Raw genomic sequence first — 57,312 nt, forward strand, 5'->3', positions numbered from 1 at the left:
CGCTCCAACCGGGCGCGGGCGGCGGCAAGGCGGCTCCGCTCGGCACGAAGCGTATCGAGATCGGCCCCGGCCGCGTCGATGGCCTCGTTCAGTTGCCGCCAGTCGGCGGTGGAGAGGCCGGTCTCGCGCTCGGCCTTGCGTGAGTCCTGCCAGCGGTCGAGGGCTTGGTAGAAGGTGCGGTGCCCGGCCTTGCGTGGAGTGAAGATCGTCTCGGCCTGCCCGTCGAGTTCGGCCTGCAATTCGGTGAGACCGCGCAGGCCGGACCCCGCCGCGAACAGGCTAGCGCCGACTTCGCCCTCGACGGCGACCATCTCCTTGCCGCCTTTCCGCAGGGCCTCCGCATCGAGGCCGAAGGCGCGGCAGAAGACCGGGCGGGTGAGACCGCCGAGGAAGGGCGCCAACGCGTCGTCGGGCAGGGCCGCATCGGCCGCGTCCACCAGCGTGCGGGCATTGCCCTTGCGGCGCCGGAAGGCGAGGCGCCGTCCGTCCGCCGCCACGATCTCGGCGCCGATCCGCAGCGATGGCATGTCGTGCAGGAAGGCGTAGGGCGTCGCCTTGCCGAAGCCGAACAGCAGATCCGTCACGGCAGACAGCGCCGTGCTCTTGCCTGCCTCGTTCGCGCCCAGCACCACGTGCAGCCGCGCATCCGGCCGGAACGTGAGCGTGCGGTCGGTGAAGGCGCCGTAGCGCTCGAAGCTCAGGTTCAGCAGGCGCATGATCAGCAGGTCCGGCCGGACAGGCGCCCGAGGACGAGGGCCTGCGCCTCGGCGCAGAGGGCGTCGAACTCGGCCTCGATCCCGGCCTCCTCCGCGACACCCGAGGGCATCTTGCGCACGATCTCCGCAAGGATGCCCTTCGCACGCTCGCGGAAATCGGGATCGCGCTCCAGTTCGGCCATGAGTTCACCGGGGTCCAAACCCGCCGCGAGGGCGGGCATGGCGGCACGGGGACGGCGCGTCTCGACCTTCAGGCGCTCCAGCCAGATCTCCTCATGCACCCGGTGAGCGGCGGCCTGCACCTCGGCGGCGAGGTCGTCGCGGTCGGCGCAGAGACGGTCATGGGCGGCGCTCTCGCCGGTCAGGTGCACACGCACCAGGATCAGGCGCGAGGCCGCGACCGATGCGAGCGGCCGGAGCGCCGCCTCGACCCGCTCATGCACCGCCGAGGGCTCGGACACGCTGGAGAGATCGACCGACAGGCGCTCGAAGCGCGCCCGGTCGAAGACCAGCCGCTCGACCTCACGCACCCGCCCCTCCTCGACCGAGACGAGTACGGCGCCGCGTGGGCCGCATTCGCGCACGCTCCGGCCCTGGAGGTTGCCGGGGAAGACGATCCACGGGTCGCGCGACAGTTCCTGATACTCGTGGATGTGGCCGAGCGCCCAGTAATCGTAGCCGCGTAGAGCGAGATCCTGCACCGAGCACGGCGCGTAGGTCGCGTGCTGGGTGCTGCCGGTGCAGGAGGTGTGCAGCACGCCGAGGTTGAACCAGCCCGGCAGCGCCGCGGGGTAGCCGAGGGCGATGTTCTCTTCCACCGCCCGGTTCGGGAAGCTGCGCCCATGCAGGGCGACCTTCCAGGGTTCGAGCTTGTGGGTCGTTGCGCGGTTCGCGGGAAAGACGTGAACCGAGGGCGGCAGGGTGATCGAGCGGGTGATGACGCTTTCGGCATCGTGGTTGCCGCGCACCATCACGATGGGAATGCCGGCCCGGTCGAGTCGCCCGACCTGACGGGCGAAGAACAGGCCGATCGAGGCATCCGCCCAATCGCCGTCGTAGATGTCGCCCGCCACCACGACGAAGGCGACCGCCTTCTCGATGGCGAAGGTCACGAGATCCTCGAACGCCCCCCGCCCGGCCGCCGCGAGCCGCCGCGCGAGGTCCGCATCGCGTCCAGCGAGTCCGGTCAGCGGACTGCCGAGATGGAGGTCGGCGGCGTGGAGGAACTGAAAACTCGGCATCCGGGACCCGTGTGGCGCGGATGTTCTTAGGACGTTCCGATGTCGTGGCTCAAGGGAGCGAACGCGTCGTCCACCGCGCTTCCCCGGCTACGGAAGCACCGGCCGGGGGATGATCTCGGCCGCCGGCACCTGCGCCGAGTCCGGCGGACCGGGCGGGGTCGGCTGCGTCGGGAAGGTGCCCTCCCAGCCGCCGCCCAGCGCCTTCGAGAGCGCGACGAAATCGGTCGAGAGCGCGGCATTGGCCTGCGACAGGTTCGTCTCGGCCTGCAACACCACCTGCGCGTTCTGGAGGACGGTGGTGAAGATCTCGACGCCCTGCGTGTAGCGCGCCCGGGCGAGGTCGAGGCCCCTGCGGGCATCGCCCACCTGACGGGCGAGGCGGGCGCGGCGCCCGGCATCGCCCTGAAGCGAAGCCAGAGCGTTGACCACCTCGTGCCACCCCTGGAGCACCGCCTTCTGGTAGGCGATGGCCGCTTCCTGCTGCTGCGCCTGCCGCAGGACGAGGTTCGACCGCAGCCGCCCGCCCTCGAAGAGCGGGATCGAGATGGACGGGCCGATATTCATGTATTGCAGCGACGAGCCGCGGAAGATCTTGGCCGGATCAATGGCGTTGACCGTCGGGCTCGCGGTGAGCGTGACGCGCGGGAAGAACTCCGCCTCGGCCTCGCCGATCTCGGCAATGGCCGCGTGCAGGCTGGCCTCGGCCTGGCGGATATCCGGCCTGCGCCGCAGGAGATCCGAGGGAATGCCCACAGGCGCCTTCGGGGGCACGGGCGGAATGCCACGTCCGCCCGTCAGGTCCTGCGCGAGGGCCAGCGGCGGCTCGCCGAGCAGCAGCGAGATCGCATTGATCTGCTGGATCTCCTGCTGCTGTAGTTGGGGGATCTGCGCCTGAATCGACTCCACTTGCGAGGCGGCGCTCGCGACGTCCAGCCCGGTGACGAGGCCCTTCTGCTGGCGGATGCGGACCACGTCGAGGATCTGCTGGTTCACCCGCACGTAGGACTGATAGATGCGGATCAGATCCTGTGTGCCGCGCAACTGGATATAGTCGCGGGCTAATTCTCCCTGCGCCGAGACCAGGGCGGCCCGGCGCCGCTCGGCCGAGGCTTCGGCCTGCGCCTGGGCGGATTCCACCGAGCGCCGCACCCGGCCCCACAGGTCGAGCTCCCAGGAGGCATCGAAACCGAGCGTGTAGCTTTCGAAGCCGTTGGTGAGCGGAGCCGTCGGGTCGGTTCCGCCCGTCAGGCCGCCGAGAGAGCCCGAGAGCAGGCCGATCGTGCCGTTCTTGCTGAATTGCTGGCGATAGGCCGAGCCCGTACCGGAGAGCGTCGGTAGGGCGGCTGCCGCGCTGGTGCCGAGTTGCGCACGGCTCTGGAGCAGCCGGGCGCCCGCCGTCTGCACGTCGAGGTTCTCGGCGGCGATCCGCGCTTCGAGCCCATTCAGGACGGGATCGCGAAAGGCGCGCCACCATTCCACGTCCGGCGGGGCCTCCGTCGTGCCGCGCAGGAGCGGCAGCGAGGTGTGGACCGGCCGCCCCGGCGCAGGCTCGACATAGGTCGCCGACGCCGCGACCGAGGGCACGGGGCGCACGAAATCCGGGCCGACGACGCAGCCGCCGAGGATGTCCGCGAGGCCCAGCGCCGTGACGCCCGCGAGAAGGGTATCGAGGAAGCGGATCGCCATGTCAGTGCCCTCCGCCACCGCCGCCCTGGGCGGTCTTGGCCGAGATCAGGAAGCAGAACGGCACCACGAGGAAGGCGATGATGGCCGTGTATTGGAAGACGTTGCCGTAGGCGAGGATCTGCGCCTGCTTCATGTACGTCTGGTAGGTATAGGACACCGCCTGCTGGTGGACGGAATCGGCCGCCCGGCCGAGCGTGCGCAGGGTGTGCTCGCTCTCCTGGACGAAGGTGTTGTAGCCCTGGCGCAGCGGCGTCATGAAGCTCGACAGATGCGCCTGGTCGGCCTGCCGCCGCTCGGTGACGGCGGCGGTCGAAAGCGAGATCCCGAGCGATCCGAACACGTTGCGGAACATCGAGAACATGGCCGCCCCATCGCTCCGGTATTTCTGCGGCAGCGTCAGGTAGGTGATCGTCGAGATCGGCACGAACAGGAAGCCGAGCGCCGCCGTTTGCAGCGAACGCATGATCACGAGGGTCTTGAAGTCGATGGTGGGGCTGAGCTTGCTCGAATACATGAGCGCCACGCCCATCAGCGAGAAGCCGAACATCACGATGTAGCGGGTCTGAACGATCTTCATCAGTTGCCCGACGAGGGGGATCATCACGATCACCACCATGCCGCCGGGCGAGAGGATCAGGCCCGATTGCAGAGCCGGGTAGCCGAGCACGTTCTGCGCGAATTGCGGGATGATGACGGCGCTGGCGTAGAGGGCGAAGCCCATCGCGCCGATCAATATGCAGCCGATGGCGAAGTTCTTGTCGCGAAACACGTCGAGGTCGATGATCGGCTTCTTGGCGGTGAGCAGCCAGCAGATGGCGAAGAACACACCGAGCCCGCCGATGATCGTCATCGTCACGATGAAGGGCGAGCCGAACCAGCCATCGTCCTCCCCGCGATCCACCGCGATCTGCAGGCAGCCGATGCCGATCACGATGAGCGACAGGCCGATATAATCGATCCCGCGCTTGCGGTTCTTCTTGGCCTGCTCGTGGGGCGGGTCCTGCACGAGGATGCCGTTCAGGATCACCGCGAGGATGCCCACCGGCACGTTCACGAAGAAGATCCAGCGCCAGTCGAGGTGCTCCACGAGATAGCCGCCCAGCGTGGGTCCGAGCACGGGGGCGACGATGGTCGCCACCGCCGTCACGCCGAAGGCAGCTCCGCGCTTGGCGGGCGGGAAGGTGTCGAGGATGATCGCCTGCTGGCTCGGCTGGAGGCCGCCGCCAAAGAAGCCCTGCATCAGCCGGAACAGAATGATCTGGCCCAGGCTCTGCGCGATGCCGCAGAGGAAGGACGAGACCGTGAACATCGCGATGCAGATCAGGAAGTAGCGCTTGCGCCCGATCGTGTCGGAGAGCCAGCCGGCGATGGTGAGCACGATGCCGTTGGCGACGAGGTAGGCGGTGAGCGTGTAGGTCGCCTCGTCGTTCGAGGCGGCGAGCGAGCCCGCGATGTAGGGCAGCGCCACGTTGACGATGGTCGTGTCGAGGATCTCCATGAAGGCCGCCATCGTCACGACGATGGCGATCAACCACGGGTTGTGAGCAGGCTTCCAGGGCTGGTCCGCCGCCGCGCTCACTTGAGCATCACCGTGGGCTCGACGCTGATGCCGAGCGGCAGCGGCTCCTCGGGCTTCAGGCCGGAATCGATCACGATCTTCACCGGAACCCGCTGGACGATCTTGATGAAGTTGCCCGTGGCGTTCTCGGCCGGGAATGCGGAGAATTTCGAGCCGGACCCGCGCTGAATCGAATCCACGTGGCCGTGCAAGTCGAGATCGGGGAAGGCATCGACGGTGATCGTCACCTTCTGGCCCGGCCTCATGCCGTCGAGTTCGGTCTCCTTGTAGTTCGCCGTCACCCACACATCGGTCGTAACGAGAGACATGACCTGCGTCCCCGACGAGACGTAATTGCCGGCATTGACGTTGCGGCGGGTCACCCAGCCGTCCTGCGGCGCGCGCACCACCGTCCATTCGACGTTGAGCTTCGCCTGATCGAGGCGCCCCTGCGCCTGCTCGATCTGCCCCTCGGTTTGGCTGACCTGCTCCTCGGACTGAGCGATGTTCTGCTTCACGGGCTCGGCCTGGATCAGGCGAGCCTGGGCCTGCTCCACCTGCGCCTTGGCCTGGGCGTAGTTGGCTGCCGTCGTGTCGATCTCCTGCTGCGTCGTAGCGAGCTTCGGCAGGCTCTTCTGCCGGTCGTAATTGGCCTGCTGCAATTGCAGATTGGCCTTCGCCGCGTCGAGATTGGCCTTGGCGAGATCGAGGGCTGCGGGGAAGTTCTTGCGGGCGATCTCGACGCCGAGCCGTTGGCTCACGGCTTGAGCCTTGGTGGTGTCGAGCTGGCCCTGCGCCTGCTCCTGACTGAACTGGTATTGCCGGGGATCGATGCGGAACAACGGATCGCCCTTGTGGACGAACTGGTTGTCCGTGACGTCGAGGCTGACGACCTGTCCCGAGATCTGGGGCGCGATGGTGACGATGTTGCCGTCGGTATAGGCGTCGTCGGTGAAGGCCTTGCCGCGGTTCGCCAGCCAGTAATAGACGCCACCGCCTGCCAACAGCAGGACGACGAGCGCCGCGATGCCGAGTACCAGCGGCCGACGCTTCTTGCGCCGCGCCTGGGCTTCGTCCTCGTCGTCCTGACCGGACGTGGATGCGTCCTTCCCGGAAGACGTCTTATCCGCGGACTTCCTCTCGTCGGACTTCCTCTCGTCGGACTTGCCGCCGCTCTTTCCGCTCTTCTCGGTCGAAGGGCTCTCGTCGGACGAGGCGTCGCCGTCGTCCTCACCCTCTTCGTCCCTGCTGGCGCCGAGATCGAGATAGTCCCGACGCCGAGCAGCCGAGCGGCTACGCTCCCGGCGCTGAACACGCTCGTCGTCGTCGCTCTCACGCATGCCCGGAACTCGTCGTGGGATCGGTTCGAAGGCTGATTGCCGCCGCACAACCGAACCGATAGGTACGCTTATAAGAGGGGCGGCGAAGACAATGTCAATTGCGGACACGCCGCCTCCAGGGCGGCGCAAGAGCCCCGTTCCGAGGGGGCGGCGGCGGCGGGAAGAGGTCCTGGCCGTGGCCGAGCGGCTGATCCTCGATCACGGGTTCGCCGAGACGACAATGCAGCGCGTGGCGGAAGAAGCGGGCGCCTCGAAGGAGACCCTGTACCGCCACTTCAAGAGCAAGGACGAGTTGCTCCTCGAGATCGTGCTCGCCCGTACCAGCGACCTGCGCAAGGCGCTCGACGCGAGTTTCGAGAGCGGAGCCCCCCTCCCCGTGGTGCTGCGCGAGACCGGGTGCAGGTTGCTCGAACGCATGGGTGGGGCGTCGGTGATCCCGCTCCTGCGCATCGTGATCACCGAGACCGTGCGCAATCCGGAATTGGGACTCGCCCTGTTCACCGCCGGGCCCGACCGGACGGCAAGGCGGCTCGCGGACTATCTCGCGGCGGCGAAAGGCCGCGGGGATTTCCACGGCGAAGATCCGGCGATGGCGGCCTCGTTCTACATCGGCTCCGTGATGGGCAACGCCACGCTCATGAACCTTCTGCGGCCCGTAGAACGACCCATGACTCGTAAGCAGATCGATGGACGTGTCGATGAGGCGGTCGCCCTGTTCCTGGCGCGCTACGGAAGTCCGTCTCAGGGCACGGGCGGCAAGTAGCCCTTAGCCGTGAGCCATTCGGACAGGCCGCGCGCCATGGCCTCCTGCAAGGACGGCCGGGGCTCGGGCTGGTCGGCGATCCAGGCGCGCAAACCGTCCGCCACCGGGGCGGGAAGCTCCGCAGCCCCGGTCTGAGCGCCGGCCTTGAGCAAAGCCTCGGCCGCAATCTGTGCGATACTTGCCGCGATCTTCTCCATAGCGCCAATACTAGCAACAATCGGCAGCCCTTTCATCCATCCAGAAAGCCCAACTCTCCCTTCGGCCGGACGCGACGAATCTGCGCACCCGCGTGAGAAAAGACGCCACCTGACAAGCGCGGCCTGTTGCCTGGCTTGAAACCGCCTGCCGTTCCGGCGACACCCCTTCTCTGGACTTGATCCAAAAGACACGAAGGGCGGGAGACAATGGGCGGCACCGAGCCGGGTACCGAGGCGGAAGCGTGCGAGCGTGTGCGCGCGGCGGCCGCCCGGCCAGAGCGCCTGCGGATCGTCGGCAGCGGCACGAAGGCGGGCCTCGGGCGCCCGCCACAGGACGAGGCCAGCCTGTCGGCGCGGGGCCTGACCGGCATCACCCTCTATGAGCCCGCCGAGATGGTGATCGGCGCCCGCGCGGGCACGCCGCTCGCCGAAGTCGAGGCCCTCCTCGCCACGAAGGGCCAAATGCTGCCCTTCGAGCCCATGGATTATCGCGGCCTCTACGGCACCAGCGGCGAGCCGACGATCGGCGGCGTGGCCTCGATCAACAATTCCGGCCCCCGCCGCATCAATGCGGGCGCGGCCCGCGACAGCCTGATCGGCGTGCGCTTCGTCAACGGCAAGGGCGAGGCGATCAAGTCGGGCGGCCGGGTGATGAAGAACGTTACCGGGCTTGATCTCGTGAAGCTCATGGCGGGGGCGCACGGTACCCTCGGGCTGCTGACCGAAGTGACGTTCAAGGTGCTGCCCGCCAACGAGCGGGTGGCGACGCTCGTCTTCCCCGGCCTGAACGACGCCCGCGCGATCGAAGCCCTGGCATCGGCCCTGGGCTCGCCGTTCGAGCCGACCGGCGCGGCCCACCTGCCCGCCGGGATCGGCGGCAGCGAGGCGCGGACGCTCGTGCGGATCGAGGGCTTTGCGGATTCGATCACTTACCGGCTCGGAGAGCTGCGCCGTCTGTTGAAGCGGTTCGGCGCGCCGGAAACCCTCGACGGCGAGGCGGGCGCCGCCCTATGGCGCGGGGTGCGGGACGCGCTACCCCTGGCCGAGCCCCGCGAGGACGCCCTGTGGCGGATCTCGACGGCACCCTCGAAGGGCCCTGCCCTCACCGCCGCCATCGCCGCGAAGCGGGAGGCGCGCTGGTTCTTCGATTGGGGGGGCGGGCTCGTATGGCTCTCGACCTCCGCCGCAGGCGATGCCGGGGCGGAGGCGATCCGCACCGCGCTGCGAGCGCACGGGGGTCACGCGACGCTGGTTCGCGCGCCCGATGCGGTGCGCGCCGCCGTGCCCGTCTTCGAGCCGCTGCCGGACGCCTTGATGCGCGTGACGGCGGGGATCAAGGCGGCGCACGACCCGCACGGCATCTTCAATCCGGGCCGGATGTACGCGGGCGTCTAAACCGCCCGCCCTCCGACCCTCGCGACGACGCGGACGAGACGACGCAGGATCACACCGTGCAGACCAATTTCACCCTCGCCCAGCTCGCCGACCCCGCCATGGCCGCGTCGGAGAAGATCCTGCGCACCTGCGTGCATTGCGGCTTCTGCACGGCGACCTGCCCGACCTACCTACTGCTCGGAGACGAGCTCGATTCCCCCCGCGGACGCATCTACTTGATCAAGGACATGCTGGAGGGCGGCAAGGCGGCGAGCGCGGAGGTGGTGCGCCATGTCGACCGCTGCCTCTCGTGCCTGTCGTGCATGACGACCTGCCCCTCGGGCGTCCACTACATGCACCTCGTCGATCATGCCCGCGCGCATATCGAGGAGACCTATCCTCGCCCCCTCGGCGACCGTCTCCTGCGGGCCCTGCTCGCCTTCGTGCTGCCCTACCCGGCGCGGTTCCGGCTCGCGCTGTACGCGGCCAAGCTCGGTCAGCCCTTCAAGGGCCTCGTCGCCCGCCTGCCGCAGGTCGGGCGGCGGCTCGCCGCGATGCTGGACCTCGCCCCGGCCGCGATGCCCGCCGCCAACGCCACGAACCGTCCCGGCACCTTCCCGGCCCTGGGCGGCACGGCGACCAAGCGCGTCGCCCTGCTGCGCGGCTGCGCCCAGAGCGTCCTGCGGCCCGACTTCAACGAGGCGGCGATCCGCCTGTTGAATCGCCACGGCGTCGAGGTGGTGCACGCGCAGGAGGGCTGCTGCGGCGCGCTGACCCACCACATGGGCAAGGAGGAGTCCTCTCACACCCTCGCCAAGCAGGCGATCGACGCCTGGGACGCCGAGATCGCCAAGGGTCTCGATGCGATCCTCGTGACGGCCTCCGGCTGCGGCACGACGATCAAGGATTACGGCTTCATGTTCCGCGAGGACCCCGCCTATGCCGAGAAGGCGGCGCGGGTGTCGGCCCTGGCCAAGGACGTGACCGAGTTCTGCGCCACCCTGCCCCTGTCGGAGCCGGTGGTGGAGAGCGACCTCGTCGTCGCCTACCACTCGGCCTGCTCGATGCAACACGGCCAGGGCCTGCGCACCGAGCCGAAGGCGCTGCTCGCCCGCGCGGGCTTCACGGTGAAGGACGTGCCGGAGGGTCACATCTGCTGCGGCTCGGCGGGCACCTACAACATCCTCCAACCGGAGATCGCGGAGAAGCTTCGCGAGCGGAAGGTCGCCAATATCGAGCGGATCCGCCCCGACGTGATCGCCACCGGCAATATCGGCTGCGCGACGCAGATCGGGAAGGGAACCGCCATCCCGATCGTTCACACGGTGGAATTGCTCGATTGGGCGACCGGCGGTCCGAAGCCCGCCGCGCTCGTGGCTCACCGCCCGCATCTCGCGGCTGCGGAATGACAAACGCGTGACATGATCGCGCGGGCGGCCCTTGCCAAACCGCTGCCACGGTTTGTAATGGTATGGACCCCTTTCCGGTCTCGCCTGTCGCCAATGCGACCCGCGGACGCGGCCGAGTTTCGATGTGAAGACGGACGCGGCGTCGGGGTGGGCTTTAGCCCGCTCGGTCGATGGCGGACCTTTCAAAGTCCGGATGGGGTCGAACGATGCGGCGATGTTCGCCGCACAGGAATTCACGGCCGGGCACAAGACCGGCCGAGATGCTTTCGTGAGGTCGGGAGAGGATGGAGGGACGCACAGCACCGCTTGCCGCTGCTCGTGCTCCGCGCGCACGCACGTCGCGCCGCGCCGTCGTCTTCATCCACCCGGCCAGTTTCAACCCCAGGCGCCCAGGGCGCCAGAAGGCGGTTGACGGCACAATCCCATCCCTCCTCCCCGCGGCCTCGGTGACGAGGCCGGCACCATGCCGAGCGGCTTTGCCCGCTGGCGAGGCGCCGCCGGGGCTCCGGGCACGGAACGAGACGTCGGCCGCCATGCCGAGAGTTCGTCATGGCCAACAAGATGCTCATCGACGCGATGCACCCGGAAGAGACCCGGGTCGTCACGGTCCAAGGTTCTAAGGTCGAAGAGTTCGACTTCGAATCCGCCAGCCGCAGGCAGCTGCGGGGCAACATCTACCTCGCCAAGGTCACGCGCGTGGAGCCCTCGCTCCAGGCCGCCTTCGTGGAATACGGCGGCAACCGCCACGGCTTCCTGGCCTTCAACGAGATCCACCCCGACTATTACCAGATTCCCCTCGCCGACCGGCAGGCCCTCCTTGAGGAGGAGGCCCGCGAGGCCGAGGAATATCGTGAGCGCGAGGAGCGCCGCCGCCGTTCGCCCCGCCGCTCGCGCGGACGCCGCGCCGAGGCCCGTTCGCGCCGCGACGAGACCGTGAGCGCCGAGGACAACGCCGAGGCCGTCCCCGCCGTCGCGGGCGACGAGATCCTGACCACCGACCTGCCGGATGCCCTGGCCGACAACGCCGAGGCCGTGCGCGAGGAACTGGCGACCGAGGGTCAGCCGGTCGAGGGCACCGAAACGCCCGCTGCCAATGAGGAGCCCGCCCCGGGCGAGCCCGTGGCCGCCGCCACCGAACTCGATTCCGAGGTTCCTCCGGAGGCGGTGATCGCCGTCACCGAGGAGCTGACCGCCGCCGAGCCGGACGCCGTCGAGACCGACGAGGCGGACGAAGCCGCCGAGGATGAGGACGAGTCCGACGAGGACGACGACGAAGACGAGGCGGACGACGAGGACGAGGACGAGGAAGACGACGAGGAGGACGAGGGCGAGGAGGATTCCGACGATCCGGACGCCGAGCCCAAGATCGCCCAGGTCGGCGGCAACGGCGACGCGCTCGCGGAGATCCCCGAGCGTCCCCGTGCGCCCCGCCGCCACTACAAGATCCAAGAGGTCATCAAGCGCCGCCAGATCATCCTCGTCCAGGTGGTGAAGGAAGAGCGCGGCACCAAGGGCGCGGCCCTCACGACCTACCTGTCGCTCGCCGGACGCTATTCCGTGCTGATGCCCAATACCGGGCGCGGCGGCGGCATCTCCCGCAAGATCACGTCGGCGGCGGATCGCAAGCGACTGAAGGAGGTCGTGGCCGATCTCGACGTGCCGGAGGGGATGGGCGTCATCCTGCGCACGGCGGGCGCCTCGCGCTCCAAGCCGGAGATCGCGCGGGACTTCGAGTACCTGATGCGCCTGTGGGAATCGGTGCGGGAGCTGACCCTCACCTCCATCGCGCCGACGCTGGTCTACGAGGAGGGCTCGCTGATCAAGCGAGCGATCCGCGACCTGTACAATAAGGAGTTGGACGAGGTCCTCGTCGCGGGTGATGACGCCTACCGCGAAGCCAAGGACTTCATGCGGATGCTGATGCCCGACCAGACGAAGGTCGTGAAGCCCTACCGCGACACCACGCCGATCTTCGCCCGCTTCGGGGTCGAGCAGCAGCTCGACGCGATGTTCTCGACCCATGTCTCCCTGCGCTCGGGCGGCTACCTCGTCATCAACCCGACCGAGGCGCTGGTCTCGATCGACGTGAACTCGGGCCGCGCCACCCGCGAGCACGACATCGAGGATACCGCCCTCAAGACGAACCTGGAGGCCGCCGAGGAAGTGGCGCGCCAGCTTCGCCTGCGCGACCTCGCGGGCCTCATCGTGATCGACTTCATCGACATGGAGGAGAAGCGGAACAACCGCGCCGTCGAGAAGAAGCTGAACGAGTGCCTGAAGAACGACCGCGCCCGCATCCAGGTCGGCCGGATCTCGCCCTTCGGCCTCATGGAGATGAGCCGCCAGCGCATCCGCACCGGCCTGCTCGAATCCTCCTCGATCCCCTGCCCGCATTGCGGTGGCTCGGGCTTCGTGCGCGCCACCGCCTCGGTCGCCCTGCACATCCTGCGCTCCATTGAGGAGGCTCTGCTCAAGTCCGCGAGCCACAACCTCATCCTGCGCACCCGGACCGAGGTGGCGCTCTACATCCTCAACCAGAAGCGCGCGCATCTGCGTGAGCTCGAGGTCCATTTCGGCGTCACGGTCACCATCGCCGCGGACGAGCGTCTGCCCGCGACCTCCGCCTTCCAGCTCGACCGGGGCGATCCCGCCCAGCGGGCTGAGGGTCCGGTGACGGGCGTGCGCGCCACCGCGATCTCCCCGTCCATGGAGTTCGAAGACGAGATCGAGGCCGACGAGCCCGAGACCGCCGAGGCTTCCGAAGCCACCGCCGGAGAGGCCGGGACCGAGGAAGCGCGCGAGGACGGCGAGGGCCGCCGCCGCCGCCGTCGCCGCCGCCGCCGTGGTGGTCGCGCCGATGGCCAGGAGGCCCGCGACGCCGGCGCCGACGAGGGCGATGACGAGTCCGAGGACGACGCCGCCACCGAGGGCGACGAGGAGTCGGGCGAGACATCCGAGGCCGCCGAGGCCGCTCCCGCCGAGGGCGAGGAGTCACCGTCCGGGAATGGCGATAAGGGCCGCCGCCGCCGCCGTGGCCGCCGTGGCGGTCGCGGCCGGCTGGATCGCAATGGCCAGCGCGAGGACGAGGCCGAGGGCGACAGCGAGTCGTCCGAAGGCTCGGACGAGCCGGTGGCCGCCGCCATCGCAGCCGAGGAGCCTGTGAGTGCCGAGGCCATCGAGGCTGTGGCGGCCTCCGCACCGCCCCGCCCAACCGAGCAGCCGGTGAGCGCCGAGGACGTCGGACAGGCCTCGGCCCAGTCGACCCCGGTCGAGGCCGCTCCGGTCGAGACCGCTCCGGCAGAGCCTGCTCCGGCAGAAACCGCTTCGGCCGAGCCTGCCGCGCCGGCCCCGACCGAGCCCCCGGCGGAGCCGGTGGCGGTGGTCCTCAGCCCGCCTTCCGACCCCAACCGCCCGAAGCGGGCCGGTTGGTGGTCCCGGACGAAGGCCGCCCTCACGGGAGAGTGATCTTTCTATCCACAATGCGCCCCGTCTTGGATCAGTCCGGGACGGGGCGCTCTCGTTTCAGGGTGTAGGCCCCTATAGCGTGAGCACAGCACACCTTTCTTGAGCGAAAGACATCGACCGTTGTGCCCGGCAGCGTGAATGCTTGGCATCCAGTCCACCATAGAGGACCCTCTGGTTCTCACGCGGCGTGAACATTTCCTTCACTGCCATCCAGCATTGTTTCGGGAGAAGCGCATAAATCTGAGGTGAGGCACCGGATGTTCGGTCTTCAGAGAAAACCCCGAACCGCCGAGCTGAGCCCGGTCACAGTGCCAGGTTCGATCAGCGAGACCTCCGCCGCAGCCCCGGCCACCCTCACACCCGTTCCGGCTGCCCCCCCGGCCGCGGTCATCGTGGACAAGGAACTCGTCGCCCTGCCGGGCCTACTGTCGGCGGCGGCCTCCGAGGCGGGAACGTCGCTCGGGTGGATGGCCTTCGATTCGTCGGGCATGGCCGAGCAGGCGCGCCTGATGGCCGCCGCGACGGAGGAACTGGCCGCGACGACCCGCGAGATCGCCGCCCGCTCGGCCGATGTGGCCAGCGGCGCCGAGGAGGCGAGCGGCGGCATCGCCGCGTGCGCCGACGACATCCATCGTGCCTCCGACGGCATGCGCCGGATCGAGGGCGGCGCCGACGAGATCGGCCGACGCCTCGACGGCTTCTCGCAGGCCGCCGCGCGCATCGAGGAGATGGCCGGTGCCATCGCCGCGATTTCCGGCCAGACCAACCTGCTCGCCCTCAACGCGACGATCGAGGCCGCCCGCGCCGGGGCTGCCGGACGGGGCTTCGCCGTCGTCGCCGCCGAGGTGAAGGCCCTTTCGGCCCAGACCGCCCGCGCCACCGACGAGATCCACCAGCGCATCAAGAACCTGCGGGACGAGATGTCCGCCATGCGGAACGCCGTCAGCGAGAGCCGCGAGGCGGTGAAGTCCGGCGCCCAGGCCATGTCGCAGGCGAGTACCCGCGTGGAGGCTGAAAGCGCCAAGGTCGCCGCCGTCTCCGGCGAGATGCGCGTCGCTGCGAGCCTCCTCGACCAGCAGATCCAAGCGACGAGCGAAATCGCCGAGAGCGTCGGACGCGTTTCGGCCGGTGCCGAAAAGGCCCGCAAGGAGATCACCGACGCCATCGACCGGATCGACCGGATCGAGTCTCTGAGCCAAGCGCTCCTCGACAAGCAGACCGGCGATACGACGATGCTGCGCCGGGCGCGCCTCCCGGCGGATTGCGCCGCCTGGCGCCGCCGCCTCGCGACCGTGCTGATCGGGATGCGCCGGGCCGACATCGACCAGGGCGAGATCGCCCCCCACCCGGCCTTCGAAGGCAAGGTGGAAACGGCGCTCGCCAAGGCTCGGTCCGAGTGCCGCGCGATGATGTCCCACGTCCAGGGGTCTCGCTGGGATCAGGCCAGCGCCGCCTTCCAGGCCTTCGAGGCCGCCCTCACCGAGGCCCAGGCCGCGGCCGCGTAAGTCCCGCGAGCCCCGAGACCGAAGTTTCGGGGCCGCGATCAACCGGCCCTGGCGTGATCCGGAGGCAGATAATCCTCCACCGGCTGTGCCGGGCCGCCGCGCATCAGCGTGTAGAGGAACGGCACGAGCAGGAGGGTGGCGGGCGTCGCGAAGGCGATGCCGCCCATCACGGCGCGGGCGAGCGCCGCGTTCTGCTCGCCGCCCTCCCCCGTCCCGAGGGCCATCGGGATCAGCCCGAGGAACATGGCCGAGGCGGTCATCAGCACCGGCCGAAGCCGCGTCTCCCCGGCAGCGATCGCGGCCTCCCGGGCGCTGCACCCGGTCGCCTCCCGGTGCTCCTTCGCGAAGGTGACGAGCAGGATCGAGTTCGCGGACGCGATGCCCACCGACATGATCGCCCCGAAGATCGAGGGGATCGAGAAGGTCGTGCCCGTGATGAACAAGCCGGTGGTGATGCCGCAGAAGGCGATGGGGAGCGCGGCGATGACCACGAACGGATCACCCCAGCTCTGATAGTTCACGGCCATCAGCAGGTAGACCGCCACCAGCGCGATGCCGAGGCCGATACCGAGCCGGAGGAAGGCCGAGCGCATGTTTTCGATCTGGCCGCGCACGGTGATCTTGTCGGGGGCCTGAAGATTCTTCTGCTCCTCCTGCACGATCCGGTCGATCTCGCGGGCGACCGAGCCGAGATCGCGGTCCTGGACAGAGGCGAAGATGTCGTAGGTCGGCTGGATGTTGACGTGGTTGATCACCGTTTGCGTCGGCACCCGGCGGAGATCCGCCACGCTCGACAGCAGGGTGAGCACGCCCGGCCCAGAGCCCGCCGTCACGCCCGCGCGTACGAAGAGCGGCGTGTTGCGCAGATCGGTGAGGGAGGCGTTGCGGTATTCCGGCGTCTGCACCCAGAGCTGGTAAGGAATGCCGGTCTTCGGATCGGGCCAGAAGTTCGGCGTCACCTGATAACTGCCCGACAGCGAGATGTTCATGTTCTGCGCCACCGATTGCTCGGTGAGGCCCAGTTCCGAGGCGAGGCGGCGGTCGACATCGACATAGAATTGCGGGACGTCGACGATCTGCTGGAGATGCACGTCCACGAGGCCCTTGGTGTCGCGCAGGCGGCGGACGATGTTCCGGGCCACCTCCAGATCCTTTTCCTTGTGGCGGCCTGAGACCTGCACATCGATCGGCGTGATCACGCCGAAGTTCAGGATCTGCGTGATGATGTCGGCGGGCTGAAAATAGACGATCAGGTCCGGGAAGCGCTGCATCAGCACCTCGCGCAGGCGCTTCTTGTAGCCCGCCACCGAGCCGTGCTCCTCCTTCAGGCTGATGAGCATCTGCCCATCGTTGTACGAGACGAAGGACCCGTCCGAGAACGCGAAATTGTAGTTGATCGACGGCACGCCGATATTGTCGAGGATCTGCTCCAGCTCGTGCTCGGGGATGACCTCGCGCACCACGTCCTCGACCTGTGCGAAGACTTGTTGCGTCGTCTCGATGCGCAGGCCCGCGCGGGCACGCAGATGCATCGTCATCTGACGTGATTCGATCTCCGGGAAGTAATCCTGCCCGGTGAAGACGAAGAGTGTCCCGCCGAGCGCCAGCACGACGCCCGTCACCGCCAGGGTTGCGAGGCGATGGCGCAGGGTGGCGTGGAGCAGCCCGACATAGCCACGATGGAAGCGGGTGAAGAACCGCTCGAAACCGCGGTGGAAGGCGCCCGCAAAGCGGAGCACGGGGGCCCCCAGCACGTCGACGACCCGGCCGATCCGCGTCCTGCGCGGCGCCTCCCCCTCGGTCTTACGATCCTTGGCATGCTTGGCCGCGTATTCCGGCGCGACGATCACGTCGATGAGGAGAGGGACCAGGGTCCGCGACAGCAGGTAGGAGGTCAGCATCGCGAACACGACCGCGAGCGCCTGCGGCGTGAACAGGTATTTCGGTGTGTCGGTGAGGGCGAAGACGGCGGTGAACGCGGCGCAGATCGACAGCGTCGAGATCAGCGCGGGCTTGGCGATGCCCGCCGCCCCGTGAACCACGCTCTCGCGGAACTCCTCACCCTCCTCGAACAGGCGGTAGGTGTTCTCGATCGCGACCGTCGCGTCGTCGACGAGGATGCCCACCGCCAGGGCGAGGCCGCCCAGCGTCATGATGTTGATGGTCTGGCCGAGCGCCGCCAGCACGGCCAGCGAGGTCATCACGCAGAGCGGGATCGAGATCAGCACGATCACCGTCGAGCGCCAGGAGCCGAGGAACAGCAGGATCGCGAGGCCGGTGAGGGCGGCGGCGATGGCCGCCTCGTGCAGCACGCCTTCGATGGCGTTCGACACGAAGACCGATTGGTCGAACAGCAGCTTGATGTTCATGCCCTCGGGGGCGGCGGCGTGGATCGTCGGCATCGCCGCCTTGACGTTGTTGACGACGCTCAGCGTCGAGGCGTTGCCGTTCTTGATCACCTGCATCAGCACGGCCTGGCTGCCGTCCGCGCGCACCACGTTGATCTGCGGCGGGCCGCCATCGCGGACGAAGGCCACGTCGCGCACCAGCACCGGTTGACCAGCCACCACCTTGATCGGCGCGACGTTCAGCGCCTCGATCGAGGGCGGGGTGGCGTTGAGCTGGATCGGGTATTGCTGCTCGCCGATCTTGGCGAGTCCGGAGGGCACGGTGAGGTTTTGCGCCGTCATGGCGTTGGTGACGTCGAGCGGCGTGAGGCCGAGCGCCTGAAGGGCGTTGAGGTCGAGATCGACCATGATCTGGCGCGGTGCGCCGCCGAAGGGCGCGGGCAGCGTGGAGCCCGGCACCTGCGCCAGGGTCTGGCGGATGCGGTACTGCGCGTAATCGTAGATCTCGTTCAGGCTCTGACGCGCCGAGGACAGAGCCAGTTGGATGACCGGCACGGAGGAGGCCGAATAGCGCACGATCACCGGCGGCTGGATGCCCGGCGGCATCGCCGCCCGGATCGAGTTCGTGGACGACACCACCTGCGCGATGGCGAGGTCGATGCTGACGCTCGGTTCGAAATAGATTCGCTGGACCGCCGTGCCCTGCAGGGTGGTCGATTCCATGCGGCGGATATTGTTGACGTTGTTGGAGATGCCGAACTCGGCATAGGTCGTGACGCGGGTTTCCATCTCCGGCGTGGACAGGCCGTTATAGGTCCAGACCACCACGACCACGGGGATGTCGACGACGGGCAGCACGTCCTTGGGCATGACGACGACGGCCCCCAGGCCGCCGAGCATCATGAGCACCGCGAGCACGTAGGTCGTGATGCGGAACTTCAGGGCATAGAGGACGAGGCCCATGCGATCTCCCGGCCCCCAGCCCAGCCTGCACCCGGAATGAGCTAGCGCGTCGGAGCCTGCAAGTACTGTTGCGCGATGCCGCAGGCGCTCTTAAGTTGTTTCTAGCAGAAACACTTCAGTCATTGCGAGCGGAGCCAAGCAATCCAGGCTGCGGGACATTTGCAAACCTGGCGCTACTAAATTGCTTCGCTCCGTTCGCAATGACGATTCCGGGGGTTACCGCAGCAGCGCCGCCTTCTCCACCTCCAACGCGGTCGCAATCTCATCGAGCGCCTTGTGCTCGACTTCGCTGATGCCGCCGAGGTCGGCGACATCGGCGGCGATCAGGAACACATCCTGCCGCTGTTCGATCGGGCGTCCGGCGATGGCCGCGGCGGCGCGCAGATTCTCGATGCGCCCGGCGCGGGTCTTGGCGCGGGCGATAGCCTCGTACAATTCCTGCTCGACGCGCAGGGTGTCGTAGGATTTCTCGAGGATCGGGTTGCCGCGAATGCCGACGATCGCCGCCTCGACCTCTTCCTCGGCCACGTCGCCATCCGCGACGATGACGTTGGCCGCCGCCGAGACCGCCGCCTGGAGGAACATCGCATCGCCGGCATAGGATATGATCGTCCGGCCGAAGCGAAGGATGGCGTCCTGGAAAATACTCATGCCCCTCTCCCGTTGGTCCAAGATGGCGGGAGAAGAGACACGTGAGTCAAGCTTCCCCTCAGCAGCAGCGGAAGCCGGAGGTGTTGCCCACGCCGAAGCGGGCGTTCTCCCGGTTGCGGAAGAACTCCGTCTCGGTCATCGGCTCCCGGTCGGGATGGGTCCGGCGGATATGCTCGGCATAGGCGGTGTAATCGCCCTGCCCCACCATCAGCCGGGCCCCGTCGCAGACGCATTTCGACAGCGTCTTGAGACGGTCGCGAAATCCGAGCGCCTGCGCCATCGCCTTACTCCGCCGCCACCATGCGCGGCTCGGTCTCCAGCGCGGTCCAACGATCGGCCCGCAGGGCCTTCACGCAGGCCATGATGCCGAACACCCCGATCGCCACGACGAGCGCGATGAACAACGCGGCGAGCACGGCGTCGATCCGGTCGTTGAGGATGATCTGGCTCATCTGCCCCGCATTCTTGGCGGGTGGCAGCAGCTTGCCCTCGGCGGCGGCCGTGGCATAGCGGTCGGCATGGGCCAGGAAGCCGATCTTCGGGTCGGCGGAGAAGATCTTCTGGTAGCCCGCCGTCAGGGTACAGATGCACAGCCACACGGTCGGGATGATCGTGACGAAGGCGTATTTCTCGCGCTTCATCTTGAAGATCACGACGGTGCAGAGAGTCAGCGCCACGGCCGCGAGCATCTGGTTCGAGATGCCGAAGAGCGGCCACAGGGTGTTGATGCCGCCCAGCGGATCCGTGACGCCCTGGTAGAGGAAGTAGCCCCAGGCGCCGACCGAGATGGCCGTGGCGAGGATGCTCGGCACCCAGGCATCCGTGCGTTTGAAGCCCGGCGCCATCAACCCCACGAGGTCCTGCACCATGAAGCGGCAGGCACGGGTGCCCGCATCCACGGCGGTCAGGATGAACAACGCCTCGAACAGGATGGCGAAGTGGTACCAGAAGGCCATCATGCCCTTGCCGCCGATGGCGGAGGAGATGATGTGCGCCATGCCGACCGCCAGCGTCGGGGCGCCGCCCGCGCGGGAGATGATGGTGTGCTCACCGACATCGGCGGCGGTCTGGGTGATGACCTCCGGCGTCGTCGCGAAGCCGAGCTTGGTGACGGCGGCGGCGGCGGTCTCCGGCGTGGTGCCCACCAGGGCCGCCGGGGAGTTCATGGTGAAGTAGACGCCCGGATCGATCACGCAGGCCGAGACCAGGGCCATGATCGCCACGAAGGATTCCATCAGCATCGCGCCGTAGCCGACGAAACGGGAATCCACTTCGTTGGCGATGAGCTTCGGCGTGGTGCCCGACGAGATCAGCGAGTGGAAACCCGAGACCGAGCCACAGGCGATGGTGATGAACAGGAACGGAAACAGGCTGCCCGCCCAAACCGGACCGGTGCCGTCCACGAACTTGGTCATGGCCGGCATCTGCATGTGCGGCGCAACCACGGCGATGCCGAGCGCGAGGCCGACGATCGTGCCGATCTTGAGGAAGGTCGAGAGGTAGTCGCGCGGAGCGAGCAGCAGCCAGACCGGCAGGACCGAGGCGACGAAGCCGTAGCCGATCAGCATCCAGCACAGCTGCGTGCCGGTGAAGGTGAAGGCCGGGCCCCAATACGGGTCCGCCGCGATCTGCCCGCCTCCGAAGATGGCGCCCATGAGCAGGACGAAGCCGAGGATCGAGACTTCACCGATCTTACCAGGCCGGATGTAGCGCGTGTACAGGCCCATGAAGATGGCGATCGGGATCGTGGACATCACCGTGAAGGTGCCCCACGGGCTCTCGGCCAGCGCCTTCACGACGATCAGCGCCAGCACCGCCAGCAGGATCACCATGATGAGGAAGGTGCCGATAAGGGCGATGACGCCCGGGATCGGGCCGAGCTCCGAGCGGATCAACTCGCCGAGCGAGCGTCCATCGCGGCGCATGGACACGAACAGGACGATGAAATCCTGCACCGCCCCTGCGAGCACCACGCCCGCCAGGATCCACAGCATGCCGGGCAGGTAGCCCATCTGCGCGGCGAGCACCGGGCCGACCAGAGGCCCCGCACCCGCGATGGCCGCGAAGTGGTGGCCGAACAGCACGCTCTTGTTGGTGGGAACGTAGTCGAGACCGTCGTTGTGGCGCAGCGCCGGGGTCTCGCGCTTCGGGTCGAGGCGCATCACCTTGTCGGCGATGAACTTCGAGTAATAGCGATAGGCGATCAGGTAGACACAGACCGCCGCGACGACGATCCAGAGGGCGTTGACCGCCTCGCCGCGCTCGGTGGCGACGATGGACAGGGCGGCGGCACCGAGCGCGCCCACGAGGGCCCATGGCCCGTGCTTCTGAATGGCGGTCATGGCGTGGCCTCCCCGGCCCACACTCGCTTGCCCCTGCTAGGGCCTGTGATCTGGCCGCGTTTTGCCGGAAATTTTACGCCGTGCAAAGATTTTCACGCATCCCGCCACAGACAAACGGGGGCTCGTTGTTCGCCCGCGCCGGGCTGCTATAGGTCGACAGTCCGCCGTCGACCGGTGGACAGGCAAAAGCGGGCCGCAGTGAAGGGTCCGCGGCGTTCGGGTGGAGACGGATGATGGCCAAGGTCGCTTTCCTGGGGCTCGGCGTGATGGGCGGCCCGATGGCCGGGCATCTCGCGAAGAAGGGCCACGACGTCACGGTCTACAACCGCACGGGCGCCAAGGCGGAAGCCTGGGTGAAGGCCCATGGCGGCGCCCATGCCGCGACGCCGCGCGAGGCCGCCAAGGGGGCCTCGATCGTCTTCGCCTGCGTCGGCAACGACGACGACCTGCGCAGTGTCGTCCTGGGTGAGGACGGCGCGCTCGCCGGGATGGAGCCTGGCGCGGTCTTCGTGGACCATACGACCGCCTCGGCGGAAGTCGCCCGCGAACTCGCGGCCGCTGCCACAGAGAAGGGGCTCGGCTTCATCGACGCTCCCGTCTCCGGCGGACAGGCCGGTGCCGAGAACGGCGTGCTGACGGTGATGTGCGGCGGCGAACCCGAGACCTACGCGAAGGTCGAGGAGGCGATTTCGAGCTTCGCCCGTGCCTGCCGTCTCATGGGCCCGGCGGGCTCGGGTCAGCTCACCAAGATGGTCAACCAGATCTGCATCGCCGGTCTGGTGCAGGGCCTCTCTGAGGGCGTGCACTTCGCCAAGCGCGCGGGCCTCGATGTGGAAGCCGTGCTTGACGTCATCTCGAAGGGCGCCGCCGGATCCTGGCAGATGGAGAACCGCGGCAAGACCATGAACCAGGGCAAGTTCGACTTCGGCTTTGCCGTGGACTGGATGCGCAAGGATCTCGGCATCCTGCTCGACGAGGCCCGGCGCAACGGCGCCAAGCTGCCGGTCTCGGCGCTGGTCGATCAGTTCTATTCCGAGGTGCAGTCCATGGGCGGCAACCGCTGGGATACGTCGAGCCTCGTCGCCCGCCTGGAACGGTGACGGAGCCGGGCTCGGCGGCTCAGCTGTCGCTGCCGAGCCCGCGACCGCGAATGATGTCGCCGATCGGGTCGATGCGCTGTTCCTTGGCCGCCGGAACGGTTGCGGTCACCACCGGCTTCGCCGGGCGCTCCAGGGCGGCCTGACGGACCGGGGCCGGGCGCTGCGAGACCTTGCGGCGGTGGGCGCCGGCTTTCCGGCGGAGCTCGGGCGCGGCATCGGCAAGGCGGGCCGGAGCAGGCGACGAAGCGTCCGCCTTGGCCGAGGTCCAGGCCACGGGAGCCGGAGCCGGAGCCTCGACCTTTACCGGCACCGAAAGCTCGGCCTGCTTGGCAACCGGCTCGAGGGCGGGCGGGTTGGTCCAAGACGTCGCCTGAGCTGCCACCGTCGCGACGGGCCGCGACGGGTATGTCGTGCGCTCGAAGTTGCCCGGATGCAGGATATGCGCTGCGGCGAAGAGGCCGAAAGCTGCAATCGCTGTCGTGGCGATGGTGGACTTGAAGTGTTCCATGGCGCTTCAACGAGCGGCCAAGCTAATGGTTCCGCTTCGCACGCCTGAAGACTTGACAAGCTCAGTCTTGGGGAACGACCGCCGCCCTCAACCTGTAGGGCGCGGGCTGCGGGGCTGTGCGATGGCACAGGTGTGGTCCATGATATCCTCGGCGCTCGCACGGCGGGCACGATAGGCCAGGAGGATCACGCCGGGTTCCGGGTCATCGGGCCGGGTCGCCACGGCCGCGAAGCTCGTGCGCGTCAGGTCGCGTCGTCCGGGGAGGCTCGCGAGGGCGGCGAAGGGATTGAAGGTCTCGACCTCGGCAGCGCGCACGCGCATCGCCTGGAAGCGGTCGCCCGCCAGGGGCACGGGGAACGGCGCCCAGGCCTTGCGCACACCGCGACCATGGACACCGAGCGCCTCCAGCACCTTCGGGCGCAGGCAATCGAGATGGATGTGCAGTTGATCCTGGCTGCGTCCCCAGGCGGAATTCACCGCCAGACCGATATCGGCGACCGGCACGCGGTCCCCGAGGGAGTCGGAGACGAGACGCCGGGCCGCCAGCGCCGCCCGCCAATAGGCCAAGCCTGAAGCTCCGCGCAGACGCGCAGATTCCAGGCCCGAGACCGTATCGGTGGGCATCAGGACGAGATGCGTCCGCTCTCCCGGTGCCCGCAACACCGCCGTGCCCGGCCGATCCTCGCCCCCGAGATCGACCGAGAGGCACGGGAAGGTTCGGTTCGCCACCTTCTTCGCCAGCACGCAGGTCTTCAGCGCCATCCAGAGGACGTCGCGGGTCGGGTCCGGTCCCGCCGCGGCGGGGAAGGCGAGCACCAGCCCGATCAGCCCCGCCGAGAGCGCGATACGCCGCCTGTGCGGCCCCTCAGTGCTCATGCCCGTGATGCTTGTGCCCGTGATCGTGCGGATGATCGTGGTCATGGCGATGCGAGTGGCCATGCGAATGACCGTGATCATGGTCATGGTCATGGTCATGGGAATGGCTGTGCGCATGCTCGTGCGAATGGTCGTGTTGGTGATCGTGATCGTGATGGGCGTGGTCGTGGTGGGCGTGATCGTGCGAATGATCGTGGCCGCAGGTGCTGTGATCGTGTGCGGCCTTCTCCGGGCTGAAAGCCCGGCTCACCGGGGTCGCGACGCAGCCGCCGCCACGGACGAGTTCCGCATTGGCGGGCGAGGCGGGGATGTAGAGCACGTCGGCCCCGACTTCGGCCTGAACGTGGTTCCCGCCGAGCTGCCAGGCAAGCCGCATCAGCCGGGCCGGGTTCTCCGCGCGCACTTCGAGAAGCGGTTCGGCGGCCGCCTTCACGAGGACGAGACGTCCATCCTCCAGGCGCAGGGCATCGCCATCCTCCAGGGTTCCAGCCTTGGGCAGGGCCGGAGCGAAGGCGAGGCCGCCCACAGCCGTCAGCGTCTCCGGCAGGGCGGCGCGGCCGCCATGGTCGAGTTCGACCGTGTCGGTCACGCGGTCGGCGCGCACGGCCGGGCGGCGGACGATCGTGGTGGCTTTCAGCATGGAGGCCTCGGAATCCGGCGGCGGCACGGGCGGGCCGCTTCAGGCCAGTGGCATAGGACCGGAGGAACACGTGACGCAACTGCTCTCGCAAAGCTGCCACGCTTCGGCGGAACCTTGGCCTTAGGAAGGCGTTCGGTTCCTGCTAAGCTCGATTCGCATCCACAACGGCAAAACCCGAAAACGGGTGCATAGGGGAGTTGTAGAGATATGAAGAAGACCATTGCGGCCGCCCTCGCTGGGCTCGCGGCGCTCTCTCTCGGCGCCTGCAACACGCCTGAGGATCGCGCCCTCGGCGGCGCTGGCCTCGGCGCCCTCACCGGTGCGGCGATCGGCGCGGCGGCGACCGGCCGGGCCGGCGGCGCCCTGGCGGGTGCGGCCATCGGCGGCGCCGGCGGCGCCATCGTCGGCGCCTCGACCGCGCCGCGCTGCCCCTACGGCACCTACCGCGACGCCTACGGCAACGTGTACTGCCGCTAATCGGCACCGGGCCGGGCGCATCCCGGCCCTTCCACCCCGGGCGCCGCCGGTCTATCCGGGGGCGGCCGGGGCATCCCGGCGGATGACCCTGCAAGCCGCCCGATGATGCAAGAAAGCCGGACGCTCTCGCCCCGCGCTTCCGGAATTTGGGGCAAGCTCGGCGGCGCCGGGATCGGCCTTGCGGTGGGCGGTCCCCTCGGCGCCCTCATCGGCGGCGTTGCGGGACATTTCCTCGTCGACCGAGTCGGCGCGCCCTTCGGCCCCACCCCGCGCGACGTGATCTTCACCACCGGCCTCGTGGCCCTCGCGGCCAAGATGGCCAAGTCGGACGGCGTGGTCGCCCCGTCCGAGGTCGATGCCTTCGCCCGTGTCGTCCATGTCGAGCCGGCGGCGCAGGCAGGCGTGACCCGCCTGTTCGACCTCGCCAAGCGCACCACGGACGGTTTCGAGGCCTATGCCCGGCAGCTCGCCATGACCTTCGGCGACGAGCCGGGTCTGCTCGAGGACGTGCTCGACGGCCTGTTCCAGATCGCGGGGGCGGACGGCGCCATCCATGCATCCGAGGAGCAGTATCTGCGCGCCGTCTCCGCCATTTTCGGCTTCGACGAGGCTGCGTTCCGGCGCATCGCCGCCCGACACGTGCGATTGCAGGACGATCCCTACGAGGTGCTGGGGCTCGACCGCGAGGCCGACGATGCCGCGCTGAAGGCCTGTCACCGCAGCCTCGTCCTGGAGCACCATCCCGACCGCGCCCTCGCCCGGGGTCTGCCGCCCGAGGCGGTCGCCATCGCCAGCACGCGCCTCGCCGCGATCAACGCCGCCTACGACCTCATCGCGAAGGAGCGGGGCCTCAGGTAAGTCAGGCTCGGCGCAGGACAGAAGCCACCCATGACCCTCACCCCCGACACACCCCTCGCCCGGAAGGTGGCGCCCTCCCCGAACCAGGGCGAGCGGCGCGGTGGGCTGCGGCCGGATATGCTGGTGCTCCACTACACCGGCATGGCGAGCGGCGCGGCGGCCCTGGCGCGGTTGCGCGATCCGCTGAGCGAGGTCTCAGCCCATTACGTCGTGTTCGAGGATGGCGGCACGATGCAGCTCGTGGCCGAAGCCGCGCGGGCGTGGCACGCGGGGGCGGGATCGTGGAAGGGCGCGGGCGACATCAACTCGCGCTCCATCGGCATCGAGATCGTCCATCCCGGCCATGCCGGAGGATTGCCGCCCTACCCCGATGCCCAGATCGAGGCTGTCCTCGCGCTCGGCCTCGATATCGCAGGGCGTTGGGGCATTCCGAAGGAGCGGGTGCTCGCCCATTCCGACATCGCGCCGGAGCGGAAGGAAGATCCCGGCGAGACCTTCCCGTGGCTACGCCTCGCCCAGGCTGGGCTTGGTCATGCCGTGCCGCCTGCCCCTTTGCGGGACGGGCGCTTCTTCGCCGAGGGCGATTTCGGCCAGCCGGTCGAGGCACTGCAGGCCATGTTCGGCCTGTACGGCTACGACCTGAACGTGAACGGCACGTTCGACGCCCGGACGAAGGCGGTGGTCACCGCCTTCCAGCGGCATTTCCGGCAGGCGAGGGTCGATGGCGTCGCCGATAGCTCCACCATCACCACCCTGCGAGACCTGTTGGCGGCTCTGCCCGCGCGCTAGAGCCGTATCCGACCGAGTTGAGCCGCTCCCGTCGATGGATTCCCAGCCGTCTTTGCGAGCGCAGCGAAGCAATCCAGGGCGGCGCACCGTTCTGAGGCGTCCCGTTGCCCTGGATTGCTTCGCTAACGCTCGCAATGACGAAGGCCCGTGAGCCAACTCGGCCTCAAGCCCGGTGCGCGCGAGCCTCTCGCTCCGGCAGAGCCTCGTTCGGCTCGCCCTTCACCTCCCCGCGGGTCCGCCACAGGCTGTAGGCGACGCCGCCGAGCAGAAGGGCCAGGGTGACCACCAGCGACACCCACGGCGGCACCTTCAGGAGGCCGAACGTATCGGCCACCACGATCTTCGCGCCGATGAAGATCAGGATGAAGGCGAGCGCGGTCTTGAGGTAGGCGAAGCGGTCCACCATCGCAGCCAGCGCGAAATACAGGGCTCGCAGTCCCAGAATCGCGAAGATGTTCGAGGTGTAAACCACGAACGTGTCCGTGGTGATCGCGAAGATCGCGGGCACGCTGTCCACGGCGAAGATCACGTCGGCGCCGTTCACCAGAACCAGGGCGAGCGCCAGCGGTGTGAACCACAGGGCCTTGCGGCCGGTCTTCGGGTCGGTCTTGCGCACGGTGAACTTCTGGCCGTGCAGTTCCTCGGTCACGCGGAAGCGGCGCTTGATCCAGCGCACCGTGGCGCTGTTGCCGAAATCGCTCTCTTCCTCCTGGCCGGAGAACAGGATCTTCAGGCCCGCATAGATGAGGAAGGCGGCGAAGAGCGACAGGATCCAGTGAACCTGATGCACCAGGGCCGCGCCGAGGCCGATCATCAGCCCGCGCAGGAGGACCGCCGCCAGGATGCCCCAGAGCAGCACCCGGTGCTGCGCCGTGCGCGGCACGCCGAGGCCGGTGAGAATCATGGCGATGACGAAGACGTTGTCCATGGACAGCGACTTCTCGACCACGAGGCCGGTCACGTACTCCTCGGCCGACGACCAGCCAAGTTGCCACCAGACGAAGCCGCCGAAGGCCAGCCCCAGGGTGAGATAGAAGGCGGTGAGCCCCAGGCTCTCGCGCACGCCGATCTCGTGCTCCTTGTCCCGGTGCAGAAGCCCGAGATCGAAAGCCAGAAGCGCCGCGATCAGGACGTGAAAGCCGAGCCACATCCAGAGCGGTTTGCCGAGCCATTCGACAAATAGGAAATCGACCATAGGCGGGACCTGATGTTCCTTCCGGGAGGAAAGCATCGACTCCGACATCACGGACGCTTCAAGGAACGTCCGCCAGAGGGGCCCGCAGCCGATGGCGCCGACCTAAGGAGCAGAAGGCGGCGAATCAAGGGCGCGCCCGCAGATGCCCACCGCAGAGCCTGCCCGCAGCGCCCCGGCTTGACAGGCGCGGACTCGGCGCGCCTCTCGGCGTCATGGTGCAAGGTGTCGATATCGCCGTGGTGGGTGGCGGCCCGTCCGGTCTGGCAGCGGCGGAGGTGCTCGCGGCATCCGGCCGCGCGGTAACGGTCTACGAGCGGATGCCCTCGCTCGGCCGGAAGTTCCTCATGGCCGGACGGGGCGGTCTCAACCTCACCCATAGCGAGCCTCTGCCCGCCTTCCTCGGCCGTTATCATCCGGCCGGGAGTCTCGACGGTCCCATCACGGCCTTTCCGCCCGCTTCCCTGAGGGAATGGTGCGATGGCCTCGGCCAGACGACCTTCGTCGGGTCGAGCGGCCGGGTCTTTCCGGAAAGCTTCAAGGCCTCGCCCCTGCTGCGCGGATGGCTCGCGCGCCTCGGCGAACGCGGCGTCGTGATCCGCCCGCGCCATCGGCTCACGGAAATCGCCGGGGAGGACCTGATCTTCGAGACGCCCGATGGCCCCAAAACCGTCCGCCCCGCCGCGACCCTGCTGGCCCTCGGCGGGGCGAGTTGGCCTCGCCTCGGCTCGGACGGCGCCTGGGTGCCATTCCTCGAAGCCCTGGGTGTGCCAGTCTCGCCTTTGCGCCCGGCCAATGCCGGGTTCGCGTGCTCCTGGTCTGCGCCCTTTCGAGAGCGGCACGCGGGCACGCCGCTGAAGCGCGTGGCGCTGGCCTTCGCCGGTCGCACGGTGCGCGGGGAGGCGATCGTCACGCAGGCAGGGCTCGAGGGCGGGGCCGTCTACGCCCTGTCGCGGGAGCTGCGCGAGGCCGTCCTGGCGAAGGGCGAGGCGCAGCTCGTCATCGACCTGCGGCCCGATCTCGACGTGGAGGCGCTGGCCAACCGGCTTTCCGGCGGGCGGAAGGGCGATTCCCTTTCGGCCCGGTTGCGCAAGGCGGCGGGCCTGCCCCCTGTCGCCATCGGCCTCCTGCGCGAGGCGGCAGGCGCGGCCCTGCCGACCGACCCAACCGCCCTCGCGAGACTGATCAAGGCCGCGCCGCTCACCCTAACCGGAACGATGGGGCTGGACCGGGCGATCTCGACGGCGGGCGGCGTCGTGCTCGATGCCCTCGACGGCAATGCCATGCTGAAGGCGCGGCCCGGCCTGTTTCTGGCCGGGGAAATGCTCGACTGGGAGGCGCCGACCGGCGGCTACCTCCTGCAAGGCGCCATCTCCGGCGGCCGGGCGGCCGCCGAAGGTCTGCTGCGGTGGCTCGGGCCGGATCAGGGCTTCAAGCAGAAGCCCACGATGCCGACGGCCTCGGTGGGACAGGACACGCCCTCGCCGTCATAGGCTGGAGCCCCAACGCCGAGGCATCGGGCGGCGACCAGTGCCTCGCCCGGCTCGCAGGTGGCGATGCAAGGGCCGTTGCAGGCAGTCTTCCGCAGCATCCTGATCGGGGATGAAGCCGAAGTTCCCGGCTGTCCGGCCGGTCCGCTTGGGCCCACGGCGCCACGGGGACCGGAAGAGCCCGTATCACCCTTCGGGCCAGGCAGGCCGGGGGTCCCTGCATCCCCCTTCGGGCCTGCCTCACCCTTGGGACCGGCCTCACCCTTGGGACCGGCCTCACCCTTGAGACCCGCCTCGCCCTTCGGACCCGCTTCGCCCTTCGGCCCGGCGGGACCCTGCTCGCCACGGGCTCCCGCTTCCCCACGCGGGCCTTGTTCTCCCTGCGGACCGGCTTCGCCCCGCGGGCCGGTCTCTCCCTTTTCGCCGGCCGGGCCCGGAATGCCCTGCGGACCGGCGGGACCGGGGGCGCCTTCCGGCGCGCAATTGGCCACGACCGCCTCGCGCTCGTCCTCGCCGCTCTTCAGCGTCACGACGCAGGTCGAGGGCTTATAGGGCAGCTTGAACACGAACCGGCCCCGCTTGTCGGCCTGGATCGAGATGTCGCCGTCCATCTCCACGATGGCGCCGGGCTTCCGCACCGAACCAGACAGGCGCAGGTCGCCCGCCTCGATGCGGGCGTCATAGACCATGATCGGCTGGGACTGCGCCTGGGGCGGCTTACGCGCGGCGCGGCGGGCGGACGTCGGGGCGGGGGCCGAAGGGGCCATACCCGGATCGGGGGCCGCCTGCTGCGCGGCAGCCGGAGCCGCGAGACCAAACAGGATCGGCAGGACGAGGGCTGCGCGCATGCTCTACCCGAAAGAATGCCGCGCCGGTCGGGCGGCGGGGCGGACATTGGCGTCTCGCCCCGCGCATGGTCAATTGCAAAGTCAGTAGTTCTACCCGTGTACCTGGCAAAAAGAGTCGGGTGAAAACACCCCCCAAAAGCCGTCGTTTCCTGCCTGAAATCCAGCTCAAAGTCGGGTGAAACGGACACGTTCGCCCTCCTTGCTCGCGACACCGTGAAAATAAAGTCGGGTCAAACGGCCTGCGATTTTCACCCGACTTTAGAACGAACGCACGTGCCGCATCGGTCCGATAGCTCGCACACCTCGTTACCCCTTCGCCGTCGGCAGATTGGCGATTCCGAGTTTTTCAGCTTGCCTCAGAAGTGTTTTGGGGTTTGAACCTGCCAGTCGTGCCGTTTTCTTCAGAGCCCATCCCTCTCGCACCGCTTGCTCGATATGGGGGATCAAGCTCTTGCCAAAATTGAAGAACGTCGCCTTTGTGAACGTTCCGTCCGGCTTCTTTCTCCTAATGTATTCGTACTCGCAAGCACAGCGAAAGCGAATGAGCAGATCCGGTCCGGCATAGCGAACATGGGCGACTCGGACGTCAGCGTGTGCTGGATCGGAGATCAGCGGATTGTAGCACTTCCAAGGCTTTCCGCCGATGTCCGCTTCTTTGGGCTTAGGTTTGCGATCGATGCGTCCCTGTGAAGCCCTTACATCCGGCTGCTGCTCGAGAAAATCTTGAAACAGAATGTGATAGACAGTCGGCGTGTTAAAGCCTTGCTTCTTGAGCAACGATAGAGCCCAGGTTGGCGGATCGTCAGTGTCATCACCTACACATGGCCAAACTCGCGCCAAATCAGCGAGGTAATCTTGCAGGACGATCCCGAGAAATTCCTTGTTAATCTGCTTTTGAGCGCGAAAGAAACCCTTACGCCAGAGCGAATCAAGGTAAAAAGCACGAATATCGAGTTCGGGATGATCTTTTTGGACGCTTTGCGACAGTTGCTTGCTGCGGTCTGCGATGCGGCACAAGATATTGATTTCAATGTCGGACAAATCGTCGATGACCGGGGGTGCGTTTGTAGGGCAGGAAGTATCGTCGGCTCGATAATAGAGCGACGAGCGCGCCTGGAGCTCGATTGTGCTGTCGCTCAGAGCGACGCGGTGCGTGGGGCATACGACGACGTGCGCCAACTGGTGATCACGACGCCAGTAGGCCTCGCCGAATGTCGCGATCATGTCGCTTTGACAAGCTGGGCAGAACCGAAGGTATTTTGTCGCCTCAATCAGGGTCTTTCGTCGAAGGGCGATCCGTTTGTCGGGGGCTACGGATGCCAGCATGTCGTCGAAGACTTTCTGGCGATACGCGCTGTCCGCATACGCGGTGTGAAAATTAAAGAGCGTGTGGTCAGCGATAATTTTATCAGCTGAGATCTGCTGTCCCGCTGGTATGACAGACGCGATCGCCGCGATTCCGCTTGGAAGGTCTATCACATTTCCATTGTGATTAAAGCCAAACAGGTTCGCATTGATCGTATTGATGTTTCTCAGGCCCGCTCTGCGAACGTAGCGGGCGACGACGCTATAGAGCAACTCATCGGGATAGGGTTGGGGAAATTGTGTCAGTGACAGTTGCTGAGGCATGAACCTGTCCCCCTGGATGAATGTCCCGCGCTGCGATTATTTGCGAAAGGAGGACGACTGGCTGGGCAAGTTGCAGCGCAGGAACTGTCGGCTGCACGGTATGATCTTGCGAAGGTGTCGCGTCGTTTTTCAACGCCGCCTGGGGCCAGTCTTCAACGGTTGGCTACGACAGTTCCGAGCAGGTCGATCGGAGTGTCGACTTGCCCACCGGCAGAAATCTTGATGGATGTGACCGAGGAGCCGACGGCGTGCCTCGGCCACATGTGTCGCAATCTATGCAGCGCGCTCCGTCGACGGTCCGGACGTCGGGTTATCCTCTTCGGAGGTCGCCTGATTGCCCAAGACGAGCGGATGGACGAGGTACCATTCCTTCTGACGCCCTGCCGTTTTTCCTTTTCGGGTGAATGCCTCGCGCAGGAGGCCTGCATCGACGAGGACATCGAACGCAGCCTTGCGGATGCGAGTATCGGCCAGACGTCCGCTGGCGATGCGATGGATCATACGGCCAGTCACGCGATCGAGGCCGAGCTTGCGGATCAGAGCGATCAAGGCCCGGGCATCGTTTTCGGCATCGCCCAGAGAAGCGCAGTCACGAACGCGCTCGGCTTGAGGCAAGAAATATTCATCCATGAGGGTGATCGCGCGCTGCATATTGGCAGCGTCAATCTCCTGTGGTTCAGCTGTGTCGCCTTCGACGCTCCAGCGGAGGTAGGTGAGAACGAGACTGAGCCGCAAGGCTAAGCCGGGTGCCTTGTTGACGGTCGACGCGTACCACGCGGACGCGTTCTCGCACCGATCCATCACGGCCTGTCCGTAGGCTTCGAGCAGATCTGTGGCCGCGGGCGAACAGGAAATGCGCTTCGGCTCGCCCAGAGGGCGGGGCCGGACACCGGTTTCTGGATCGGCGGCATCGAGCTGATCGAGCGCCATGAAGGCGGCGAGCGCGCCCTCGTCGTCGGCCTTCAGCTGTGTCTCGCTCTACCGTGACGGTCCACGCGACACACGCCAGAGCTATAGTCGCAATCGTCGGCCGGATCGGCGTAATGGTCGCGACCTTGTAGCCGTCTGCGCGTCATCGCTCGCCACGAGTTGTCCACAGCCGTCCCCAGACCGAAATTTTCGCCGCGCCGACCGCCTTGCCTCGCTTGGAACCGGCAGCGCATTTGTTCGCGTTCTGTTCCAGAAAGGGAGAGGCGCAATGGCCGTCGCACGGATCGAAGAACTTCAGCCCGGCGGCCCCGACGCGGTGCGGATCCCGCTGATCGGCCAGAGCCTGTGCGCGGGCTTCCCGTCGCCGGCCGACGACTTCCTGGAGGGCGCGCTCGAACTGCCGCGCTGGCTCGCGCCGAACCCGCCGGCGACCTTCCTGTGGCGGATCGCCGGCGACAGCATGCGCGGAGCCGGGATCTTCGACGGCGACCTCGCCTGCGTCGACCGTAGCCTGACGCCGAGCGACGGCAGCGTCGTTGTCGCGGCTATCGACGGGGAGATGTCAGTCAAACGCTATCGCGAGGACGGCAAACGCGCCTGGCTGGCCTTCGAGAACCGCGACCTCCCGGTGTTCGCGGTCGACGATCTGTCCGACGGCGTGATCTGGGGTGTCGTGCGGTTCACGATCCGCTGGCACACCGCCAAGGCCGCGCTCAAGCGATGACCCGCGCGATCGCGCTCATCGACGGCAACAGCTTCTATTGCTCGTGCGAGCGCGTGTTCGACCCGAAGCTCGCCCGGGTCCCGGTGATCGTGCTGTCGAACAACGACGGCTGCGCCATCGCTCGGACCGCCGAGGCCAAGGCGCTCGGCATCAAGATGGGCGATCCCTGGTTCAAGATCCGGGAGATGTGCCATGCCCAGGGCGTGCGCGTGTTCTCGTCGAACTACACGCTCTACGGCGACATGTCGGCTCGGGCGAACGCGGTGTATCGCGACTTCGCCCGCGACGTGGAGATCTACTCCATCGACGAGAGTTTTCTGGATCTCTCGGACGTGCGCGAGCGCGACCGGCTGGCGATGGCCCAGGATCTCCGTGCGACGGTGCGCGCCTGGACGGGCATCCCGACCTGCGTCGGGCTCGGGCCGACGAAGACCCTAGCGAAGCTCGCCAACCACATCGCCAAGACGGTGCCCGCCCTGAACGGCGTCTGCGATCTGACCGATCCGGTCCAATACGACCACTGGCTCTGCCGGATCCACGTCGGCGAGCTCTGGGGCATCGGCCGGGCGTCGCTCGCCAAGCTCGAGGCGATGGGCGTCGACAGCGTCGCGGATCTTCGCGATCTAGACCCTCGGCCCGTGCGCAAGGCGCTGACGGTGGTGGGCGAGCGCATCATCCACGAGCTGCGCGGCACAGCCTGCCTGCCGCTGGAACTGGTCCCGGCGCGCCGCAAGGGCTGTGCGGTCACCCGGTCGTTCTCTGGCCGGGTGACAGACCGGGAGACGTTGGACGAGGCGGTCGCGGCCCACGCGTCGCGGCTCGGCGAGAAGCTGCGCCGGGACGGGCTCGGCACGGATCAGGTCACGGTCTTCTATCATACCAGTGAGCACGACCGCGGCGACCCGATGCGCGCGGTCTCGACGGTCGTGACCCTGCCCGAGGCGACGAACGACAGCCTCGCCCTGATCAAGACCGCGACCTACGGCGTCGCCAAGACATGGCGTGAGCAGGGGGTAATCCCATGGCGCTACTCCAAGGCCGGGGTGATCACCACCGATCTGGTCCCGCTGGCCGAGAGCCCCCGGGCGCTAATCGGGCGGCTCGACCGGGAGCGGTCGGGGACGCTGATGGCAGCGCTCGATGCGTGTAACGCCCGGTGGGGCCGCGGATCAGTCGTGCCTGCCCGAGCCGGTGTCGCGACCAAACGCGAGTGGAATACGAAGTTCGAGATGCGCACGCCCCGGTACACGACGCAGGTCTCGGATTTGCCGATCGCCTGCGCGTGAAATCTGAAGCAACGCTTGTTTGAGATCTGCGTTAACCTTGTCGTACAAGGGTGAATACCGAAAATCTGATGACGAACGGCATTAAGACGGCGCAGCCGCCGCAGCGGAAGCGCTTGGCCGTCTTCCTGGACGGCACATGGAACACGGTCGGCGACAACACCAATGTCTGGCGACTGAAGGCGCTGTGTGCCGAACGCAGCGCGGACGGCCTGCGGCAGGTCGCCTACTACAGCAAGGGCGTTGGCACGAGTTCGGGCGAAAAGGTCCGCGGCGGCATGTTCGGCTACGGCCTCGACCGGGCGATCACCGATGCCTACGAGTGGCTCGTAGAGGTCTACGAGCCCGACGATGAGATCTTCATTTTTGGCTTCAGCCGCGGTGCGTACACCGCCCGCTCTCTGGCAGGGTTCATCGCCAAGTGCGGCCTGCTGCGACGAGGCTCACCGCTCGGCGTAAAGCAGCTATTTGACCGGTATCGTAAGGACGACACGGTCTCGACGATCCACACGCTGTTGCAGATGCCGCCTTCGATCATCGCGAAGCTCGGGATCGAGGAACGTTGGATGATCTCCGACGCGCGGCCGGTCTCGATCAAGATGGTTGGGGTCTGGGACACGGTCGGAGCGCTTGGCATCCCGTTCGGCAACATTCCCGGGATTAGTCGCTCCGGGTTCAAGTTCCTTCACACGGGTCTGCGTATCCCGATCGAGAATGCCTACCACGCGGTCGCGATCGATGAGCACCGCGAGGCGTTCGCACCAACCCTGTGGACGAAAAAGTTTCACGACCACATCCCGGCATCCAAGATCGCAGCCCCCCGCCCGATCGAGAGTGTCGAGCAGCGCTGGTTCGTGGGCGCACACGCGAATGTCGGCGGCGGCTGTCGCAGCGACCTGCTGGCCCAGCGGCCGTTGCAGTGGCTGATGCAGAAGGCGGAACGGCTCGGGCTGACATTTCGCGGGGCGGTCGAGCCGAGCCCTGAGATGCTCGGGGCCGAGATCTCGAATAGCTTCGAGGAATTCGCGTGGGGGCTCTATGCGCAGGCCAAGCGTCACAAGCCGTTCTATCGTGAGATTGGTGAGGCTCCCCGTCCGTTCGCGGGTGGACACGACGAGACGGTCAACGAGACGATCGATGCCTCGGTTTTCGAGCGATGGCGCGCCAACGCGGCATATCGGCCCCAGAATCTGCTCGACTGGCGCACGCGGCATGATGTCGATCCGGCCAATCTGACGACGGCCGTGCTGGCTCACGATCCCCACACTGTCGTACCCGAGATCACCGCAATGCCACCTCACACACTTTCGGCTTGACGGCGGTCGGACCTATTGTCGGGATTGTCGTTTGCGTCAGCTGCGGCGCGCAGCCCGCAAGCCTCGAGGCGTAGCGGATCTCCACGGCGCACCGACTGACAATAGGGGCGTTTGCGACACAAGCTTCGTTATCGCTCGCCGGACAGGCTTCGTAGGCGGCCGTTATGATCGGCGGTTTGCGGAGGTTCATGCGATGCGCCGATCGATCCTGTTGCTCGCGGCTGGCCTCATGGCGTGTAATCTGACCCAAGCTATCGCCGAGCCTGCAGGCGATGGCGTCGCCGACCTCGGCAGCTATGCAGCCCGCGTCGAGATCCATCCGTTTGACAGCCTGACGCTGACCGACAAGCAGTTCCTCACCGGCACATCGGAAGGGGCGAAGCCCGTGACGGTCACCGGCGTCCTGCGCATCGCCAAGGCGGGGACGGAGCGCTTGCCGACGGTCATCCTGATGCATGGCTCGGGCGGCTTGAGCGGCAACATCGAGTTCTGGCAGCGGGCACTCGGCGCGCGCGGGATTTCGACGTTCGCTCTCGACGGCTTCACCGGTCGCGGCCTGACCTCGGTCAACACCGATCAGAGCCTGTTGGGTCGCACGAACCTGATCCTCGACATCTACCGGGCGCTCGGCGTCCTCGCGAAGCACCCCCGGGTCGATCCGACGCGCGTCGCGGTCATGGGCTTTTCGCGCGGTGGGCAGGCGGCGCTGTACGCGAGCATTAAGCGCTTCGATGCGGCCTGGAACCGCTCCGGGATTACGCCGGCGATTTTCCTGCCGGTCTATCCGGACTGTTCGATCCGCTTCCGGGACGACACCGCTGTCGTCGCGAGCCCGATCCGGATGTTCGGGGGCGGCGGCGACGACTACAATCCGGCGGCGAGCTGTGCGGCCTACACCGAGCGGCTAAAGGCGGCGGGTGCAGACGTGGATCTCACGGTGTTTCCCGGGGCGCAGCACGTCTTCGACAATCCGGCCGGGCCGCCGCAGCCGACGGTCGCCAAGGGCGCGCAGACGGTGCGGTCGTGTTCGCTCCACGAGGCGGCGGACGGCGTGATCGTCGAGGGGCCGAAGGACACGCCGTTCACCTATGCCGATCCGTGCGTGCAGCGTGATCCACATATTGGTTCAGACGAGGCCGCCCGTGTCGCAACCCTGAAGAGCGTTTCGGAGGCGCTCGACGCGACGTTTGCGAAGCGCTGAGCCTCCTGTGGGCATCGACCCGCCGTCGCAGTGTCGGTCCCCACGGGCGCACGCCGCGACAGTGACATAGCCCAGCCTGGGTTCACTTCACCCCGAAGCTGTTTTTCGGAAAACGACCTTTGATCGTCCCTACCGGACTACCGCCGCTGAGGATGATGTAGACGCCCGGCTGGACCGGTTTGATTACGACCTTGGTGCGTTTGTCGCACACGTCGTCCCATCCTTCGACGACGAGTTGGGGCGAGATCACGCCGACCACCACCTGATTGGGATCGTGGATCGCGAAGCCCCCTCGGTCGACGGTGATCTCACCAAGAAGCGCATCGTAGTTCTTCTTCGGATCCTTGAAAGTGGCCGACCTGACGATGGCCGTCTCGTAGTCGGGCTTCTTCAGGATATCGAGTTGGATGTCGCCAAACAGGATGTCGGCCACCTGACACGAAGCGGCGTGCGTGGGTTCGGCCAATGCGAGCATCACGACGGACGCGACGGCGATCGATTTCATCGAGACCCCTTGTCGTCGGGCGGACGGTCGAAAATCACCGTGTGCCGGTCATCTCCGACCGTCGCTGCTCAGGCACCGTGGTGCAAGGTGGCATCGAACAACGCGAGCATTGCTGTCCAGCCTCGCTCGGCTTCGTCGTGATCGTGGACCGGGAAGTCCGGCATCATCCAGCCGTGCGCGGCGGGATAGGTCTCCGCCTTGAAACGCACATTTGCCTCGGACAGGGCCGCCTCCAGCCGTTCGGCCATCTCAGGAGGGTAGCTTCCATCTTTCTCAGCCGCCGCGATGTAGATCTCTGCTTTCAGCTTCGGCGCGAGGCGGTGGGGGCTCGTGGGCTCGTCCGTCGCGAGATTGCCTCCGTGAAAGCTGGCGACGGCTGCGAACCGATCCGGGTAGGTGCCAGCTGCCGTGAGGGCCATACCTCCGCCCATGCAGAAGCCGACCGCCCCGACCGAAGAGCCGGCCACATCGTGACGTGTCTCGAGATAGGCGAGCAGCGCTTCGGTATCCCTTGCCGCCTTCACATTGTCGGTCGTCGCCATCAGCGGACCGAGGATCGCGCGGAAGTCGCCCTTGAACACCTCTGCAGGAACGAAGGGTTCGTAGGGGCCGTAGCGATAGAAGAGATCCGGCAAGAGGACGACATAGCCGCCCTTGGTGAGCCGCTCGGCCATGTCGACGAGTGCGGGCCGGATACCGCCAGCATCCATGTACAGGATCACAGCCGGCCACGACCCTTCGCCGTCCGGCGTAGCGACGCGCGTTCTGCACACTCCATCCCCGGTTTGGATCGCGACGTTCTCGACGGCCATCGTATGCTCCTCGACCAAGCGCTCATGCGGTCTAACCCGCAATGCCGATCGCCCTGCGTATCTAGGGCCGGACGCCTCCTATCGTCCCCACCCCGTCTTGATCTCTTCCGCGACCTCGTCGACGAACAGGCGTATCTCGGTGGGTACGAGCCGCCCCGACGGTATGATTACACAAATGCCGCTGTCCTCCCGGCCGCCCCAGCCCGGTAGGACTTCCGCTAGTTTGCCATCGCGTCGCGCATGACCTGCCAGCCAGTCGGCCGTGAAGGTGATGCCGGCAACTTTGATGGCTGCGACCAGCAGGATCATCAATTGGTCGACCACCATGATGCACCACGGTCGGAACGTGTAGCGTCTGCAATCTTTCATCAAAGGCTAGTCGGGCTAAGCTAAAAGCCTGGGCTGTTGGTTGCTAACGCCGAAAGGCGGAAGGAAGCGGTCTGACGCGCGTTTATGCGTAATACCGAAGACCGGAGAAGCGCGATGCGATCCCGCCGTCGATCATCGAAGAAGACCGCATCGTTGCTGACGATGGGCACCGAACTGGCCATGCTCGGCGTCGAGGCGCAGATGGTCATCGGCCAGCGGATGGCGATGTTCATGCTCGGCGGACCCAAGGCGCGCAAAGAAGCGCAGCTGATGGTGACCGAGAAGGTCAAGGCCGCCGGCGAGGCTGCGCTGACGATCGCCATGGGCGGGACGCCGCGCAAGGTCGTGCGCAGCTACCGGAGGAAAGTGCAGGCCAACCATCGGCGGCTCGGCAAGGGCTGAGATCTCGCACAAGATCGATTTATCGATATCGATTATCGATCAGATCTGTTTGAATGATGGTGCGGTGCGGCGCATCTTCCCTTCACAAACCGGGGCGTACCCCGGCAGACAAGGGACGATCACCATGACCATTCGCGCTTTCACCTTCGCCGCTCTCGCCGTCGTGTCCGCCGTCAGTTCGGCCTCAGCCGGCGACCGGATCGATTTCACGCCGCCGCTCTACCGCGAGCAGGCACGTCCGACTGCCTCCGTCCGAGCAGCGTCCGAAATCACGACGACGCCCAGCCTCGTGCGCGCCGCTCCTGAGGCTCCGCGCCGCCTCGTCGAAGCGACGGCTCGCTAAAGCGTGAGCGAACGGACGATCGTAGCAGCACGTTGGGTGCCGAAATCTCATCTCGGAGAGACATCATGCGTGCTCTGACGATCGCTTCTGTTCTTGCCCTTACCGCGGTCGCCGGCCTCGGCCAGGCGGAAGCCAAAGGCTGCATCAAGGGTGCCGTGGTCGGCGGTCTGGCCGGTCATATGGTTGGCCACGGTGTTGCCGGTGCGGCCGCCGGCTGTGCCATCGGCCATCATCGCGCCAACCGCGACACAACCACCAACGCGGTGCCGACCTCGACGGGTTCGGCCACCACGACCACGACGACCTCGCGCTCGTACTGATTGCGATCAGACGGCTCGCGGACTGGAAGGGGCCTCGGCTTATCGCCGGGGCCTTTTCGTTTGGGCGATCTCACCGACCTATCGTCAGAATTGTCGGTTGTGTCCCACCACTCCGCAGAGTGGGTACGACGACCGGGCCAGCGAGCTTCGCTGGACAGTGGCGTCTGACAATAGGTCCGATAGGGACAAAAGCCGGGTTGTTGCGCCTCGCTCGCTTCATTTCAACAGCGGGCTATTTCCGCCTGAACCCGACGACCACGTCGTTTTCGACGACCACGCGGTTCTTGAAACGGTTTTTTCCGGTCTGATTGTACTTCCAGGTCTCGGTCGTCCGGGTCTTGTAGACCTCACGATCACGATCGACCGGTCTTCCCCACGAGTCGGTCAGCATCTCTGCGGTCATGCCCTGCCACATCTCAGCGGCCATGATCCGGTCGACGATCGAGGCGTCGCCGTACTTCGCCATCAAGCGGTCGTAGCGGCGCTTCCTGGCTCGGCGCTTGGCCGCCTCGCGCAAGACGAAGACACCGATCACCAGCGCAACGAACCCGCCGAGGGCAGATCCTCCGCCGCGTGATGGATCCGTCGAAGTCGGTTGCGGCTCCGAGTGTGCCGCCGGCGTACTCATCGCCGGCGCAGTCGTGGGTGCTGGTGCGGGCGCAGCGTTCGCCTGGCGGGTCCGCTGCCACATCGCGTCGACTTCGCGTTTCTCGCGCTCTTCAGCTTCGCGCTTAGCCTGCTCGGCGGTCAGATCGAACGGCTTCTGAGCCGGCTGGGCGACCTGTAAGCCGGGGTTCGGTTGTTGTGCGGCCGCAGCGCGTTCGGCGGCTTCCGAGGCGCGTCGCGCGAGTTCGGGACCGATCCGCTTTTGGATGGCCCGCACGAGGTCCTGGAGGTAGGGCCCTTGGAAGAAGGCCTCGCCGTATCCGGGATAGTAGACCTGATCGTACGCCGCGATCATCGCGTCGACTTCGTCGGCGCATCGGCGCATGGGCTGAGCGAGAGCGGCCCGGAACTGGCCGGGTCTCGTCGCGCCCTCGATCCCGGGCTCGTTTAAAGTCTCACGTGCGATGCAGTCGGTCGCCTCCCTGACCGAAGGCAAGACAAACCGCCTGCGCCGCGGATCGTCCTGAACACCTTGTGCGATCGCTGCCTCGAAGCTGCTTAGCAGAACCAGAGCCGTGACGATCGCGACGCGCATTCTCGCCTCACGCCACCGCGGCCTGGCGGGCGAGTTCGCTCGCCCGCTCGAACCGAGCCCGCGCGGAGGCTTCGATGCGTGACAGCCCGAGACGCTGGCCGATCATCCTGGCGCGCTCGGCTTCTGAGGCGTTGGACGGCAGGGTCATCGCAATGCCGACGAGTTCCGGCATCGGCGTGTCGGTGTGATTGCGGATGGCTGCGCTGGCTGGCCGGTGAGGATAGCTCTCGCGGGGCTCTTCGCCACGGGGCCAGAGGACAAGCCGTCCATCATCCTCGGTTCGGGCGACCGAGGCATCGATCCGGTCGGCGATCGCCTCCCGGACGAGTGGTCCGACCCGCTGGATGTCGTGCGCCCGAGCGATGCGCTTGATGAGCAACTCCTCGTAGATCGGCCCTTCCACGGCGAGGACGTGGTCGATCATGGCGCTGAGCGCCTGCCGGTAGGAGGCATCGTAGAAGCGACCGGGTTCGACCGAGCGGCCGAGATCGTTCAGATCCGCGATCTTGTAGTCCCGCGCGCCGCCTTCGATGGCCGGCCTCGGATCTCGCGGCAGCACCGGCACGACCTGATCGGCGTAGAGACGCTGCGTAATGGCGTCGGTGACGGGCTCCGGGTCGTTTGCCGGCTCGTTCGGCACCGTGTCGACGGGTGGGGTGATTTCGGGCTCCACCGTCGGCTCGTCATGCTCCTGCTCGACCGCCTCGGGTTCGACAGCTACGTCGCAAGGCGCTTCTGCTGCGGCGGCGGCGGCCTTGGCGCGATCGGCTTCGAGGTCTTCGTTCAGGCGCTGATCGAGCTTGGCGAGCGCGCCCTCGGCGTCCATCCACCACTCGGTGCTCCACACGCGGCGGATGCGCCAGCCCAGGTCGGTCAGTACGTGCTCGCGCAGGCGATCGCGGTCCCGGGCCGTGGCTGAGCTGTGGTAGGTCGCGCCATCGCACTCGACGCCGGCGAGGTAGCGCCCGGGGGCGTCGGGGTGGACGATGCCGAGATCGATCCGGAAGCCGGACACGCCGATCTGCGTGTGGACGGTCCAGCCCCTCGCTTCGAGGCCCGCCATCACAGCGGCCTCAAAGGGAGATTCGACATCGCCCCCGGTCGGAGCAAAGGCCTCGGCCAGCGCCCGCGCGCCGCGTTCGGCGAATTCGAGGAAGTGCTTGAAGTCGCGGACGCCCCGCGCCCGCGTGCGGCCGAGATCGATCTGCTCCGGCCTCATCGAGGCGAACACGACGAGCTCGCGGCGGGCGCGGGTGATCGCGACGTTCAGACGGCGGTGGCCGCCATCCTTGTTGAGCGACGACACCGTGCTGACCGGACGCCCGGTCTGATCCGGCCCGACCGCGACCGAGAAGATGATGGCGTCGCGCTCGTCGCCCTGGACGTTCTCGAGGTTCTTCACGAACACGGGCTCGTGCCAGCGGTCTCTGTCGAAGAACGGCTCCAGTTCGGGATGGGACCGCCGCTGCTCGTCGAGCAGGTTCTCGATGAGGCGCTGCTGCTCGCCGTTGAAGGTGACGACGCCGAGCGAGCGTCGCTCTTCTGCAAAGCTCGGGTCGCGCAGGCGACGCACGATGTCGGCGACGACAGCGCGGGCCTCAGGCCGGTTCACGCGGCCCGACCCACGCTCGTAGACACCATCCGGCACGAGAGTGAGCCGGACAGCCCGATCGTCGGTGACCGGCGACGGGAAGGTGACGAGCCGGCCGCCGTAGTACCGGCTGTTCGAGAACGCGATCAGGCTCTCGTGGCGGCTGCGGTAATGCCAGTCGAGGTTTCGCCGGGGGATGTTGGCGGCGAGGCACTCGTCGAGAATGGACTCCTGGTCGGTGACGTCGCTGCCGTCCTCGATGTCGTCGACGCCACGGTCGCCGACGTTGGTCGGCGGCAACTGCTCAGGATCGCCCACGATGACGACCTGCTTCGCGCGGGCCAGCGCGCCAATGGCGTCCCACGGGGAGATCTGGGAGGCCTCGTCGAAGATAACGACGTCGAACGGTTCCTTGTCGGGCGGCAGGTACTGCGCGATCGAGAGCGGGCTCATCATCACACAGGGGGTGAGCTTGGTCAGCGCCGTCGGCATTTTGCCGAACAGCTTCCGCAACGGCATGTGCGCCGTCTTCTTCGTCAGTTCGTGCGAGAGCGTGCCCCATTCCGGGTCGGCCCCGAAGGCGGTCGCCCCCGGGATGCCGCCGCCGAGGCGCGAGCGGACTACCTGCTTCGAGAGTTCGGTGACGCGGGCATCGGCGGCGCGGAAGCGCTGGATGGCGTCCTCGTGGCGCGCGGGCAGGAAGCGCCTGAGCACCGGGTCATCGCTGACGACGCGGTCGATCCACCAGCGCGCATAGGCGGTCTCGAAGGCGATCTCCGCGCGGTCTGAGGCGACGCGGCCGTCTTCCAGGGCGTCGATCAGCGGTGCGAGGCCGGTCTTGAGAGCGCTCTGCGCAGCCGCTTGCCACGCACACCACCCCTGGGCGCGGCTCAGACCCGAACTCAAGCGTCGCGCGATCGTGCAGCTTCGCTCGATCCAATCGGCCTCGGCGGCGAGCGGCTCTTCCGGATCGGGGCGGCCGGCCAGGACGCCGAGCGCCTTCATCGCTTCGTTTGCCCGGGCCCGGTCCTGCGCGAAGGTGGCGTAGCTCTGCGCGATGCGCCCGCCGTCGGCCAGCGCACGGCCCTGGCGCTCGACGAGGTTCACGAGGTGATCGCGCAATCCGTCGATCCCGAGGGACAGCGGCCCCAGGATGTCGAGCAGTTGCTCGACTTTCTCCGCCCAGGTGATCGCCGAGGCGAACTCGGAGGCCGGGCAATCCGGATTGCTCCACGGCAACCCGAGCCGGGCGAGGATCAACTCTTCCAGGCAGCCGGCTTTGACGTGCTTGGCAACCTCGATCAGCCCTGTGAGATCCGGCCCGAGATCGGGGGGCAGCGGTCCCTCGGCGTAGGGCTGGACTTGCGTCGCCACGCGTCTGAGTTTGCCGCCCTTCACCAGGAAGTTCGACCCCTGCGCGGCGACCCACTCGGCCAACAGCGCGCTCAGATTCTGATCGAGGATGCCCGGACCGTACCGGCCGGTGAGCCGGCCCAGCAGCTGGGCCTTCGTCGTCTGGAAGCGCTCGCGCGCGGCGACGGCCCGTCGCAGATCCCCGGCCCCGTCTGCGAGGAAGGCGGCTCCGCAGCGCGCCTCCGAGCGCACGAGGTAGTTGCCGAGCACCACCAGCCCGCGCGTGCCGGCATAGGTCGCGAGCAGGGACGGCAGGCCGATCGCTTCGGCGAATGCCTGTCCGCTGACCCGGAGTGCGTTGAGCGTCTGCTCGACTGCCCGGATCGCGGCTCCCATGTCGTCGCGCCAGACCGGAGACCACTGGGTGGCCTCGACGCCCTGAAGCGGGTGATCCACCAGCGAACCGACCGAGGCCAGCACGGGGCGAAGCCCGCGGCAGGCCGCCCGCAGGTTGGCGAGCGTCGTCTCGTTGTGAGCGAGGTGATCCGGCCAGGTCAGGACCAGCGGAGGCTCGCCACCCCCGGCCGCGATGACACGCCCGAAGGCCTCATAGGCGGAGAGCCCGTTCTCGCGTCGCCGGTGCAGGGCGTTGACGAGGCCGTTCAGTTCCTCGCGCAGGCTCGCGAGTTCGCTTGTGGCTGCGTCCCAGGTGCCCTGCGACGGCGTCGAGCGCTCGTGCCAGGCCCGGCGCAGTTGGCCGAGGACGGCCGACTTCTGCGCCTTCGTCGAATGGACCTCAAGGCAGTAGTCGCCGAGGCCGATCTCCTGCAGGCGGCGCTGCACGACCTCCAGGGCGGCGGTCTTCTGCGAGACGAACAGCACGGTGCGCCCCTGTGCGAGGCACTGGGCGATCATGTTGCCGATCGTCTGGCTCTTGCCGGTCCCGGGCGGCCCGAACAGCACGAAATCCTTGCCGCCGGCGGCTGCGAGTACCGCCGAGAGCTGCGAGGAGTCTGCCGACAGCGGCGCGAACACGGTCTCGGGAGGATGCTCCCGGTCGAGGCGGGTCGGCTCGGGAAACGGCGTGCCGTCACCGTAGGAGTGCTTCGGCGTGTCGATGAGATGGCGAACGACGGGGTTGCGCTTCAGCACCTCCGCCCGGTCGACCAAGTCCTTCCACATCAGATACTTCGTGAAGGAGAAGGCCGAGAGCACGACGTCGGGCACGACTTCCCAACCGCGCAATTCCTTCACGTGCTGACGCACGATCCGGAAGATGCCGTCGACGTCGTACCCGGACCCATCCCGCGGCAGGTCCCCCTCCAACTCCGGCATTCGGAGCTTGAAGTCCTCGCGCAGCATCTCGAGCAGGGTCGGATTGATCCGCACCTCGTCGTCGTGGAGGGCGAGCTTGAAGCCGGCGCGCACGCTCGACCGCTTCAGGGTGACGGGGACGAGCAGAAGCGGGGCCCGATAGGCGGCCTCACCCTCCTTCTTCGTCCATGACAGAAAGCCCACGGCGAGAAACAGGATGTTGGCCCCGCCCTCCTCGAAGCCGTTGCGGGCGAGCCGGTAGAGATCGAGCAGGCGACGATCGAGATCGCTCTCGGTCGAGGTCGTGTAGATCTCCTTCCGGGCGAGTGCGGCCTCCAGATAGCTGCGGCGGCCATCGTCGTGGTGGCGGCGGGCGTAGAGGTCCGCGCTGCGCTCGTCGGATCCGGTCAGCACGTCCGAGAGCGGCTTCAGGCGATACTCGGTGCCCGCCGCGAGGCCGTCTTCCAGCGCGCCAGGCGAGGCGCATTCGAGGCTGACGGACCCCTTGCCCGGCTTGAAGTTCAGCAGCTTGTTCCGGAGCGTCAGGTCGAGAAGCTTGCGCTTCCAGCGTTCCACGCGACCGACCGGCGTCTCGGGGGCCTCGTCGACCGGTGCTTGTGTCTCCTCGTCGAAGGGCGGCGGCGCGCCGATCGTCTGATTGATCGGCTGGGTCGGCGCAGGCGCGATGCCGGTCGGCTTTCCGTCGCCGAGATCCATCGGACGGATGCCCCGCCGACGGCAGCGCCGGACATCGATGGCGATTTCCAGCGTCGCGGGGGCCTCGTCCTCGACTTGAACGCTGCCCTGAGTGGTAGCGACCTTGAACGTCGCCGGCGGATCCGGCGTGAGCAAGGTCGTCTCGACGAAGACGAGATCCTGGAGGTCGCGCCGCTTGCGGAGCAACTGCATGTCGTCGACGGTCGCGCTGGCGAAGTCGTCGTCCTGCAGCCAGACGCCGACGAAGGCGTGTCCCACGGTGAGGACGAGCACAGGGTTCAGCCCGGCCTGCTCGAGGCAGGCGGCGTAGAGCAGCGAGAGATCGAGGCAGGTGCCGACCTTGCGCTCCAGCACGTCGCTCGGCCCACGCACCTTCTGGCCGGCCCGCTCGAAGCTCGCGGGTGGCAGGACATAGGCGATCCGCCGGTCCGCGATCGCCGCCCAGATCGCCTCTGCCAACTCCCAGGCGCGGGACTTCTTGGCGGTCGTATAGCCGTTGAGACCCGTCTCACGCCCAGCCTCGCCGAGCTTGGTCGCGGCATCGCGCAGGACGACGTCGACGGCGGGGTCGTTGGGGCGGACGAAGGCCGCGAGGAGTTCGGGCGCGCTTCGGCCGCCGCCCCAGTGTGAGGGCGGCAGGACCCGAAGCTCCTCGAGATGGCGGGCTCTCTCGCCGGCGGCATCTTCGACGATGACCGACAGTTCGAGACGGCTCGCCTCGGTGAAGCCGGCGAGCAGGGCCGCATCGAGCCGCGCGTCGGGCAATTCAATGTGGTGGTTCGATCCCGCTGGGATGCGGTCGATGCGCAGCGTGAGCGGCTGGACGACAGCGGGTCGGCTCTCGATCCGCACGCGGACCTCGGACAACTCCTGCTCGGAGGTGTTCTCGACCACCACCTCGCGGATCACCGGAACCGCATTCTCGTGGTAGGCGAGACTGACGTGCTCCGTGACCGAGCACGTGATTTGGATACCGTCCTGCACGGCTTCCCCCTTGTCCTTAGCTGGACTGTATGAGGACAGCCTCAAGTAGCGCAAGGTCGGCGGCCCGCGGGCGACCTAACATAAATCAAGTACCTTGGTTTTCCGCCGAGGCGAATGTTGCGGTGACTCGGTCTGCTCGCGGGCTTCGTCGCTCGGCGTCCCAGTCAAAGCGAGGCTCTTTTCAAGAAGTGTTTGTCGACCGCGATCGCAACGCGGTCGAGCAAGTTGCCGAGTGCGCCTCTGACCAAGGTTTGCGGCTCACAGACCTATCGTCAGAATTGTCGGGTTTGTCGGACCAGGGCTCGACCAACGCGAAGGGGTTGATCGTGGTGAGCTTCTGATCTGGTTGCGTGCAACCTGGGAGCGTCCGACAATAGGGTCAATAGCGACAGAAGACCGTCGTGCGTCGTACCTCCACTCCTTTGTCGGAATCTGCGATGTGGAGCTGGCGCGCTCACGCGATCACGTGTGACCGCGCTCTTCGTCATCGGTGTCAGTCATAGGGATATCGACGACATCGCCGCGAAGATGCGACGCCTGCACTTCAGCGATGCGACGAGCGGCTTGAACGAAGCGTGGTCGCGCCGTCCGAATGTCGGCGTGCTCCCGCGCATCGTCTGTGGCGCGCTTGATGCCAAGGAGTTCTGGATCTCCCCAGATCTCGAGAAGGCGCTGGAAGGCGTCGTGACGCTCCCGGACGAAGGGGATGCGCTGCCCGAGTGCGTCCTTGTATGGGTGGGCCGGATGCAGAGCGCCACAGGGCACGAAGCCGTCGGGAATGGGCGTCGTTGCCGCGTGGGTTCGACTGGCACGCAGGAGCTTTGGCAGCACGTGGGTGTGCGGGCCTTCGGGGCTCGTCTCGGAGGGGCCTGGGATCGCCGAGAACACCTCGACACGGCCGATACGCGTGAGGAACACGCGGTGCGGACTTAAGGTCACCAGACGAGGTCCGACCGGATTGCCTAGTTCGAACAGCGGGCGTCCGAGGCCACTTCTGAGGCAGGCGATCGTGTCGGGGTCGGACGTGCGCACACAGGCATCGACCGCGAGCAGGCCCAAGCCGAGATCGAACAGGATCCCCGCCCGGTCCTCGGCGCGCAGAGCCTCGTCATCCTGTCCGAGTTCGGTGATGACGGTCCGGCCGGACATGGCGCAGGCGTCTTCGGGAAGGCACAAGGCGACGGCGTGGTTCCAGCCTGAACTGACCGCGGTCTCATAGGCGATGGGGCGTAGACCTGGGATCGGCTTGAGGGCGAGACCGCCGCGACGCGTGACGAGGCCGAGCCGCCCATCGGTGATATCGGCGAAGCCCTCGTCCGGATCGCGCATGAACTCGGCGATCGCGCCGAAGCTGCCCATGCTCCAGGCTGTCTCAGGATCCTCGAGGGCGGTGCGCAGCAGCGCTGCGACGGCGTCAGGCTGTGGCATCATTACTTGCGGTCCTCGTGGAGTGACGCGGCCATTGTGGTCCGCTGCCAGGGGATGAGATAGGCTTCGCCAGCGGCGGTGCCGCGGACGGCCTCAATGCCAAAGGCGTCCCTCAGCACGCCGTCCGTCAGCGCTGTGGCGGGGGGGCCGTCCGCGATGATGCGGCCCTCGTCGAGCATCACCACACGGTCGCAGTAGCGCGCCGCCAGCGTCAGGTCGTGAAGCACGGCGACGACGCCCGTGCCTGCTCGGGCCAGCCTTCGCAGCAGCGCCATGGTGTCGAGGCTATGGCCGGGGTCGAGCGCAGTGACGGGCTCGTCGGCGAGCAGAAACTCGGCCTCGACGGCGAGCGCTCGTGCGAGCAGGACGCGCATCCGCTCGCCGGAGGAGAGCACGCTATCCGGTCGACCGCGTAGATGCAGCGTGTCCGTGGCCTGCATCGCCCGATCGATGGCTTGATGATCGGCCGCCCGCAACCCGCCGAAGGGCAACCGATGTGGCAGGCGGCCGAGTGCCACGATCTCCTCGGCCGGCATAGGCCAGCCCGCGGCCGCAGCCTGGAAGAGGCAGGCGATCCGCCGCGCCCGCGTCTCGGCCGGGATCGCCGAGATGTCTCGCGCGTCGCAAAGCACCTGACCGGCGTCACAGTCTATCAGACCGGCGAGCGTTCGCAGCAGGGTCGTCTTGCCGGCACCGTTCGGCCCGACCAAGCCGACCATCTCGCCCGACGTCACGGCGATGGACACCCGGTCGAGGACCGTCCGTCGCCCGAACCGAATGGTGACCTCTTCTACGACGATCCGCATCAGACGACGCTCCGGTTGCGCCACAGGATCGCGACCAGGAAGGGCGCACCGATCAACGCGGTGAGCACGCCGAGCTTCAGTTCGGGGCGCGTCGGCAGCAGGCGCACCGCGATGTCGGCCGCCAGGATAAGGGCAGCGCCAGCCAGCGCGCTGGGCAGCAGGATCGCCCCGGGTCGAGATCCGATGAGTGGTCGAACGAGATGGGGTACGACGAGACCGACGAACCCGATCGCGCCGCTCACGGCGACCCCGCTTCCAACGGCCAGCGCGGCCCCGGCGACGATCCGCAGCCGCACGGAGGCGAGATTGAAGCCGAGACTGGCGGCGGTTTCCTCGCCGAGCGTCAGAGCGTCGAGGGCACGGGCGGAGGACAGCATCAGCGCCCAACCCACCGCCATCAGCGGCAGGCATAGATAGACGTGGTCCATGCCGCGGTCGGCAAGGGAGCCCATCAGCCAGAACACGATCTCCAGGGCCGCGTACGGATTCGGTGACAGGTTGAGCGCGAGCGCGGTCAGCGCCCCGGCGAGGCTTGAGAGGCCGACGCCGGCGAGGATCAGCCCGAGGGAGCCGCGCCCGCCGGCCGCGAGGAGCAGCAGAAGCAGCGCGGCGACGGCGGCTCCGGCGATGCCGCCGAGGGGGAGCGCGAGGCTGAGCATGCCGCCGAGGCCGCTATAGAAGGTGAGAACCGCGCCGAGGGCCGCTGCGGACGAGATGCCGAGCACGCCGGGATCGGCGAGCGGATTGCGCAGATAGCCCTGCAGCACAGCCCCCGTCAGGCCCAGGCTCGTGCCGACGAGCGCGCCGAGGAGCGCCCGGGGAACTCGCAACTCCCAGAGAACGAGGGCGGGCAGCGTGGTGCGACCTGCCACCAGATCACGGGCGGCCGCCATCACGTCGAACGCGGCGTACCCAATGGTGATCGAGGCGGCGAGCAGCGCGACGACGGTCAAGGCGAGCGCGGCGATGATCCCGCCGCGGCGCAGGTTACGCCGGCCTTCGTAGGATCCGGCGCTGTATCGGATGAGAGGCGCGTTCATCGCGCGACCCTCACGCGAGCGGCCTGGCTTAGACGGGCGACGACGTCGGCGATCTGCGGCCCCGGGCACGTCCAAAGCCGGTTCGGGATCGAGACCGTGCGGCCCTGTCGCGCGAGAGCGGCGAGGACAGGGTGGCGCAGGAGGGCATCGGCGAGCGAGGGCGATCCGGGTTGGGCGGCATCGAGGACGATCAGGTCGGCATCCGCGAGCGCCGCGGCTTCAAGCGGCACCTGCCCCAGACGGTCTTGGCCGATCTCGGCGGCGACGTTCACGAGACCGGCCGCCTGCAGGATCGCGTTTCCCAGGCTGCCGGGCGCGACCGTAAAGGCGTTAGGGCGCATGACGAGTGTCCTGAGATGCGTCGGGCTCGACGGCATCGCCGCGGATAAGCGAGCATCGAAATCGGCGACCATCGCGTCGCCTCGGTCAGGTTGCCCCAGCGCGCTCGCGACCGTACGGATCTGCGCGCGGACGCCGTCGAAGTCGGTCGGTACGCCGAGTTCGAGGACCGGAAAGCCGACGCGTCGCAGCATCCCGACCGTCGTGCGGGTCGTGAACGCCCCGGCGATCACGAGGTCGGGCTTCAGGGCGACGATCTCCTCGGACAGTCCGCGCGTCCACGGGATCGAACTCGCCTCCGCGGCGACCGTCGAGCCGCGGGGATCTCGCGCGAGATAGGTGACCGCCGCGATTTGATCGCGGTCGGCCAGCCGCAGCACCAGTTCGTCCGCGCAGAGGTTCAACGAGACGACGCGCTGCGGATGGGCCGGTGGATCGCGTGCGGGCCACGACAGCCTCTCCGCCGCAGCAGGGGCTGCGGAGAGGAGCGAAGCCAGCACGGTGACAACGGCGCGGATGCGGCTCGGCATAGCGCCCTCAGAACGCCGTCAGCCGCACGCCGCCGTAGGCGGCGAGGCCTGGGCCGAGATAGCCGGTCGGGTTCTCGTACCGGCGGTCGAACAGGTTATCGACCCGGACGAACAGGCCGACATTCTCGTTGATGTCGTAGTTGGCCGACAGGTTCACGATCGTGAAGCCGGGGTTCTTCAGCCGGGGCACGGAGAAATCCCGGTTGCCGTCGACGAACGGCCCGAGCACGATCAGGGTCCCGGTGAAGGTCAGACCCGGCAGCGGGCTCCAGAAGACGTTCGCGCTGCCCTTATGCCGGGGCCGGCGCAACAGCTCTTGGTTGGCGATCTCATCCTTCGACACCGTGTTCGTATAGTCGATCCGGCCGGACAGCGTGTCGGTGAACCGGACCGAGACGAAGGCCTCCGCTCCGTAGGTCGTCGCCCGCCCGACGTTGACGTTCGACGTGAAGGTCGCGTTGGTGTTGATCAGGTTCCTGAAGTCGTTCTGGTAGTAGGTTGCGCCGACGAGGACGCGCTCGCCGAGCGGCTGTTCGAGGCCACCGTCGAACCCAAAACTCTCTTCCGGCTTGAGGTTCGGGTTGCCGAAGAAGTTGGACGCAGGGAAGTTCTGGTAGAGCTGGCTCAAGGTCGGTGCCTTGAAGCCGGTGCCGACGCTGCCCTTCAGGCGCGTTTCAGTGCCTGGCAGGATGTAGCTTGGCGCGACACGGAACGTGGTGGCGGGCCCGAACTGATCGTTCTCATCGTGCCGGATGTTGGCGACCAGGGCGGCGCGATCGAACGGCGTCAGCTGCACCTCCCCGTAGCCCGCCGTGTTGCCGTTGCGCGCTTTAAGGGTGCCGGCACCGAACGCGTTCGGATCCGTCGTCAGCAGGCTCTCCTCGTCGCGCTGCGCCCCAAACAGGACGAGGTTGCCGGGCGAGAGCAGGTAATCGCCACGATACTCGTAGCGCAGGCGCTCGCCGAGGCCGGTCGTCGGCTGGATGGCGAACGGGTCGTACTCGTTCTGCTGCTGCCGGTTGAACAGGTTCGAGTAGTTGATCGCGAAGATGTTGTGAAAGCCGACGATGGGCGTCCATTCGGCCTCGTTGCGGGTGTAGAGCTGCTGCACGTCAGCCGCGCTCCGGACCGCCGCCGGAAAAGCCGGGAAGGTGCTGAAGTCCGTGCCGGTGAACAGCAGACGCGAGTTGATGAACCGCGTGGTCGAGTTGACCCGGAACGTGTCGGTGAACTGGTATCCGAGCTTCGCCGAGACCGTCTCGTTGTCGTAGTAGTTCGGGTGGATCGGGCGGCCGAAGGGCACGAGGTCGCGCGGCGTCACCGGCGTCGCCGCCGCACGGAAGTGCTGGATCGACACAGAGTAGTCGAAGCCGTCCTGCGCCCCGCTGATGCGCCCGAATTGGTTGAAGGTGCCAAACGAGCCGCCTTCGGTGCGCAGGGTGACCCGCGTCGGTCCTTCGCCCCGCTTGGTCGTGAAGGAGATCACTCCGCCGATGGCGTCGCTGCCGTACAGGCCGCTCTGCGGCCCGCGCAGGACCTCGATGCGCGAGAGGTCGTCGGTCAGCAACTGGCCGAAGTCGAACGAGCCGTTCGCGTTAGACGGGTCGGTCGCGTCGATGCCGTCGATCAGGACCTTGGTCTGGTTCGAGTTTGCGCCACGGATGAACACCGAGGTCTGACCACCGGGCCCGCCGGTCTGCACCACGTTGAGGCCGGGCACCTGTTGCAGGGCGTCCGGCACGGTGCGGCGCTGCTGCTCCTCCAGCACCCTGTCGGTCAGGACCGTGACGCTCGATCCCGTGGCGGCGATGGGCGTCGGCAGCCCGGTGGCCGAGACCGAGATCTCGGCGAGGCTGACCGCGGTTTCGGCCGCTGCCGCTTGGGTAGGCGCATCGGCGAACGGTGCGGCCACCTGTTGGGCCAGGGCAGGAGATACGGACAGGATAGCGCTGCCGAGGCAGGACGAATGGAGCGCACGCCGGAGCGTGGGGGAGAGAAAACGGGACACGGGACGGCCTCGGGGGACGGCTGTGGCACGTCACCGCGAACGAGGCCTCGGCGGTCGCGTCCTCCAGGGAACCACGACGCCGCGACACCTCCCAGGACACCCCGCCCGGCAAGCTCCGCGTGTGACCACGGCTGACGGCAGGTCTCCTGGCTCGCGGGTCGCCGCCCTCTCATCGTCTTCCCGGGCGAGGCCGCCCAGTGACGTGGTGATGAAGGGCTCACCGCTTACAGTTGCGGGGGCAGCCGCGGCATCGACCGAACCCTCACGGGCATGGCCTCACCGCGTTCCCTTTTGATCCCCGAGGGGAACCGTCACCCTCAGGCTAGGCGATAGTGAAACGACGCGTCAACAGTCGCTGACAGGTTCGTGTGGGCTGTGCCTTTCGCGACAGCATGACCGATCTCACTGTCAGAACTCAGCCGGCGTCGGCCGGTGCGGCCACCATCTTATCGAAGCCACCGAGGCGGTAGACCAGATAGGACAGGAGCCATGCCGCCGCGAACAGGCCGACGATGGCGAAGCCGAGAACGCCGAAATTGTCGTTGATCGCACCGATACAGGTCCAAAACCTGCCCTGGAGGCCGAGCTTGTCACCGATGAGGTTCAGAGCTTCCAACGTGCCGATCACCAGAGCGACCGCGACTGACACCAGGGTGATCGTCAGATTGTAGAACAGCTTTCGCATCGGTTGCACGTAGGCCCAGCTATAGGCACCGAGCATCAGCACGCCGTCGGTCGCGTCCACCAGCGCCATGCCGGCGGTGAACAGAGCCGGGAAGACGAGGATCGTCCCGATACCGGTCCCCCGGCTGGCCTCTGCCGCCGAGAGGCCGAACAGACTCACCTCGGTCGCCGTGTCGAAGCCAAGCGCGAACAGGAAACCCAGTGGGTACATGTGCCAGGAGCGGGTCACGAGGCGAAACAGCGGACGGAGCAGTCGCGCGAGAAAGCCCTGATTGGCGAGCAGAATGTCGAGGTCTTCCTCGACGTAGCGGCCCGTCCGACGCACCTGCCGAAATGTGCGCCAGACGCCGGCAAGAACGACGAGATTGACCAAGCCGATGAGGATGAGGAACGCGGCCGAGACGCTCGTGCTGATGAGGCTTCCGAGCTCTCGATAGCCCTCCGATGCCGTCAGCAGGCTCTGAGCTGCGAACGCCACCGCGGTGGCAGCGATGACGATGATCGTGGAGTGACCGAGCGCGAACCAGAAGCCGACGGAGACCGGCCGCTGCCCGGCCTGCATGAGCTTGCGGGTGACGTTGTCGATGGCAGCGATGTGATCTGGGTCGACCGCGTGGCGCAGACCGAAGACGTAGGCCAGCAGCGCGGTCGAGAGTAGGGCTGGCTGTCCTGCGAAGAGGCTGTAGGCCCACAGCCACGCGGCGACATTGGCCGTGATCAACACGACGTAGAGCAAGCCCACACGCTGCCGAAGTCCGTGGGGCATCGTGCGATCCGAGGTAGCGTTCTCAGCCATACCTATCCCGATCTGCCGGCCGCTGTGCGCCGTGGGGGCGTCCTATCACCGACGGCTTGCCCATCCGGTCAATTGGTCGTGGGAGCGCTGCTCAAGCGCCGCAGAAGCCTCTGCGCGTCCGCCGATGTCCAGATCACCCCGCCCCGGGGCTTTCGGACGGCGCGGCACGTGAGCTCGATCGCAATCGCCCGTGCGGTGCGACCCCGCTCGCGCATGATCGCTTCCAACACCGGTGTGATGGCGGTGATGTAGCCCTGCGCGCGGGCCGAGCCGGCGCGACGCCCGGCCTCGCCGCATCGGGCACGGGGGACGTCATCGATGGCTGCAACGCCCCCCTGACCCCGTGTCGTCCTGGGTACAACGGTGAACGAGCGACGGGGGCGCATCAGAACCGCCCGGCAATGGTCAGACGGACGGCCGTGGGTTCGACGGGATGGAGAACGCGGTCGATCAGCCCCTCGGCCGGCTCGCCCGGTAGACGCGAGACGTAGGCGTAGGTGATCTGATCCGACTTGCTGTTCGTCAGGTTCAGCACGTCGAGCGACACGCTGACCCCGTTCTCGAAGTTGTAGCCCACCCGGCCGTTGAAGAGCGCTGTCGGGCGCGAACGGATCGAGTTGTCTTCAATCAGGGGACGCGGGCCGAAATAGCGGAAGCGCAAGCTACCGAACCAGCCGAGCGGCTCGCCGAAGGTCACGCCCGCCGAAGCGATGGTGGTGGGAGCCTCCGGCACCCGGTTGCCAACGGGGTCGTAATCCGAGAACCGCGCATTGGTGATCGTCAGGTCGCCCTCGAGGGACAGCCACGGCGTCACCGCGTAGCGGTTGGTCCATTCCACGCCGAACCGGCGGGTCGGACGGCTCGGCTCGGTGGTCCCGGTATCGCCCTGAAACAGGTTCTCGGAGGCAAAATCGAGCCGGAACAGGGCGAGGCTCGTCTCCAGCCCGGCGATGGACCGATTACGGATGCCGATCTCGTAGCCCGTCGAGGGCACGAGGAACGGTGAGCGGGTGGTGTTGAACAGGGAGCTTGTGGGATCGACGGTGGCGGTCACGCCGCGCACGTCGTTCGAGTGGAAGCCGCCGCCGTAGTTCACGTAAAGCTCGGTGTCGAACCAGGGTCCGAGCACGAGGCCGAGCTTCGGGTTGACGATGGCGTCCCGCGCCTTGCCGGAGTTGGCCGGTGTGTCCGAGACGACGCTGGCGTAGTAACCATCGGCCCGGAAGCCGAGGCTGGTGCGCAGCCAGTCGGTCCAACGCACCCGGTTGTCGAAGTAGAACGCCCCGCTCGTCTCCAGCACCCGGTCATCGAGGATACCGGAGCGGTATTGCCGGTTGGTCGTATTGAACAGACCAACGCGGATCGAATCTGTGCGGGTCTGGACGCCGATCTCGTTCTCCATCGGCAGGCCGAACAGGTCGCCCTGGAAGATGTGCAGGGCCTCGCCGCCGCCGATGATGCGCTGGTCGAGCTGGTGGAACTGGTCGCCGTTTACCGGGTCGTTCAGGAAATAGGTGAAGTCGTTGAACAGGTTGAGCTGCGAGCGGATCACGTAGGCCGAGGCCCGTGTCACGCCAGTGTCGTCCGTCGCGCTGAATCGTCCCGACAGGGAGAAGCGTGACGTGTCGCCTCCATCGGTCGGATTGATCGTACCGAAGCGACTGATCAGCCCGGAGACGATCGCGCGTTCTGGGACTTGGTTGGTGGCGGTCCAGCGGGCGGCATAGGCCATGCCGGTGACGGAGAACCCGTCGAGCGCCGTGCCTTGGCTATAGCGGGCGACCGTGCTGATCTTGCGAAGTGCGTCCGGGACAACCCAAGGCCCGTCGTAGAGCTGTGCATCCGCCGCCAGGAGCAGGTTGCCCTCGGCGAGCGGGGCCGAGACGATGTTGAGGGCGCGCTTATAGCCGAACGAGCCGATGGAGGTGAGCGCGAGGTTCTTCGGAGTGCTGTCGAGGTAATCGATCCGCACCGAGCCGGCGGAGGCGAAGTCGCCGTCCCGGACGAAGTACGGCCCTTTGTGGAATTCCACAGCGCCGACGAGTTCGGGGATCAGGAAGTTGATGTCGGCGTAGCCCTGCCCGTGGGCGTGGGTGCGCATGTTGAGCGGCATGCCGTCGAGGAAGAGGGCGATGTCGGTGCCGTGGTCGAGGTTGAAGCCACGCAGGAAGAACTGATTGGCTTTGCCCTCGCCGGAATGCTGAGTGACGATCAGGCCCGGCACGGCTTCCAGCACCTCGCCGGGGCGGGTCACCGGCCGGTTGTTGACCTGAGCTCCCGTCAGGATCCCGGCGCTGGCGGAATCGACCGTGAGCAGGGAGCCGCCGATCCCGGTGACGCCGCCGACGTAG

The 57,312-nt window shown here is 67.3% G+C and carries 46 protein-coding genes and 1 riboswitch (2 of these 47 cut by a window edge); of the genes, 17 read left to right on the forward strand and 29 right to left on the reverse strand.

Going from position 1 to position 57,312, the window contains the following annotated elements; all coding sequences use genetic code 11:
• The 5 genes from J4O73_RS01090 to J4O73_RS01110 all read right to left on the reverse strand — a co-directional run.
• Positions 1-716, reverse strand: the 5' portion of a protein-coding gene (locus J4O73_RS01090; RefSeq protein WP_426214074.1) for an AAA family ATPase. 2,767 nt of this gene lie to the left of the window's left edge; 716 of the gene's 3,483 nt are visible here — the first part of the coding sequence; its start codon is at positions 714-716; its stop codon lies off the left edge, out of view.
• Between the two features lie 2 nt (positions 717-718).
• Entirely contained in the window at positions 719-1,957 is a 1,239-nt protein-coding gene (locus J4O73_RS01095; RefSeq protein ID WP_426214075.1) for a metallophosphoesterase family protein, read from the reverse strand.
• An 87-nt stretch (positions 1,958-2,044) separates the two neighbouring features.
• Positions 2,045-3,643, reverse strand: a complete 1,599-nt coding sequence (locus J4O73_RS01100; RefSeq protein ID WP_426214076.1) for an efflux transporter outer membrane subunit — start codon at positions 3,641-3,643, stop codon at positions 2,045-2,047.
• A gap of 1 nt (position 3,644) precedes the next feature.
• Positions 3,645-5,222: a DHA2 family efflux MFS transporter permease subunit gene (locus J4O73_RS01105; protein ID WP_426214077.1), complete on the reverse strand. Its 1,578-nt coding sequence runs from the start codon at positions 5,220-5,222 to the stop codon at positions 3,645-3,647.
• Positions 5,219-6,541 (reverse strand): HlyD family efflux transporter periplasmic adaptor subunit, encoded by a 1,323-nt coding sequence (locus J4O73_RS01110; RefSeq protein WP_426214078.1) that lies wholly within the window; start codon positions 6,539-6,541, stop codon positions 5,219-5,221. The genes J4O73_RS01105 and J4O73_RS01110 overlap by 4 nt, the downstream gene beginning before the upstream one ends.
• A 91-nt stretch (positions 6,542-6,632) precedes the next feature.
• Here J4O73_RS01110 and J4O73_RS01115 point away from each other — a divergent pair, with 91 nt between their 5' ends.
• Positions 6,633-7,304, forward strand: a complete 672-nt coding sequence (locus J4O73_RS01115; RefSeq protein WP_426214079.1) for a TetR/AcrR family transcriptional regulator — start codon at positions 6,633-6,635, stop codon at positions 7,302-7,304.
• Here the strand turns inward: J4O73_RS01115 and J4O73_RS01120 are convergent.
• Positions 7,283-7,501, reverse strand: coding sequence for a hypothetical protein (locus J4O73_RS01120; protein WP_426214080.1), 219 nt, complete (start codon positions 7,499-7,501; stop codon positions 7,283-7,285). The two genes, J4O73_RS01115 and J4O73_RS01120, sit on opposite strands and share 22 nt — an antisense overlap.
• Positions 7,502-7,708: 207 nt before the next feature.
• Between J4O73_RS01120 and glcE the strand changes: the two genes are divergently transcribed.
• The 4 genes from glcE to J4O73_RS01140 all read left to right on the forward strand — a co-directional run bounded on the left by glcE (position 7,709) and on the right by J4O73_RS01140 (position 15,254).
• On the forward strand, positions 7,709-8,896 hold the full coding sequence (glcE, locus tag J4O73_RS01125) for a glycolate oxidase subunit GlcE (RefSeq protein WP_426214081.1): 1,188 nt from the start codon (positions 7,709-7,711) through the stop codon (positions 8,894-8,896).
• Positions 8,897-8,952: 56 nt separating this feature from the next.
• Positions 8,953-10,284, forward strand: a complete 1,332-nt coding sequence (gene glcF, locus J4O73_RS01130) for a glycolate oxidase subunit GlcF (RefSeq protein ID WP_426214082.1) — start codon at positions 8,953-8,955, stop codon at positions 10,282-10,284.
• A gap of 549 nt (positions 10,285-10,833) precedes the next feature.
• Complete coding sequence (locus tag J4O73_RS01135; RefSeq protein WP_426214083.1) at positions 10,834-13,749, forward strand: Rne/Rng family ribonuclease; 2,916 nt, start codon at positions 10,834-10,836, stop codon at positions 13,747-13,749.
• 308 nt (positions 13,750-14,057) lie between these two features.
• Positions 14,058-15,254: a methyl-accepting chemotaxis protein gene (locus J4O73_RS01140; protein ID WP_426214084.1), complete on the forward strand. Its 1,197-nt coding sequence runs from the start codon at positions 14,058-14,060 to the stop codon at positions 15,252-15,254.
• A gap of 38 nt (positions 15,255-15,292) precedes the next feature.
• Here J4O73_RS01140 and J4O73_RS01145 read toward each other — a convergent pair whose 3' ends face one another.
• From J4O73_RS01145 to J4O73_RS01160, 4 genes are all read right to left on the reverse strand, one after another.
• Positions 15,293-18,565, reverse strand: coding sequence for an efflux RND transporter permease subunit (locus J4O73_RS01145; protein ID WP_426214085.1), 3,273 nt, complete (start codon positions 18,563-18,565; stop codon positions 15,293-15,295).
• A gap of 216 nt (positions 18,566-18,781) precedes the next feature.
• Positions 18,782-19,216, reverse strand: coding sequence for a tellurite resistance TerB family protein (locus tag J4O73_RS01150; protein WP_426214086.1), 435 nt, complete (start codon positions 19,214-19,216; stop codon positions 18,782-18,784).
• Positions 19,217-19,274: 58 nt separating this feature from the next.
• On the reverse strand, positions 19,275-19,496 hold the full coding sequence (locus J4O73_RS01155) for a YbdD/YjiX family protein (RefSeq protein ID WP_378969036.1): 222 nt from the start codon (positions 19,494-19,496) through the stop codon (positions 19,275-19,277).
• Between the two features lie 4 nt (positions 19,497-19,500).
• The gene (locus J4O73_RS01160) at positions 19,501-21,558 is read right to left on the reverse strand and encodes a carbon starvation CstA family protein (protein WP_426214087.1); all 2,058 of its coding nucleotides are present in this window, start codon (positions 21,556-21,558) and stop codon (positions 19,501-19,503) included.
• A gap of 233 nt (positions 21,559-21,791) precedes the next feature.
• Between J4O73_RS01160 and J4O73_RS01165 the strand changes: the two genes are divergently transcribed.
• Positions 21,792-22,658 carry an NAD(P)-dependent oxidoreductase gene (locus tag J4O73_RS01165; protein ID WP_426214088.1) on the forward strand — a complete coding sequence of 289 codons (867 nt, stop codon included), beginning with the start codon at positions 21,792-21,794 and terminating at the stop codon, positions 22,656-22,658.
• A 19-nt stretch (positions 22,659-22,677) separates the two neighbouring features.
• Here the strand turns inward: J4O73_RS01165 and J4O73_RS01170 are convergent, their stop codons facing one another.
• The 3 genes from J4O73_RS01170 to J4O73_RS01180 form a co-directional block, all read right to left on the reverse strand.
• Positions 22,678-23,166 (reverse strand): hypothetical protein, encoded by a 489-nt coding sequence (locus J4O73_RS01170; RefSeq protein WP_426214089.1) that lies wholly within the window; start codon positions 23,164-23,166, stop codon positions 22,678-22,680.
• An 87-nt stretch (positions 23,167-23,253) separates the two neighbouring features.
• Entirely contained in the window at positions 23,254-24,042 is a 789-nt protein-coding gene (locus tag J4O73_RS01175) for a CDP-diacylglycerol diphosphatase (RefSeq protein ID WP_426214847.1), read from the reverse strand.
• Entirely contained in the window at positions 24,032-24,682 is a 651-nt protein-coding gene (locus tag J4O73_RS01180; RefSeq protein ID WP_426214090.1) for an urease accessory protein UreE, read from the reverse strand. Before J4O73_RS01180 ends, J4O73_RS01175 begins: the two co-directional genes overlap by 11 nt.
• Positions 24,683-24,889: 207 nt before the next feature.
• Here J4O73_RS01180 and J4O73_RS01185 point away from each other — a divergent pair, with 207 nt between their 5' ends.
• The 3 genes from J4O73_RS01185 to J4O73_RS01195 all read left to right on the forward strand — a co-directional run bounded on the left by J4O73_RS01185 (position 24,890) and on the right by J4O73_RS01195 (position 26,806).
• Entirely contained in the window at positions 24,890-25,159 is a 270-nt protein-coding gene (locus J4O73_RS01185) for a hypothetical protein (RefSeq protein WP_378969027.1), read from the forward strand.
• A 102-nt stretch (positions 25,160-25,261) separates the two neighbouring features.
• Positions 25,262-26,017, forward strand: coding sequence for a TerB family tellurite resistance protein (locus J4O73_RS01190; RefSeq protein ID WP_426214091.1), 756 nt, complete (start codon positions 25,262-25,264; stop codon positions 26,015-26,017).
• A gap of 30 nt (positions 26,018-26,047) precedes the next feature.
• Positions 26,048-26,806: an N-acetylmuramoyl-L-alanine amidase gene (locus J4O73_RS01195; RefSeq protein WP_426214092.1), complete on the forward strand. Its 759-nt coding sequence runs from the start codon at positions 26,048-26,050 to the stop codon at positions 26,804-26,806.
• A 163-nt stretch (positions 26,807-26,969) separates the two neighbouring features.
• Here the strand turns inward: J4O73_RS01195 and J4O73_RS01200 are convergent, their stop codons facing one another.
• Entirely contained in the window at positions 26,970-28,001 is a 1,032-nt protein-coding gene (locus J4O73_RS01200) for a TerC family protein (protein WP_426214849.1), read from the reverse strand.
• A gap of 212 nt (positions 28,002-28,213) precedes the next feature.
• On the opposite strand from J4O73_RS01200, the gene J4O73_RS01205 reads away from it, so the two are divergent.
• On the forward strand, positions 28,214-29,491 hold the full coding sequence (locus tag J4O73_RS01205; RefSeq protein ID WP_426214093.1) for an NAD(P)/FAD-dependent oxidoreductase: 1,278 nt from the start codon (positions 28,214-28,216) through the stop codon (positions 29,489-29,491).
• Here the strand turns inward: J4O73_RS01205 and J4O73_RS01210 are convergent.
• From J4O73_RS01210 to J4O73_RS01220, 3 genes are all read right to left on the reverse strand, one after another.
• Positions 29,422-30,336, reverse strand: coding sequence for a collagen-like protein (locus tag J4O73_RS01210; protein WP_426214094.1), 915 nt, complete (start codon positions 30,334-30,336; stop codon positions 29,422-29,424). The two genes, J4O73_RS01205 and J4O73_RS01210, sit on opposite strands and share 70 nt — an antisense overlap.
• 306 nt (positions 30,337-30,642) lie before the next feature.
• Positions 30,643-31,965 carry a TnsD family Tn7-like transposition protein gene (locus J4O73_RS01215; protein ID WP_426214095.1) on the reverse strand — a complete coding sequence of 441 codons (1,323 nt, stop codon included), beginning with the start codon at positions 31,963-31,965 and terminating at the stop codon, positions 30,643-30,645.
• Between the two features lie 273 nt (positions 31,966-32,238).
• Positions 32,239-32,895 carry a DUF3987 domain-containing protein gene (locus tag J4O73_RS01220; protein WP_426214096.1) on the reverse strand — a complete coding sequence of 219 codons (657 nt, stop codon included), beginning with the start codon at positions 32,893-32,895 and terminating at the stop codon, positions 32,239-32,241.
• Positions 32,896-33,163: 268 nt separating this feature from the next.
• On the opposite strand from J4O73_RS01220, the gene J4O73_RS01225 reads away from it, so the two are divergent.
• The 4 genes from J4O73_RS01225 (at position 33,164) to J4O73_RS01240 (ending at position 37,419) form a co-directional block, all read left to right on the forward strand.
• Positions 33,164-33,619 carry a LexA family protein gene (locus J4O73_RS01225; RefSeq protein ID WP_426214097.1) on the forward strand — a complete coding sequence of 152 codons (456 nt, stop codon included), beginning with the start codon at positions 33,164-33,166 and terminating at the stop codon, positions 33,617-33,619.
• On the forward strand, positions 33,616-34,905 hold the full coding sequence (locus J4O73_RS01230; RefSeq protein WP_426214098.1) for a Y-family DNA polymerase: 1,290 nt from the start codon (positions 33,616-33,618) through the stop codon (positions 34,903-34,905). The genes J4O73_RS01225 and J4O73_RS01230 overlap by 4 nt, the downstream gene beginning before the upstream one ends.
• Positions 34,906-34,973: 68 nt before the next feature.
• Positions 34,974-36,218, forward strand: a complete 1,245-nt coding sequence (locus J4O73_RS01235; protein WP_426214099.1) for a DUF2235 domain-containing protein — start codon at positions 34,974-34,976, stop codon at positions 36,216-36,218.
• Between the two features lie 193 nt (positions 36,219-36,411).
• Positions 36,412-37,419: a dienelactone hydrolase family protein gene (locus J4O73_RS01240; RefSeq protein ID WP_426214850.1), complete on the forward strand. Its 1,008-nt coding sequence runs from the start codon at positions 36,412-36,414 to the stop codon at positions 37,417-37,419.
• An 82-nt stretch (positions 37,420-37,501) separates the two neighbouring features.
• On the opposite strand, the gene J4O73_RS01245 is transcribed toward J4O73_RS01240, so the two are convergent.
• From J4O73_RS01245 to J4O73_RS01255, 3 genes are all read right to left on the reverse strand, one after another.
• Positions 37,502-37,924 (reverse strand): hypothetical protein, encoded by a 423-nt coding sequence (locus J4O73_RS01245; protein ID WP_426214100.1) that lies wholly within the window; start codon positions 37,922-37,924, stop codon positions 37,502-37,504.
• A 68-nt stretch (positions 37,925-37,992) separates the two neighbouring features.
• A complete protein-coding gene (locus J4O73_RS01250) occupies positions 37,993-38,736 on the reverse strand; it encodes a dienelactone hydrolase family protein (RefSeq protein ID WP_426214101.1) in 744 nt (247 codons plus the stop codon).
• 78 nt (positions 38,737-38,814) lie between these two features.
• Positions 38,815-39,063, reverse strand: a complete 249-nt coding sequence (locus tag J4O73_RS01255) for a hypothetical protein (RefSeq protein WP_426214102.1) — start codon at positions 39,061-39,063, stop codon at positions 38,815-38,817.
• Between the two features lie 156 nt (positions 39,064-39,219).
• Here J4O73_RS01255 and J4O73_RS01260 point away from each other — a divergent pair, with 156 nt between their 5' ends.
• The 3 genes from J4O73_RS01260 to J4O73_RS01270 all read left to right on the forward strand — a co-directional run bounded on the left by J4O73_RS01260 (position 39,220) and on the right by J4O73_RS01270 (position 40,170).
• A complete protein-coding gene (locus J4O73_RS01260; protein ID WP_426214103.1) occupies positions 39,220-39,507 on the forward strand; it encodes a hypothetical protein in 288 nt (95 codons plus the stop codon).
• A gap of 124 nt (positions 39,508-39,631) precedes the next feature.
• Positions 39,632-39,850: a hypothetical protein gene (locus J4O73_RS01265; protein WP_426214104.1), complete on the forward strand. Its 219-nt coding sequence runs from the start codon at positions 39,632-39,634 to the stop codon at positions 39,848-39,850.
• 65 nt (positions 39,851-39,915) lie between these two features.
• On the forward strand, positions 39,916-40,170 hold the full coding sequence (locus J4O73_RS01270; RefSeq protein WP_426214105.1) for a hypothetical protein: 255 nt from the start codon (positions 39,916-39,918) through the stop codon (positions 40,168-40,170).
• A 232-nt stretch (positions 40,171-40,402) separates the two neighbouring features.
• Here J4O73_RS01270 and J4O73_RS01275 read toward each other — a convergent pair whose 3' ends face one another.
• The 9 genes from J4O73_RS01275 to J4O73_RS01315 all read right to left on the reverse strand — a co-directional run.
• Positions 40,403-41,371 (reverse strand): hypothetical protein, encoded by a 969-nt coding sequence (locus tag J4O73_RS01275; RefSeq protein WP_426214106.1) that lies wholly within the window; start codon positions 41,369-41,371, stop codon positions 40,403-40,405.
• A gap of 7 nt (positions 41,372-41,378) precedes the next feature.
• Positions 41,379-47,330, reverse strand: a complete 5,952-nt coding sequence (locus tag J4O73_RS01280) for a DUF3320 domain-containing protein (protein ID WP_426214107.1) — start codon at positions 47,328-47,330, stop codon at positions 41,379-41,381.
• A 462-nt stretch (positions 47,331-47,792) separates the two neighbouring features.
• Positions 47,793-48,761, reverse strand: a complete 969-nt coding sequence (locus tag J4O73_RS01285; protein WP_426214108.1) for a DUF6925 family protein — start codon at positions 48,759-48,761, stop codon at positions 47,793-47,795.
• Entirely contained in the window at positions 48,761-49,564 is an 804-nt protein-coding gene (locus J4O73_RS01290; RefSeq protein ID WP_426214109.1) for an ABC transporter ATP-binding protein, read from the reverse strand. Before J4O73_RS01290 ends, J4O73_RS01285 begins: the two co-directional genes overlap by 1 nt.
• A complete protein-coding gene (locus J4O73_RS01295; RefSeq protein ID WP_426214110.1) occupies positions 49,564-50,604 on the reverse strand; it encodes a FecCD family ABC transporter permease in 1,041 nt (346 codons plus the stop codon). The genes J4O73_RS01290 and J4O73_RS01295 overlap by 1 nt, the downstream gene beginning before the upstream one ends.
• A complete protein-coding gene (locus J4O73_RS01300; protein ID WP_426214111.1) occupies positions 50,601-51,473 on the reverse strand; it encodes an ABC transporter substrate-binding protein in 873 nt (290 codons plus the stop codon). Before J4O73_RS01300 ends, J4O73_RS01295 begins: the two co-directional genes overlap by 4 nt.
• A 7-nt stretch (positions 51,474-51,480) precedes the next feature.
• Entirely contained in the window at positions 51,481-53,481 is a 2,001-nt protein-coding gene (locus J4O73_RS01305) for a TonB-dependent receptor plug domain-containing protein (RefSeq protein ID WP_426214112.1), read from the reverse strand.
• A gap of 119 nt (positions 53,482-53,600) precedes the next feature.
• Positions 53,601-53,809: riboswitch (cobalamin riboswitch) on the reverse strand.
• Positions 53,810-53,896: 87 nt separating this feature from the next.
• Complete coding sequence (locus J4O73_RS01310) at positions 53,897-54,931, reverse strand: HoxN/HupN/NixA family nickel/cobalt transporter (protein ID WP_426214113.1); 1,035 nt, start codon at positions 54,929-54,931, stop codon at positions 53,897-53,899.
• Positions 54,932-55,346: 415 nt separating this feature from the next.
• A protein-coding gene (locus J4O73_RS01315; protein WP_426214114.1) for a TonB-dependent receptor crosses the window boundary here: on the reverse strand, positions 55,347-57,312 show its 3' portion. The gene runs 188 nt beyond the window's last position; only the last 1,966 of its 2,154 coding nucleotides appear in the window; its start codon lies beyond the right edge, outside the window; its stop codon occupies positions 55,347-55,349.

The sequence above is a fragment of the Methylobacterium sp. NFXW15 genome (genome assembly GCF_049887755.1).
Taxonomy (GTDB): domain Bacteria; phylum Pseudomonadota; class Alphaproteobacteria; order Rhizobiales; family Beijerinckiaceae; genus Methylobacterium.

What these genes read in the sequence shown, in the direction of transcription:
- J4O73_RS01095 (WP_426214075.1), bottom strand. Translation starts at nt 1,957, where the DNA reads ATGCCGAGTTTTCAGTTCCTCCACGCCGCCGACCTCCATCTCGGCAGT.
- J4O73_RS01100 (WP_426214076.1), bottom strand. Translation starts at nt 3,643, where the DNA reads ATGGCGATCCGCTTCCTCGATACCCTTCTCGCGGGCGTCACGGCGCTG.
- J4O73_RS01110 (WP_426214078.1), bottom strand. Translation starts at nt 6,541, where the DNA reads ATGCGTGAGAGCGACGACGACGAGCGTGTTCAGCGCCGGGAGCGTAGC.
- J4O73_RS01115 (WP_426214079.1), top strand. Translation starts at nt 6,633, where the DNA reads ATGTCAATTGCGGACACGCCGCCTCCAGGGCGGCGCAAGAGCCCCGTT.
- J4O73_RS01120 (WP_426214080.1), bottom strand. Translation starts at nt 7,501, where the DNA reads ATGGAGAAGATCGCGGCAAGTATCGCACAGATTGCGGCCGAGGCTTTG.
- glcE (WP_426214081.1), top strand. Translation starts at nt 7,709, where the DNA reads ATGGGCGGCACCGAGCCGGGTACCGAGGCGGAAGCGTGCGAGCGTGTG.
- J4O73_RS01135 (WP_426214083.1), top strand. Translation starts at nt 10,834, where the DNA reads ATGGCCAACAAGATGCTCATCGACGCGATGCACCCGGAAGAGACCCGG.
- J4O73_RS01145 (WP_426214085.1), bottom strand. Translation starts at nt 18,565, where the DNA reads ATGGGCCTCGTCCTCTATGCCCTGAAGTTCCGCATCACGACCTACGTG.
- J4O73_RS01150 (WP_426214086.1), bottom strand. Translation starts at nt 19,216, where the DNA reads ATGAGTATTTTCCAGGACGCCATCCTTCGCTTCGGCCGGACGATCATA.
- J4O73_RS01155 (WP_378969036.1), bottom strand. Translation starts at nt 19,496, where the DNA reads ATGGCGCAGGCGCTCGGATTTCGCGACCGTCTCAAGACGCTGTCGAAA.
- J4O73_RS01160 (WP_426214087.1), bottom strand. Translation starts at nt 21,558, where the DNA reads ATGACCGCCATTCAGAAGCACGGGCCATGGGCCCTCGTGGGCGCGCTC.
- J4O73_RS01165 (WP_426214088.1), top strand. Translation starts at nt 21,792, where the DNA reads ATGGCCAAGGTCGCTTTCCTGGGGCTCGGCGTGATGGGCGGCCCGATG.
- J4O73_RS01170 (WP_426214089.1), bottom strand. Translation starts at nt 23,166, where the DNA reads ATGGAACACTTCAAGTCCACCATCGCCACGACAGCGATTGCAGCTTTC.
- J4O73_RS01175 (WP_426214847.1), bottom strand. Translation starts at nt 24,042, where the DNA reads ATGAGCACTGAGGGGCCGCACAGGCGGCGTATCGCGCTCTCGGCGGGG.
- J4O73_RS01180 (WP_426214090.1), bottom strand. Translation starts at nt 24,682, where the DNA reads ATGCTGAAAGCCACCACGATCGTCCGCCGCCCGGCCGTGCGCGCCGAC.
- J4O73_RS01185 (WP_378969027.1), top strand. Translation starts at nt 24,890, where the DNA reads ATGAAGAAGACCATTGCGGCCGCCCTCGCTGGGCTCGCGGCGCTCTCT.
- J4O73_RS01190 (WP_426214091.1), top strand. Translation starts at nt 25,262, where the DNA reads ATGATGCAAGAAAGCCGGACGCTCTCGCCCCGCGCTTCCGGAATTTGG.
- J4O73_RS01195 (WP_426214092.1), top strand. Translation starts at nt 26,048, where the DNA reads ATGACCCTCACCCCCGACACACCCCTCGCCCGGAAGGTGGCGCCCTCC.
- J4O73_RS01200 (WP_426214849.1), bottom strand. Translation starts at nt 28,001, where the DNA reads ATGGTCGATTTCCTATTTGTCGAATGGCTCGGCAAACCGCTCTGGATG.
- J4O73_RS01205 (WP_426214093.1), top strand. Translation starts at nt 28,214, where the DNA reads ATGGTGCAAGGTGTCGATATCGCCGTGGTGGGTGGCGGCCCGTCCGGT.
- J4O73_RS01210 (WP_426214094.1), bottom strand. Translation starts at nt 30,336, where the DNA reads ATGCGCGCAGCCCTCGTCCTGCCGATCCTGTTTGGTCTCGCGGCTCCG.
- J4O73_RS01215 (WP_426214095.1), bottom strand. Translation starts at nt 31,965, where the DNA reads ATGCCTCAGCAACTGTCACTGACACAATTTCCCCAACCCTATCCCGAT.
- J4O73_RS01220 (WP_426214096.1), bottom strand. Translation starts at nt 32,895, where the DNA reads ATGGCGCTCGATCAGCTCGATGCCGCCGATCCAGAAACCGGTGTCCGG.
- J4O73_RS01225 (WP_426214097.1), top strand. Translation starts at nt 33,164, where the DNA reads ATGGCCGTCGCACGGATCGAAGAACTTCAGCCCGGCGGCCCCGACGCG.
- J4O73_RS01230 (WP_426214098.1), top strand. Translation starts at nt 33,616, where the DNA reads ATGACCCGCGCGATCGCGCTCATCGACGGCAACAGCTTCTATTGCTCG.
- J4O73_RS01235 (WP_426214099.1), top strand. Translation starts at nt 34,974, where the DNA reads ATGACGAACGGCATTAAGACGGCGCAGCCGCCGCAGCGGAAGCGCTTG.
- J4O73_RS01240 (WP_426214850.1), top strand. Translation starts at nt 36,412, where the DNA reads ATGCGCCGATCGATCCTGTTGCTCGCGGCTGGCCTCATGGCGTGTAAT.
- J4O73_RS01245 (WP_426214100.1), bottom strand. Translation starts at nt 37,924, where the DNA reads ATGAAATCGATCGCCGTCGCGTCCGTCGTGATGCTCGCATTGGCCGAA.
- J4O73_RS01250 (WP_426214101.1), bottom strand. Translation starts at nt 38,736, where the DNA reads ATGGCCGTCGAGAACGTCGCGATCCAAACCGGGGATGGAGTGTGCAGA.
- J4O73_RS01255 (WP_426214102.1), bottom strand. Translation starts at nt 39,063, where the DNA reads ATGGTGGTCGACCAATTGATGATCCTGCTGGTCGCAGCCATCAAAGTT.
- J4O73_RS01260 (WP_426214103.1), top strand. Translation starts at nt 39,220, where the DNA reads ATGCGATCCCGCCGTCGATCATCGAAGAAGACCGCATCGTTGCTGACG.
- J4O73_RS01265 (WP_426214104.1), top strand. Translation starts at nt 39,632, where the DNA reads ATGACCATTCGCGCTTTCACCTTCGCCGCTCTCGCCGTCGTGTCCGCC.
- J4O73_RS01270 (WP_426214105.1), top strand. Translation starts at nt 39,916, where the DNA reads ATGCGTGCTCTGACGATCGCTTCTGTTCTTGCCCTTACCGCGGTCGCC.
- J4O73_RS01275 (WP_426214106.1), bottom strand. Translation starts at nt 41,371, where the DNA reads ATGCGCGTCGCGATCGTCACGGCTCTGGTTCTGCTAAGCAGCTTCGAG.
- J4O73_RS01285 (WP_426214108.1), bottom strand. Translation starts at nt 48,761, where the DNA reads ATGATGCCACAGCCTGACGCCGTCGCAGCGCTGCTGCGCACCGCCCTC.
- J4O73_RS01290 (WP_426214109.1), bottom strand. Translation starts at nt 49,564, where the DNA reads ATGCGGATCGTCGTAGAAGAGGTCACCATTCGGTTCGGGCGACGGACG.
- J4O73_RS01295 (WP_426214110.1), bottom strand. Translation starts at nt 50,604, where the DNA reads ATGAACGCGCCTCTCATCCGATACAGCGCCGGATCCTACGAAGGCCGG.
- J4O73_RS01300 (WP_426214111.1), bottom strand. Translation starts at nt 51,473, where the DNA reads ATGCCGAGCCGCATCCGCGCCGTTGTCACCGTGCTGGCTTCGCTCCTC.
- J4O73_RS01310 (WP_426214113.1), bottom strand. Translation starts at nt 54,931, where the DNA reads ATGCCCCACGGACTTCGGCAGCGTGTGGGCTTGCTCTACGTCGTGTTG.